The sequence below is a fragment of the Kitasatospora phosalacinea genome (assembly GCF_000716545.1).
Taxonomy (GTDB): Bacteria; Actinomycetota; Actinomycetes; order Streptomycetales; family Streptomycetaceae; genus Kitasatospora; species Kitasatospora phosalacinea.
The window spans coordinates 1-55,632 of the sequence record NZ_JNWZ01000035.1; the positions used below are offsets into that span (position 1 = coordinate 1).

General features: G+C 74.4%; 58 protein-coding genes (1 of these 58 only partly in view). 22 read left to right on the forward strand and 36 right to left on the reverse strand.

The genetic code is table 11. The features are described from left to right. Positions 1-921 (forward strand): IS3 family transposase (locus OO48_RS18765; RefSeq protein WP_245194709.1); only part of this gene is annotated, 921 nt, incomplete at its 5' end. Between the two features lie 221 nt (positions 922-1,142). On the opposite strand, the gene OO48_RS18770 is transcribed toward OO48_RS18765, so the two are convergent. Continuing rightward, entirely contained in the window at positions 1,143-1,535 is a 393-nt protein-coding gene (locus OO48_RS18770) for a type II toxin-antitoxin system VapC family toxin (RefSeq protein ID WP_033217720.1), read from the reverse strand. After that, complete coding sequence (locus OO48_RS18775; protein WP_167346456.1) at positions 1,532-1,813, reverse strand: hypothetical protein; 282 nt, start codon at positions 1,811-1,813, stop codon at positions 1,532-1,534. Before OO48_RS18775 ends, OO48_RS18770 begins: the two co-directional genes overlap by 4 nt. A gap of 65 nt (positions 1,814-1,878) precedes the next feature. Here OO48_RS18775 and OO48_RS18780 point away from each other — a divergent pair, with 65 nt between their 5' ends. The 5 genes from OO48_RS18780 (at position 1,879) to OO48_RS18800 (ending at position 6,521) form a co-directional block, all read left to right on the forward strand. After that, positions 1,879-2,766 (forward strand): LLM class flavin-dependent oxidoreductase, encoded by an 888-nt coding sequence (locus OO48_RS18780; protein WP_033217724.1) that lies wholly within the window; start codon positions 1,879-1,881, stop codon positions 2,764-2,766. 138 nt (positions 2,767-2,904) lie between these two features. Further along, positions 2,905-3,972: a ParB/Srx family N-terminal domain-containing protein gene (locus OO48_RS18785; RefSeq protein WP_033217726.1), complete on the forward strand. Its 1,068-nt coding sequence runs from the start codon at positions 2,905-2,907 to the stop codon at positions 3,970-3,972. 119 nt (positions 3,973-4,091) lie between these two features. Beyond that, a complete protein-coding gene (locus OO48_RS18790; RefSeq protein ID WP_033217727.1) occupies positions 4,092-4,601 on the forward strand; it encodes a hypothetical protein in 510 nt (169 codons plus the stop codon). Positions 4,602-4,699: 98 nt separating this feature from the next. After that, positions 4,700-5,638 carry a hypothetical protein gene (locus tag OO48_RS18795; protein ID WP_033217728.1) on the forward strand — a complete coding sequence of 313 codons (939 nt, stop codon included), beginning with the start codon at positions 4,700-4,702 and terminating at the stop codon, positions 5,636-5,638. A 70-nt stretch (positions 5,639-5,708) separates the two neighbouring features. After that, positions 5,709-6,521, forward strand: a complete 813-nt coding sequence (locus tag OO48_RS18800) for an HAD family hydrolase (RefSeq protein WP_033217730.1) — start codon at positions 5,709-5,711, stop codon at positions 6,519-6,521. Here OO48_RS18800 and OO48_RS18805 read toward each other — a convergent pair. The 13 genes from OO48_RS18805 to hisC form a co-directional block, all read right to left on the reverse strand. Further along, complete coding sequence (locus OO48_RS18805; RefSeq protein WP_033217732.1) at positions 6,502-7,380, reverse strand: DUF72 domain-containing protein; 879 nt, start codon at positions 7,378-7,380, stop codon at positions 6,502-6,504. The genes OO48_RS18800 and OO48_RS18805 overlap by 20 nt on opposite strands. Before the next feature lie 64 nt (positions 7,381-7,444). Then, positions 7,445-9,235, reverse strand: coding sequence for a sensor histidine kinase (locus tag OO48_RS18810; RefSeq protein ID WP_081952215.1), 1,791 nt, complete (start codon positions 9,233-9,235; stop codon positions 7,445-7,447). A gap of 82 nt (positions 9,236-9,317) precedes the next feature. After that, positions 9,318-12,779 (reverse strand): thiol reductant ABC exporter subunit CydD, encoded by a 3,462-nt coding sequence (gene cydD, locus OO48_RS18815; RefSeq protein ID WP_033217812.1) that lies wholly within the window; start codon positions 12,777-12,779, stop codon positions 9,318-9,320. 38 nt (positions 12,780-12,817) lie between these two features. Beyond that, complete coding sequence (gene cydB / locus OO48_RS18820; protein WP_033217736.1) at positions 12,818-13,822, reverse strand: cytochrome d ubiquinol oxidase subunit II; 1,005 nt, start codon at positions 13,820-13,822, stop codon at positions 12,818-12,820. Positions 13,823-13,833: 11 nt separating this feature from the next. After that, positions 13,834-15,375, reverse strand: coding sequence for a cytochrome ubiquinol oxidase subunit I (locus OO48_RS18825; protein ID WP_033217737.1), 1,542 nt, complete (start codon positions 15,373-15,375; stop codon positions 13,834-13,836). Between the two features lie 268 nt (positions 15,376-15,643). Next, on the reverse strand, positions 15,644-17,107 hold the full coding sequence (locus OO48_RS18830) for a sensor histidine kinase (RefSeq protein ID WP_033217739.1): 1,464 nt from the start codon (positions 17,105-17,107) through the stop codon (positions 15,644-15,646). 1 nt (position 17,108) lies between these two features. Further along, the gene (locus OO48_RS18835) at positions 17,109-17,870 is read right to left on the reverse strand and encodes a response regulator transcription factor (protein ID WP_280842425.1); all 762 of its coding nucleotides are present in this window, start codon (positions 17,868-17,870) and stop codon (positions 17,109-17,111) included. Positions 17,871-18,018: 148 nt separating this feature from the next. After that, positions 18,019-18,639 (reverse strand): DUF5666 domain-containing protein, encoded by a 621-nt coding sequence (locus tag OO48_RS37480; protein WP_051732292.1) that lies wholly within the window; start codon positions 18,637-18,639, stop codon positions 18,019-18,021. 12 nt (positions 18,640-18,651) lie between these two features. Next, positions 18,652-19,854 carry an ABC transporter permease gene (locus OO48_RS18845; protein ID WP_106970357.1) on the reverse strand — a complete coding sequence of 401 codons (1,203 nt, stop codon included), beginning with the start codon at positions 19,852-19,854 and terminating at the stop codon, positions 18,652-18,654. After that, complete coding sequence (locus OO48_RS18850; protein ID WP_051732293.1) at positions 19,851-20,630, reverse strand: ABC transporter ATP-binding protein; 780 nt, start codon at positions 20,628-20,630, stop codon at positions 19,851-19,853. Before OO48_RS18850 ends, OO48_RS18845 begins: the two co-directional genes overlap by 4 nt. Then, positions 20,630-22,003: an efflux RND transporter periplasmic adaptor subunit gene (locus OO48_RS18855; RefSeq protein WP_035816208.1), complete on the reverse strand. Its 1,374-nt coding sequence runs from the start codon at positions 22,001-22,003 to the stop codon at positions 20,630-20,632. Before OO48_RS18855 ends, OO48_RS18850 begins: the two co-directional genes overlap by 1 nt. Positions 22,004-22,199: 196 nt before the next feature. Continuing rightward, positions 22,200-23,492, reverse strand: a complete 1,293-nt coding sequence (locus OO48_RS18860; RefSeq protein ID WP_033217743.1) for a TrpB-like pyridoxal phosphate-dependent enzyme — start codon at positions 23,490-23,492, stop codon at positions 22,200-22,202. Positions 23,493-23,592: 100 nt separating this feature from the next. Then, positions 23,593-24,669, reverse strand: a complete 1,077-nt coding sequence (gene hisC / locus OO48_RS18865) for a histidinol-phosphate transaminase (protein WP_033217745.1) — start codon at positions 24,667-24,669, stop codon at positions 23,593-23,595. Between the two features lie 288 nt (positions 24,670-24,957). Here hisC and OO48_RS18870 point away from each other — a divergent pair, with 288 nt between their 5' ends. The 3 genes from OO48_RS18870 to OO48_RS18880 all read left to right on the forward strand — a co-directional run bounded on the left by OO48_RS18870 (position 24,958) and on the right by OO48_RS18880 (position 28,470). Then, a complete protein-coding gene (locus OO48_RS18870; protein ID WP_033217747.1) occupies positions 24,958-26,115 on the forward strand; it encodes a LacI family DNA-binding transcriptional regulator in 1,158 nt (385 codons plus the stop codon). 176 nt (positions 26,116-26,291) lie between these two features. Then, a complete protein-coding gene (locus tag OO48_RS18875) occupies positions 26,292-27,440 on the forward strand; it encodes a metallophosphoesterase (protein ID WP_081952218.1) in 1,149 nt (382 codons plus the stop codon). Between the two features lie 163 nt (positions 27,441-27,603). Beyond that, positions 27,604-28,470, forward strand: coding sequence for a hypothetical protein (locus tag OO48_RS18880; RefSeq protein WP_051732294.1), 867 nt, complete (start codon positions 27,604-27,606; stop codon positions 28,468-28,470). Positions 28,471-28,815: 345 nt separating this feature from the next. On the opposite strand, the gene OO48_RS18885 is transcribed toward OO48_RS18880, so the two are convergent. Then, positions 28,816-30,210 carry an MFS transporter gene (locus tag OO48_RS18885; RefSeq protein ID WP_051732295.1) on the reverse strand — a complete coding sequence of 465 codons (1,395 nt, stop codon included), beginning with the start codon at positions 30,208-30,210 and terminating at the stop codon, positions 28,816-28,818. A 121-nt stretch (positions 30,211-30,331) separates the two neighbouring features. Between OO48_RS18885 and OO48_RS18890 the strand changes: the two genes are divergently transcribed. Continuing rightward, positions 30,332-31,327, forward strand: coding sequence for an Lrp/AsnC family transcriptional regulator (locus OO48_RS18890; protein ID WP_033217749.1), 996 nt, complete (start codon positions 30,332-30,334; stop codon positions 31,325-31,327). 16 nt (positions 31,328-31,343) lie between these two features. Here the strand turns inward: OO48_RS18890 and OO48_RS18895 are convergent, their stop codons facing one another. Continuing rightward, the gene (locus OO48_RS18895) at positions 31,344-32,558 is read right to left on the reverse strand and encodes a M20 metallopeptidase family protein (RefSeq protein ID WP_033217751.1); all 1,215 of its coding nucleotides are present in this window, start codon (positions 32,556-32,558) and stop codon (positions 31,344-31,346) included. 85 nt (positions 32,559-32,643) lie between these two features. Next, positions 32,644-33,249, reverse strand: a complete 606-nt coding sequence (locus tag OO48_RS18900; RefSeq protein ID WP_051732296.1) for a TetR/AcrR family transcriptional regulator — start codon at positions 33,247-33,249, stop codon at positions 32,644-32,646. A gap of 97 nt (positions 33,250-33,346) precedes the next feature. Between OO48_RS18900 and OO48_RS18905 the strand changes: the two genes are divergently transcribed. Both OO48_RS18905 and OO48_RS18910 read left to right on the forward strand, forming a co-directional pair. After that, on the forward strand, positions 33,347-33,871 hold the full coding sequence (locus OO48_RS18905; RefSeq protein WP_033217753.1) for a carboxymuconolactone decarboxylase family protein: 525 nt from the start codon (positions 33,347-33,349) through the stop codon (positions 33,869-33,871). Then, positions 33,868-34,068 carry a hypothetical protein gene (locus OO48_RS18910; protein WP_033217755.1) on the forward strand — a complete coding sequence of 67 codons (201 nt, stop codon included), beginning with the start codon at positions 33,868-33,870 and terminating at the stop codon, positions 34,066-34,068. The genes OO48_RS18905 and OO48_RS18910 overlap by 4 nt, the downstream gene beginning before the upstream one ends. Positions 34,069-34,210: 142 nt before the next feature. Here the strand turns inward: OO48_RS18910 and OO48_RS18915 are convergent, their stop codons facing one another. Then, positions 34,211-34,633, reverse strand: a complete 423-nt coding sequence (locus OO48_RS18915; RefSeq protein WP_033217757.1) for an LppU/SCO3897 family protein — start codon at positions 34,631-34,633, stop codon at positions 34,211-34,213. A 173-nt stretch (positions 34,634-34,806) separates the two neighbouring features. Continuing rightward, on the reverse strand, positions 34,807-35,553 hold the full coding sequence (locus OO48_RS18920) for a DUF6585 family protein (protein ID WP_033217759.1): 747 nt from the start codon (positions 35,551-35,553) through the stop codon (positions 34,807-34,809). A 225-nt stretch (positions 35,554-35,778) separates the two neighbouring features. Here OO48_RS18920 and OO48_RS18925 point away from each other — a divergent pair, with 225 nt between their 5' ends. Next, the gene (locus tag OO48_RS18925) at positions 35,779-36,678 is read left to right on the forward strand and encodes a SecDF P1 head subdomain-containing protein (protein WP_157845490.1); all 900 of its coding nucleotides are present in this window, start codon (positions 35,779-35,781) and stop codon (positions 36,676-36,678) included. 85 nt (positions 36,679-36,763) lie between these two features. Here OO48_RS18925 and OO48_RS40705 read toward each other — a convergent pair whose 3' ends face one another. The 8 genes from OO48_RS40705 to thiC all read right to left on the reverse strand — a co-directional run bounded on the left by OO48_RS40705 (position 36,764) and on the right by thiC (position 40,801). Further along, on the reverse strand, positions 36,764-36,886 hold the full coding sequence (locus tag OO48_RS40705; protein ID WP_280842426.1) for a PIN domain-containing protein: 123 nt from the start codon (positions 36,884-36,886) through the stop codon (positions 36,764-36,766). Beyond that, on the reverse strand, positions 36,886-37,113 hold the full coding sequence (locus OO48_RS39925) for a PIN domain-containing protein (protein ID WP_245194710.1): 228 nt from the start codon (positions 37,111-37,113) through the stop codon (positions 36,886-36,888). The genes OO48_RS40705 and OO48_RS39925 overlap by 1 nt, the downstream gene beginning before the upstream one ends. A gap of 64 nt (positions 37,114-37,177) precedes the next feature. Further along, complete coding sequence (locus OO48_RS18935) at positions 37,178-37,444, reverse strand: type II toxin-antitoxin system VapB family antitoxin (protein ID WP_342449654.1); 267 nt, start codon at positions 37,442-37,444, stop codon at positions 37,178-37,180. After that, on the reverse strand, positions 37,426-37,920 hold the full coding sequence (locus OO48_RS18940) for a hypothetical protein (RefSeq protein WP_033217761.1): 495 nt from the start codon (positions 37,918-37,920) through the stop codon (positions 37,426-37,428). The genes OO48_RS18935 and OO48_RS18940 overlap by 19 nt, the downstream gene beginning before the upstream one ends. A 133-nt stretch (positions 37,921-38,053) precedes the next feature. After that, positions 38,054-38,194 (reverse strand): hypothetical protein, encoded by a 141-nt coding sequence (locus OO48_RS38410; RefSeq protein WP_167346455.1) that lies wholly within the window; start codon positions 38,192-38,194, stop codon positions 38,054-38,056. A gap of 45 nt (positions 38,195-38,239) precedes the next feature. Beyond that, positions 38,240-38,647, reverse strand: a complete 408-nt coding sequence (locus OO48_RS18945; RefSeq protein ID WP_033217763.1) for a type II toxin-antitoxin system VapC family toxin — start codon at positions 38,645-38,647, stop codon at positions 38,240-38,242. Beyond that, entirely contained in the window at positions 38,644-38,874 is a 231-nt protein-coding gene (locus tag OO48_RS18950; RefSeq protein WP_033217765.1) for a FitA-like ribbon-helix-helix domain-containing protein, read from the reverse strand. The genes OO48_RS18945 and OO48_RS18950 overlap by 4 nt, the downstream gene beginning before the upstream one ends. 109 nt (positions 38,875-38,983) lie before the next feature. Further along, positions 38,984-40,801: a phosphomethylpyrimidine synthase ThiC gene (thiC, locus tag OO48_RS18955; RefSeq protein WP_033217767.1), complete on the reverse strand. Its 1,818-nt coding sequence runs from the start codon at positions 40,799-40,801 to the stop codon at positions 38,984-38,986. 241 nt (positions 40,802-41,042) lie between these two features. Here thiC and OO48_RS18960 point away from each other — a divergent pair, with 241 nt between their 5' ends. From OO48_RS18960 to OO48_RS18990, 7 genes are all read left to right on the forward strand, one after another. Further along, the gene (locus OO48_RS18960) at positions 41,043-41,243 is read left to right on the forward strand and encodes a hypothetical protein (protein WP_033217769.1); all 201 of its coding nucleotides are present in this window, start codon (positions 41,043-41,045) and stop codon (positions 41,241-41,243) included. 185 nt (positions 41,244-41,428) lie between these two features. Then, the gene (locus OO48_RS18965) at positions 41,429-42,919 is read left to right on the forward strand and encodes a flotillin family protein (protein ID WP_033217771.1); all 1,491 of its coding nucleotides are present in this window, start codon (positions 41,429-41,431) and stop codon (positions 42,917-42,919) included. A gap of 138 nt (positions 42,920-43,057) precedes the next feature. Then, entirely contained in the window at positions 43,058-44,065 is a 1,008-nt protein-coding gene (locus tag OO48_RS40710) for a 3-oxoacyl-ACP synthase III family protein (RefSeq protein ID WP_033217772.1), read from the forward strand. Further along, the gene (locus OO48_RS18975; RefSeq protein ID WP_081952220.1) at positions 44,062-44,862 is read left to right on the forward strand and encodes a glycosyltransferase family A protein; all 801 of its coding nucleotides are present in this window, start codon (positions 44,062-44,064) and stop codon (positions 44,860-44,862) included. The genes OO48_RS40710 and OO48_RS18975 overlap by 4 nt, the downstream gene beginning before the upstream one ends. A gap of 202 nt (positions 44,863-45,064) precedes the next feature. Next, on the forward strand, positions 45,065-46,540 hold the full coding sequence (locus tag OO48_RS18980) for a class I adenylate-forming enzyme family protein (protein ID WP_033217774.1): 1,476 nt from the start codon (positions 45,065-45,067) through the stop codon (positions 46,538-46,540). Positions 46,541-46,598: 58 nt separating this feature from the next. Then, on the forward strand, positions 46,599-47,636 hold the full coding sequence (locus tag OO48_RS18985) for a cytochrome P450 family protein (protein WP_033217776.1): 1,038 nt from the start codon (positions 46,599-46,601) through the stop codon (positions 47,634-47,636). Positions 47,637-47,699: 63 nt separating this feature from the next. Then, a complete protein-coding gene (locus tag OO48_RS18990; protein ID WP_033217778.1) occupies positions 47,700-48,605 on the forward strand; it encodes an NAD-dependent epimerase/dehydratase family protein in 906 nt (301 codons plus the stop codon). On the opposite strand, the gene OO48_RS18995 is transcribed toward OO48_RS18990, so the two are convergent. The 3 genes from OO48_RS18995 to OO48_RS19005 form a co-directional block, all read right to left on the reverse strand. Then, positions 48,602-48,802, reverse strand: a complete 201-nt coding sequence (locus OO48_RS18995; RefSeq protein WP_033217780.1) for a DUF5326 family protein — start codon at positions 48,800-48,802, stop codon at positions 48,602-48,604. The two genes, OO48_RS18990 and OO48_RS18995, sit on opposite strands and share 4 nt — an antisense overlap. A 176-nt stretch (positions 48,803-48,978) precedes the next feature. After that, entirely contained in the window at positions 48,979-49,635 is a 657-nt protein-coding gene (tenA, locus tag OO48_RS19000; RefSeq protein WP_033217782.1) for a thiaminase II, read from the reverse strand. Positions 49,636-49,674: 39 nt separating this feature from the next. Next, a complete protein-coding gene (locus OO48_RS19005; protein ID WP_033217784.1) occupies positions 49,675-49,992 on the reverse strand; it encodes a cupin domain-containing protein in 318 nt (105 codons plus the stop codon). 94 nt (positions 49,993-50,086) lie between these two features. Between OO48_RS19005 and OO48_RS19010 the strand changes: the two genes are divergently transcribed. Further along, complete coding sequence (locus OO48_RS19010) at positions 50,087-50,467, forward strand: phage holin family protein (RefSeq protein ID WP_033217786.1); 381 nt, start codon at positions 50,087-50,089, stop codon at positions 50,465-50,467. Between the two features lie 91 nt (positions 50,468-50,558). On the opposite strand, the gene OO48_RS19015 is transcribed toward OO48_RS19010, so the two are convergent. The 3 genes from OO48_RS19015 to OO48_RS38935 form a co-directional block, all read right to left on the reverse strand. Further along, on the reverse strand, positions 50,559-50,987 hold the full coding sequence (locus OO48_RS19015; protein WP_033217833.1) for an SsgA family sporulation/cell division regulator: 429 nt from the start codon (positions 50,985-50,987) through the stop codon (positions 50,559-50,561). 257 nt (positions 50,988-51,244) lie between these two features. Then, entirely contained in the window at positions 51,245-52,126 is an 882-nt protein-coding gene (locus OO48_RS19020) for an IclR family transcriptional regulator (protein WP_209439509.1), read from the reverse strand. Further along, the gene (locus OO48_RS38935) at positions 52,123-52,311 is read right to left on the reverse strand and encodes a hypothetical protein (RefSeq protein ID WP_167346457.1); all 189 of its coding nucleotides are present in this window, start codon (positions 52,309-52,311) and stop codon (positions 52,123-52,125) included. Before OO48_RS38935 ends, OO48_RS19020 begins: the two co-directional genes overlap by 4 nt. 178 nt (positions 52,312-52,489) lie before the next feature. On the opposite strand from OO48_RS38935, the gene OO48_RS19025 reads away from it, so the two are divergent. Beyond that, on the forward strand, positions 52,490-53,017 hold the full coding sequence (locus tag OO48_RS19025) for an NUDIX domain-containing protein (RefSeq protein ID WP_033217788.1): 528 nt from the start codon (positions 52,490-52,492) through the stop codon (positions 53,015-53,017). Between the two features lie 7 nt (positions 53,018-53,024). Here the strand turns inward: OO48_RS19025 and OO48_RS19030 are convergent, their stop codons facing one another. Both OO48_RS19030 and OO48_RS19040 read right to left on the reverse strand, forming a co-directional pair. Further along, complete coding sequence (locus tag OO48_RS19030) at positions 53,025-54,743, reverse strand: globin domain-containing protein (protein ID WP_157845492.1); 1,719 nt, start codon at positions 54,741-54,743, stop codon at positions 53,025-53,027. A 158-nt stretch (positions 54,744-54,901) separates the two neighbouring features. Continuing rightward, on the reverse strand, positions 54,902-55,632 hold the 3' portion of the coding sequence (locus OO48_RS19040; protein ID WP_033217839.1) for a dihydrolipoamide acetyltransferase family protein. The gene runs 583 nt beyond the window's last position; only the last 731 of its 1,314 coding nucleotides appear in the window; the start codon falls outside the window, past its right edge — the gene reads right to left on this strand; its stop codon occupies positions 54,902-54,904.

Here is a 55,632-nt window from a genome sequence, read left to right on the forward strand (position 1 = left end):
CAAGTATTTCGCCGGCGAGACGAACTGGTGAGCCGCTTCCAGTTCGTCCACGACCACCGGGACGCCTACGAGGTGAAGCGGCTGTGCCAGGTCCTGGACGTCAACCGGTCCAGCTACTACAAGTGGCTGGACGGCGCCGACGCCAGAGCCGTCCGCCGACGCGAGGACCAGGTCCTGGCCGAAGAGATCCGCCGCATCCACGCCGACTCCGGTGGCGCCTACGGCTCGCCGAGGGTGACCGCGGAACTACATGAGACCGGAACCCGGGTCAACCACAAGCGGGTCGCCCGGGTCATGCGGACCTATTCCATCGTCGGCATCCGTCTGCGAAGAAGGATCCGCACCACCGTCCCGGACCCGGCCGTGACGGTCGTCCCAGACCTGTTCGAGCGGGACTTCACTGCCCCGGATCCGGGACGCAAGTACATGGGCGACATCACGTATCTGCCTCTGGCGGGCGGGGAGTTCCTCTACCTGGCGACCGTGCTGGACTGCTTCAGCCGTAAGGTCGTGGGCTGGTCCATCGCCGACCACATGCGCACGACCCTGGTCGCTGACGCGCTGCGGATGGCGGCCGCGACCCGCGGCGGCCTGGACGGCGCGGTGTTCCACTCCGACCACGGGGTGCAATGCGCCTCCCGGGCCTTCGCCGGCCTCTGCTCGGACCTGGGTGTCACCCGTTCGATGGGCGCGGTCGGCAGCAGCGCGGACAACGCGGCCTGCGAGAGCTTCCACGCCTCCCTGAAACGCGAGACCCTTCAGGGCGCCCGGGACTATGGCGACCCGGCCACCTGCAGGAGGACCGTCTTCGCCTGGCTGACCCGCTACAACACCCGCCGCCGGCACTCCGCCAACGGCCACCTCAGCCCGAACGAATACGAGCGACGACACCACACAGCTAAACTCACGCTCGCCGCGTGACAACCAACCGCGTGTCCACCTTCAAGGGCGAAGGCCCCCGGGCCCGCATGGCATCGCTGTGCATCCGAGTCTCCGCGAATCGGATGCACAAGAGCATAGACCACGCCATCGGCAAGCCAAGTCCAGCCCCAAAGAACGATGTTCGCGCCATGAGGTGATGGGCCATCAGGACCGAATGCCGACATCGCACTGTGGAAGCCGAACGACTGGGTGCGAAGACGTCAGACGGGCTCGACCGCGATGCGGCGGTGGCACAGGCGGCGTAGATCATCGACATCGCTGGTCACCACGGTCACGTCGCCGTGTTCCGCGTGCGCGGTGGCTGCGAGCATCGCGTCGATGGCGTACTTGTGGCCGTGCAGCCCCTCAGCTGTCAGCAGCTTGCTCGCCGCCCGCGCGATCTCCTCCGTGACGGGCCTCACCTTGGCGAGGGAGACCGCATGGTCGAACGCCGCCTGCGGCACCTTGGGATCGCGCGCCTCCACCAGAGTGGCTGCGCTCGTCACCACCAGAAGATCCAGTGTGCGGGCGACGTCCAACCACACAGTCATGTCGCGGTGCCGCCGGGACAGCTTGGAGAGAGCCTCGCTGTCGAGAACGAGCGTGCCGCTCACGCGGCGTCCGCCGGGGCGGAGTCTGCGCGATGAGCGGCATGGTGCGCACGGATGCGCTCGGCCCTGGCCGTCACCTCCGCCGGGTCCACCGGTCCGTGATCGGCTTCGGCGGCCTCGATGTACTCGTCGATGGCTTCGCGCTGGAGTTGCCGTTGCACGGCCTCCTCGATGTAGGAGGAGATGCCCTGCTTGCCGGCGCGGGCACGAATGGCTTCCAAGGTCTCGGCGCGCAGGGAGACGCTGGTGACTCGTGTCTTGCCGGAGCGCGGTGCAGTCATGGGAAAACTGTAGTACATGGTGTGTGAGGATGTCGGCGGTCAGCCTTGCACGTAGGGTCGCCCGTATGCGACTGAGCACGGTGATCCTCCCCATCCACCGGTGGAGCGAGGGGCAGCAGGTGTGGCGGCGGGCCGAGGAGTTCGGCTTCCACGCCGCCTACACGTACGACCACCTGAGCTGGCGGAGCTTCCGGGACGAGCCCTGGTTCGGGTCGGTCCCGACGCTGACGGCGGCGGCGTGCGCGACGGAGCGGATCAGGCTCGGGACGCTGGTGACCTCGCCGAACTTCCGGCATCCGGTGACGCTGGCGAAGGAGTTGATCACGCTGGACGACGTGTCGGGCGGGCGGCTGACGCTGGGGATCGGGGCCGGCGGGGTCGGGTTCGACGCGACGGCGATGGGGCAGGAGGCGTGGTCGGCGAAGGAGCGGGCGGCCCGGTTCGGGGAGTTCACGGGGCTGCTGGACGAGTTGCTGCGCAACGGCGCCACGACGCGGGAGGGGGAGTACTACTCGGCGGTGGAGGTGCGCAACGTTCCCGGTTGCGTGCAGTCGCCGCGGGTGCCGTTCTACGTGGCGGCGACGGGGCCGCGCGGGCTGCGGCTGGCGGCGGAGTACGGGCAGGGCTGGGTGACGTACGGGGATCCGCGCGGGCCGGCGGACGTGCCGGTGGAGCAGGCTCCCGAGGTGATCGCCCGGCAGATCGGGAAGCTGACGGCGGCCTGCGAGGCGGCCGGGCGGGACGTCGGCGAGCTGGAGAAGGTGCTGCTGCAGGGGTCGACGGCGGAGAAGCCGCTGCGGTCGGTGGACGCGTTCGTCGACTGGGCGGGCCGGTACCGGGAGTTGGGGATCACCGAGCTGGTGGTGCACTGGCCGGTTCCCGACTCGATCTTCGAGAGCGACCTCGCCGTGTTCGAGAAGATCGCCACCGAGGGGTTGGCCCAGCTGGGGTGAGGGACGGGGCGGGGCGGGGCGGGGCGGGGCGGCGGATCGTCCGTCCGCGTTCTCCGGGAGTCCACGGCACCGACTCCGGGTGTTGGCCGGTGACTGGCACGCTCACCGACCAGATCCAGCCGTCCCGCAGGGAGTGCCATGCGTTTCCGAGTCCCGTCCGCCGTCCCGCTGCTGGCGGTCGGCGTGGCCCTGGCCGGCGTCGTCACCACCGCCCCGGCCGCGTTCGCCGCGCCCGGGGCGCCGGGTGAGCGTCCGTCGTTCTGCGGCCACGACAACCGCAAGTCGCCGTTCTCGCAGTACCTGTGCGCCGAGCCGGGCCGGCTGCTGGACGTGCGGATCGGCGACGTGCACCCGACCCAGCCGTCGCTGGGCTACGACGAGGTGTACTACAAACTGGGCCGCTACACGCTGGGCAAGGACGCGGTGAACAAGAAGTTCAGCGACTGGTGCGAGGCGGACGGCCGGGTCGAGGCGGCCACGGTGCGGCCGGACGCGCGGCTGGACGACCCGTCCTCGTTCACCTGCGCGCTGCCGGTGGGCGGCGAGACCGCGGAGAGCACCGCCGCGATGAAGACCGTGGTGATCGGCCCCGGCGGGGAGCCGTTCCTGACCGACGGCCACCACACCCTGACCTCGTTCTACGAGACCCCGGACGGCGGCGCCGACCTGCACGTGCGGCTGCGGGTGCTGGCCAACCTGAGCACCCTGACCCGGAAGGACTTCTGGGCGCAGATGCAGGCCCACAAGTGGGTGTACCTGAGCGACCCCGAGGGCAACCCCGTCAAGATCAACAAGCTGCCGACCTCGGTCGGACTGGCGAACTTCCAGGACGACAGGTACCGCAGCCTGCTCTACTTCGGCCGCGACATCGGCTACACCCAGAACTCGGTGCCGTTCCAGGAGTTCTACTGGGGCAGCTGGATCCGCGACAGCTCCGGCGTCGACCTGTCCGGCTGGGACCGGAACGACCTGACCGGATACCTGGCCGCGGTCAAGTCCACCACCCAGGTGATGACCGCGCTGCCGAAGACCGCCCCGGTCGACAGCGGCTTCACCGCCGGTGACCTGGGCGCGCTGGACCGGTGGAACGCCGGGAAGGCCGCCGACAAGGGCGAGTTCGACAAGCTGAGCAAGCCGTACGCGGACGCCAAGCCGGGCAAGCTGGCGTACGCGCTGGAGTACAAGAAGGTCAACGGCCTTGGCTGACCAGTGAGTTGACGCCCGGTCGGGGACCGGTGCCGGTGGCGGCGCCGGGCCCCGACCGTCCTCCCGCGCCCGACCCGTCGCGACAGGTGTTCGATACGGGGAGGGGGTATGGTGGGCGGGTGACGGAGCGGACGGCGCGGGCCACGGACCCGGCACCGGCCGGGCGGACGGCCGCCCGCTGGGCGGTGCTGTGCGCCCTGCTGCTCGGGCTGTTCCTGATGCACGGCAGCCCGGCGAGCGCCACCGGCTGCCACCCCGCGCGGCCGACGCCGGCCGACACGTCCACGAGCGCGCCCGCGAGCACGCCCGCAGGCACGCCCGCGAGCACGCCGATGACCGCTCCGATGACCGCTCCGACGGCCGGGCGCGGCCACCACGGGGACGACCCCCACGGGGACGGCCGCCCGACCGCCACCGCGCCGGTGCGGCACGGGAGTCCGGCGTCCGCCTGCGTCTCCACCCAGGCCCGCGACCGGCTGCCGCTGCCCGCCCCGGGCGCGGCCCTGCCGGGCGTCCTTCCGCAGCCGCCGCTCGCGGGGCCGCCGTGCACCGGCGCGGAGCGGGGCGGCCGGGCACCGCCGGGCGGCGGGCGGGAACTGCTGATCCGGGTCTGCGTCGCCCGCCGGTGAGGGCGCCACCCGGCCCGGTCCGCACGTCCGCGGCCGGCCGGGCGCCGCGTCCTGTCCGCGACCGCGCATCCGCGCGCGCACCCCGGAGCGAACCCCCGATGACCCGCACCACCACCACCCGCCGCCGCACCCTGCTCGCCGCCGCGGCCGCCGCGCTCTCCCTCGCACTGGCCGCCTGCGGCAGCGACGGCATGGACGGCATGGACCACGCCGCCTCCCCCACCGTCTCCGCCGCCCCCGGCCACGACACGGCCGGGACGAGCCACGACCCGGACGGCATGGACGGCATGGACGGCATGGAAGGCATGAACGGCACGGCCGGCACGGGCGGCAGCGCCGACGGCCTGGCCGCCGAGCGGGGCGGCTACCGGCTGGACGGCACGCTGTCCGGCACCGAGTACCGGTTCACCGTGACCGGCCCGGACGGCGGGGCGCTGACCTCGTACCGGCCCGAGCAGACCGAGGAGATGCACTTCTACGCGATCCGCTCCGACCTGTCCGGCTTCCAGCACCTGCACCCGGTGATGTCCCCGGACGGCACCTGGACGGCCCCGCTGGCGGCCCTGCGGCCCGGCGACTGGCGGATGTACGCCTCCTTCGTCCCGGGCGCGGGCGCCGGCGCGGGCACCGGCCTGGTACTCAGCCGCACCGCGACGGTGCCCGGCCAGGACGCCCCGGTGCCGCTGCCGGCCGCCGCCGCGAGCACCACCGCGGACGGCTACACGGTGACCGTGTCGGGCGCCCCGAAGGCCGGCGCGCCCGGCGGGCTGACCGTCACGGTCGGCAAGGACGGGCAGCCGGTCACCGACCTGGAGCCGTACCTGGGGACGTACGCGCACCTGACCGCCTTCCACGCCGGCGACCAGGCGTTCGCGCACCTGCACCCGGAGGCGGAGGCCGCCGAGAACGCGGGCGGCGGCCCGACCCTGGCCTTCCACGCCGAACTGCCGCAGGCCGGCGACTGGCGGCTGTTCCTGCAGTTCCGGACCGGCGGCGCGCTGCACACCGCGGCGCTCACCCTGAACGTCGCGGCCTGACCGACCGGGCGACCGGACCGTTCCGCACCGGACCGGTCCGGTCGCCCGGCGGGTGCGCGAAGATGGACGGATGACCGCCTCCCCGCGCCCCCGCCTGATCGCCACCGACCTCGACGGCACGCTGCTGTGCTCCGGCGGCACGGTGACCGCCCGGACGGCCGCCGCACTGGCCGCCGCCGAGGCCGCCGGGGTGCAGGTGGTGTTCGTCACCGGGCGGCCGCCGCGCTGGATGCGGCACCTCGGCCCGCACATCGGCGGTCACGGCGTGGCGATCTGCTCCAACGGCGGCGCGGTGGTCGACGTCCGGCGCGGCGAGCTGCTGGAGACCCACCCGATCGACCCGGCCGGGACGCTCACCGTGGTGGACCGGCTGCAGACCGAACTGCCCGGCACCGCCTTCGCGTTCGAGTTCCCCGGCGGCTTCGCCCGGGAGCCGGAGTACAACGTGGTGATGTGGGAGTCCGACCTGGAGCACCCGGTGGGCACCGCCGCCGAGCTGCTCGCCGCCGGGCGGATCGACGGCCTGTTCAAGCTGCTCGGCAAGCACCCCGACCTCTCCCCCGACGAGTTCCTGGGCCGGGCCCGGGCCGCCGTCGGCCCGCTCGCCGAGGTGACCCGCTCCAGCCCGATCCCGCTGGTGGAGATCAGCGCCCCCGGCGTCACCAAGGCCAGCAGCCTGGCCCGCTGGTGCGCCCAGCAGGGCATCGGCGCCGACGAGGTGGTGGCCTTCGGCGACATGCCCAACGACCTGGAGATGCTCGCCTGGGCCGGCCAGTCCTACGCCGTCGCCAACGCCCACCCGCTGGTGCTCGCCGCCGTCGCGCGGCACACCGTCAGCAACGAGCAGGACGGCGTCGCGGCGGTCATCGAGTCCCTGCTCTGACCACGTCCGGGTCGGTCCCCAGCAGGCCGGTCATCGTCTCGGCGGCCCGGACGGCGGCGTCGGCGCAGCAGTTGTTGAAGAGCACGTGCACCTCGCGGGCCCGCTCGGCCATCGCGCGGACGCGCTCCACCCAGGGGGCGAGCTCCTCGGGCGTGTAGTCGTGGCGGAAGCGGTCCTCCTTCGAGCCGGTGCCCCAGGCCGGGTTGCGGCCGTGCAGGCGGACCACCGCGAGGTCCGGGGAGGTGACCGGGGCGACCGGCGGCATGGAGGTGGGCAGGCCCTGGGCGGTGTCCACGGCCACCGCGGCCGCGTCCAGTTCGGCCAGCAGGGCGCGGGTGTCGGCGGCGAGGTCGGGCCGCCACCAGTCGGGGTGGCGGAACTCCACCGCCAGCGGCCACCCGGCGGCGCGCTCCCGGCAGGCGCGCAGCAGCGCCCGGGCCGGGCCGCCCGGGGCCAGCCGCGGCGGGAACTGGAAGAGCAGGGCGCCGAGCCGGTCGGCCGCGCGCAGGGGTTCGAGGGCGCCGCTGAACCGGGCCCACACCTCGTCCAGCAGCCCCGGGTCGTCCCTCCGCGCCGCCCGCAGGTCGGCGGGCAGCGCGGCGGCCCGGGTGGGGTGGCCGGTGAGCAGCGAGAACGCCTTCACGTCGAAGCGGAAGCCGGCGGGCGTGCGCTCGGCCCACAGGGTGCTGTTGCGGGTGCTGGGCAGCCCGTAGTACGTGGCGTCGACCTCGACCAGCGGGAACCTCGACGCGTAGTGGCGCAGCCTGCCCTCGGCGTCCCGGTGGCCCGCCGGGTACCAGCCACTGGCCACGAGCTCCTTGTCCGTCCAGGAGCACGCACCGACCCTGATCTCTCCCATGCGCCGCGCCTTCCCCGTCCCGGCCCGGCGTAACGGCCGGGCCGCCGTCGTCGGAGCCGGCCGGTCAGAGCCGGGCGGTCCAGCGGACCCGGGTGCCCTTGCCGTGCGGGCCGCCCTCGTGCCAGGCGTCGCCGCCCAGGGCCTCGGCGCGGCGGGTCAGGTTGCGCAGGCCGGAGCGGCGGCCGCCGTCGGGGATGCCGACGCCGTCGTCGGTGACGGTGAGCAGCACGCCGGGCGGGCCGGTGCGGCTGGGCGAGGGGGAGAGCGGGCGTCCGTCCTCGCCGAGGTGGACGGTGGCGTCCAGTTCGACGGCGACCCGGGAGGCGCGGGCGTGCCGGGCCGTGTTGGAGAGCATCTCGCGCAGCGCGGCCAGCAGCTGGCGGGAGGTCCTCTCGCCCACCAGGCTCTCCACCGGGCCGGCGAAGGTGATGGTGGGCTTGAAGCCGAGGGCCGCCGCGGCCTGGCTGCCCTCGCGCAGCACCCGGGTGCGCAGGGTGTCCGGCCGGTCGTCGGTGTCGCCGTGCTGGAGCGCGTAGATGGTGGTGCGGACCTCCTGGATGGTGGCGTCCAGCTCGTCCACGGCCTGCCCGATCCGCTCCTGCACCTCGGGGACGACGGCCCGGCGGGCGGCCGACTCCAGCATCATGCCGGTGGCGAACAGCCGCTGGATGACCAGGTCGTGCAGGTCGCGGGCGATCCGGTCGCGGTCCTGGAAGACCGCCAGGCGCTGCTGGTTGCGCTGGTACTCGGCCAGCCGCAGGGCCAGCGCGGCCTGCGAGGCGAAGGTCTGGGAGAGCTGCCGCTCGGTGTCGGTGAACGGCAGCGTGCCGGCCTCGCGCCACACGCACAGCGCGCCCAGCACCCGGCCCGCGGAGACCATCGGCACCGCCATCGCCGGGCCGAACTCCCGTGCCAGCCGGTCGAACTGGGCGTCGGACGAGGTCTCCGCGGCGGTCGCCAGGTCGTCCAGGTAGACCGCCTCGCCGGCCAGCAGCCGGGACGCGAAGCCGTCCTCCGGGAGCAGCTCGCCGGTCAGGTGGTCGGCCCGCTCGCCGGAGGCGTGCGCCACCCGCATCCGGTCCTCGCCGGCCGGCAGCAGGATCATGCCCAGCGCGCCCTCGGCCAGTTCGCGGACCTGCTCGGCGGCGACCGTCAGCGCGATCTGCGCCTCGTCGGTGGACAGCAGCGAGGTGGTGACCGCGGCCGCGCCGGTGATCCAGCGCTCGCGGCGGCGGCCCTGCGCGTACAGCCGCGAGTTCTCGATCGCCACGCCCGCCGCCGCGCCGAGCGCCAGCACCACCTGTTCGTCCTCGGGCGTGAACGCGCCGCCGCCCTTCTTCTCGGTCAGGTACAGGTTGCCGAACACCTCGCCGCGGACCCGGATCGGCACCCCCAGGAAGGAGACCATCGGCGGGTGGTGGGCCGGGAAGCCGACCGAGCGCGGGTCGGTGGACAGGTCGGTCAGCCGCAGCGGGCGCGGGTCGTCGATCAGCGCGCCCAGGATGCCCCGGCCGGTCGGCAGGTGGCCGATCTCGGCCGCCGTCGTGTTGTCGATGCCGATGTGGATGAAGTCCGACAGGCCGCTGCCGTTCGGGTTCACCACGCCCATCGCCGCGTACTTCGCGTCCACCAGTTCGGCCGCGCCCGCCGCGATCCGCTGCAAGGTGGCGTGCGGGTCCAGGCCCGCGCCGACCGACACCACCGCCTCCAGCAGCCGCTGCATCCGGTCGGTCACCGCGGCGGCCGACTGCAGCCGTTCGGAGACCTCGGTGACCAGGGTGTCCAGCCCGAGCGAGGAGATCTCGGGGATGCGCGGCCGGCCGCCCTCGGCGGTCGGCTCCTCCGGCGTCTGCATGCGACCAGTGTGCACGTCTGTCACGGTTTGCCCGGTTCCCCGGGACGGCGACACCCGAGCGCTCAGACCGGCACCCGTGCGCTCAGACCGGCACCCGCTCGCCCGCCCGGCCCTGTTCGCCCGCCCGTTCCTGTTCGACCATCGCCGCCAGCCGGCCGCCCGGCCGGGCCGCCAGCTCCGACCAGCGGCCGCGCTCGACCACCCGGCCGGCGTCCAGCACCAGCACCTCGTCCACGTCGGCGTCGTCCAGGCCGGCCAGCCGGTGGGTGATCAGCAGCGTGGTGCGGCCCGCGGTGGCCGCCAGCAGGTCGGCCGTCAGCGCGTCGGCGGTGGGGACGTCCAGGTGCTCGGCCGGCTCGTCCAGCACCAGCACCGGGAAGTCCGCGAGCAGCGCCCGGGCCAGTGCCAGGCGCTGGCGCTGGCCGCCCGACAGCCGGGCCCCGTGCTCGCCGACCATGGTGTCCAGGCCCTCCGGCAGGCCGTCCACCCACTCCAGCAGCCGGGCCCCGGCCAGCGCCGCCCGCAGCGCGTCCTCGTCGGCGTCCGGACGGGCCAGGCGCAGGTTCTCCCGCACCGAGCTGTCGAAGACGTGCGCGTCCTGCGCGCACAGCCCGACCACCCGGCGGACGTCCTCGCCCGCCAGCTCCCGGGTGTCCGTCCCGTCCGCCAGCCGCACCGCCCCGGCCGACGGCTCGACGAACCGCAGCAGCGCCTGCGCCAGCGTGGTCTTGCCCGAACCGGACGCCCCGACCACCGCGATCCGCCGCCCGGCCGCCAGCTCCAGGCCGACGCCGCACAGCGCGTCCCGCTCGGCGCCCGGCCAGCGCACGGTCAGGCCGTCCACGGTGATCGGCAGCCGGACGGGCGGCAGCGGCTTCGGCGCGTCCGGCTCGCGGACCGGCAGCGGCGCGGCCAGCACCTGCTCCAGCCGCTCCCGGGCGGCCCGGGCCCGCTCCCGGTGGCGCACCGCGAGCGGCATGCCCGCCACCGCCTCGAACGCGGCCAGCGGCGTCAGCACCACCACCGCCAGGCACACCCCCGGCAGCGCGCCCGAGGCCACCGCGCGCACCCCGACCGCCGAGGCCGCGACCACCGTCAGGCCCGACACCAGCGCCACCAGGCCGGCCGAGAGGCCGCCCGCGGCGGCCGAGCGGGCCGCCAGCCGGGTCAGCGCCCCGTCCGCCTCCGCCGCCGCGCCCAGCCGGCGCGGCAGCGCGCCCGCCACGGTCAGTTCGGCGGTGCCGGTCAGGGTGTCGACCACCGCGGTCGCCAGCTCGCCGCGGGCGGGCGCGTGCCGGCGCTCCGTCCGGCCGGAGATCCACCGCTCCAGCGCCGGGACGGCCGCGCCCGCCAGCAGCAGGCCCAGCGCCAGCACTAGGCCGGCCGACGGCAGGAAGAGCGCCAGCAGGGCCGAGGCGCCCAGCGAGACCACGGCGGCGACGGCGGCCGGCAGCCGCCAGCGCAGGTGGAAGTCCTGCACCGCGTCCACGTCCGCGACCAGCCGGGACAGCAGGTCGCCCCGCCGGAACTGCGGCAGCCCGGCCGGGGCCAGCCGCTCCAGCCTCCGGTAGACGGCCGTCCGCACCCCGCCCAGCGCCCTCAGCACCGCGTCGTGCGCCACCAGCCGCTCCGCGTACCGGAACACGCTCCGCCCGATGCCGAACGCCCGCACCGAGGTCACCGCGACCATCAGGTACAGCACCGGCGGCATCTGCGAGGCCCGCGAGATCAGCCAGCCGGACGTGCCCATCAGCGCGACGGCGCAGCCGAGCGCGAGGGCGCCCAGCACCACGGCGAGCCAGAACCGGGGGACGCGCCGCCGGGCGGCCCCTTCGGGCGGCGGGTCGTCGTCGTACCGGGCCCGGGGGGCGTCCCCTTCCGGTTCGCGCGGTTCCCCGTGCCCCGGCCGGGGCGCGGCGGCGGGCCGCGCGACGGGAGCCGCCGCCCCCGGCAGGTGGACGTGGTGGTCGGCGAGGGCGGTGAGGGCCGGGCGGTGGGTGATCAGGAGGACGGTGCGGTCGAGGACGCGCAGGGTGTCGAGGAGCGCGGCCTCCGTCACCGGGTCGAGGTGGGCGGTGGGTTCGTCGAGGATCAGGACGGGGCGGTCGGCGAGCAGGGCGCGGGCCAGGGCGAGGCGCTGGCGCTGGCCGGCCGAGAGGCCGTGGCCGTTCTCGGCGAGGCGGGTGCCGGGGGTGGTGAAGTCGACGTGCGCGGCGGCCAGGGCGTCGGCGAGCTGGGCGTCGGTGGCGTCGGGGCGGGCCAGGCGGACGTTCTCGGCGACCGTCCCGGCGAACAGGTGCGGGTGCTGCGGGACCCAGGCGACCTGCGCGTGCCAGCTCGCCAGGTCGGTCCCGGCGAGGTCCTGCCCGCCGAGCAGGACCCGCCCGCCGTCGGGGCGGACGAAGCCGAGCAGGGCGCCGGCCAGGGTGGTCTTGCCGGCGCCGCTGGGGCCGGTGAGGACGGTGGTGCGCCCGGCCGGGACGACCATCGAGAACCCCGACAGCGTCTCGCCGCCGCGTCCGGGGTGGCGCACCGTCAGGTCCTCGACCCGGAGGTCGGCGCCGGCCGGGGCGGGCCGGGTGCCGTTCGCCGGCAGCGGGGTCTCCAGCACCTCGAAGATCCGCCCGGCGGCGGCCAGTCCCTCCGCGCTGGAGTGGTAGAGCGCGCCGACCTGGCGGATCGGCAGGTACACCTCGGGGGCGAGGACGAGCACCAGCAGGCCGGTCTCCAGGTCGAGGGTGCCGTTCACCAGCCGGAAGCCGATCGAGACGGCGACCAGGGCGACCGAGAGGGTGGAGAGCAGTTCCAGCGCGAAGGAGGAGACGAAGGCCAGGCGCAGGGTGCGCAGGGTGGCGCGCCGGTGGTCCTCGGTGATCCGGCCGATCGCCCGGGCCTGGGCGCGGGCCCGGCCGAAGACCTTCAGGGTGGGCAGTCCGGCGACCACGTCGAGGAAGTGGTGGGAGAGCCGGGCGAGCCCGGCGAACTGGCGGTCGGTGCGGGCCTGGGTGGCGTGGCCGATCAGGATCATGAAGAGCGGGATCAGCGGCAGCGTCACGCAGACGATCGCGGCGGACTCCCAGTCGGCGCCGAGGATCCGGGCCAGCACGACCAGCGGGACGACCACGGCCAGGGCCAGTTGCGGCAGGTAGCGGGCGAAGTAGTCGTCGAGCGCGTCGACGCCGCGGGTGGCGAGGGTGGCGAGGTCGCCGGTGCGGCGGCCGGTGAGGTAGCCCGGGCCGAGCGCGGTGGCGTGGCCGAGCAGCCGGCGGCGCAGCGCGGACTTGACGGCGGCCACCGAGCGGTGCGCGGTGAGTTCGGTGAGCCAGGCGACCAGGGCCCGGCCGAGCGAGACCGCGGCCAGGCCGAGCAGTTGCCCCCACATCCCGGATCGGCCGTGCTGGAAGCCGTCGACCACCAGCGAGGCGATCAGCGCGGCCTGCACCACCAGCAGCACCGCGCCCGCCCCGCCGAGGAGGACGGAGCCGGCGAGGAAGGCGCGGGTGGTGCGGGCGTGCGCCAGCAGCCGGGGGTCGATCGGTCGCATCCGCTGCCGGCCGTCCATCTGTGCTGCTCCTGTCCGTGTCAGTGGTGCGCGGCGGGAATGTGCTGGACGCCGATCCGGCGGCGGAAGACCCAGTACGTCCAGCCCTGGTAGAGCAGCACGAGCGGGGTGAAGACCACCGCGACGACCGTCATCACCTTGAGCGTGTAGGGCGAGGACGAGGCGTTGGTGACGGTCAGCGACCAGTCGGGGTCGAGCGTGGAGGGCATCACGTCGGGGAACAGCGACAGGAAGAGCATGCCGACGGCGGCCGCGACGGTCAGGCCGCTGAGCGCGAACGCCCAGCCCTCGCGGGCCAGCCGGTTGGCGCCGAGCGCGCCGAGCAGGGCGAGGACGGCGACGACCAGCGCGGCCAGGCTCCAGCCGTTGCCGGAGTGCGCCTGCGTCCAGACCAGGAAGACCAGCGCGAGCACGGCGGTGGCCAGGCCGAGCGCGGTGGCCTGGGCGCGGGCCCGGACCCGGATCTCGCCGCTGGTCTTGAGCGAGGCGAACACCGCGCCGTGGAAGGTGAACAGCACCAGGGTGGTGAGCCCGCCGAGCAGCGCGTACGGGTTGAGCAGGTCCCAGAGGGTGCCGACGTAGTTCTTGTCCTGGTCGATGTCGACGCCGCGCACGACGTTGCCGAAGGCGACGCCCCACAGGAAGGCGGGCAGCAGCGAGGTCCAGAAGATCGCCAGCTCCCAGTTGCGCTGCCAGCGCTCGCCGCTGCGCTGGTGCCGGTACTCGAAGGAGACGCCGCGGACGATCAGGCAGACCAGGATCAGCAGCAGCGGGACGAAGAAGCCGCTGAACAGGGTGGCGTACCAGTCGGGGAAGGCGGCGAAGGTGGCGCCGCCGGCGGTGAGCAGCCACACCTCGTTGCCGTCCCAGACCGGGCCGATGGTGTTGATCAGGACGCGCCGCTCGGCGGTGTCCCGGGCCAGCAGCCGGGTGAGGACGCCGATGCCGAAGTCGAAGCCCTCCAGGAAGAAGTAGCCGGTCCACAGGACGGCGATCAGGATGAACCAGAGGTCGTGCAGGTGCATGTGATCCGTCCTCAGTACGCGAAGGCGAGGGGCTGGTCGGCGTCCTCGTCGTCGGAGGGGCCGCGCAGGGTCGGGTCCTTGGCCGGCGGCTGCTCGTCGGTGTCGGGCCCGGCGGCGGCGTACTTGGCGAGCAGCCCGACCTCGATGACGGCGAGGACCGCGTACAGCGCGGTCAGCGTGGCCAGGCCGACCACCTGGGTGCCGACGGTGACGTTGGGGGAGACCGCGTCGCTGGTGCGCATCAGGCCGAACACCACCCAGGGCTGGCGGCCCATCTCGGTGAAGATCCAGCCGAAGCTGTTGGCGAGCAGCGGGAAGCCCATGGTGAGGATGCCGATCCGCCAGCTCCACCGGGTGAAGAAGACGCTCATCTCGCGCTTCCTGGTGAGCATCAGCTTCGGCGGCTCGTCCTCGGCGGTGCGGTGCTCGGGGGCGAGCCAGAACCGGCGGCGGGTGGTCCACAGGCCGATCAGCGCGGCGGCGAAGGACGTCATGCCGAAGCCGATCATCAGCCGGAATCCCCAGTAGGTGACGAAGATGTCGGGGATGTAGTCGTCCGGCTGCCCGCCGTGCTGGGCGGCCTCGGCCGCCGCGGTGTCGTTGATGCCGGGCACCGAGGAGGAGAAGTCGCTGTGGGCGAGGAAGGACAGTATCCCGGGGACCTCCAGCTCGACCGAGTTGCGGCCCTCGGAGACGTCGCCGACGGCGAACACCGAGAACGGGGCGGGCGCCTGGGTGTCCCACAGGGCCTCGGCGGCGGCCATCTTCATCGGCTGCTGCTCGAACATCACCTTGCCGAGGGTGTCGCCGCTGATCGCGACGCCGAGGCCGGCCACCGCGGCGATGGCCAGGCCGACCCGCAGCGAGGTGCGCATCGCGGCGGTCTTGCGCCGGTCGGGCTGCTTGCCCCGCTTGGCCCGCCACAGGTGGTAGCTGGCGATGCCGACCACGAAGGCGCCGCCGGTGAGGAAGGCGGCGGTGAGGGTGTGGAAGACCTGCACCAGGGCGGTGTTCTGGGTCAACACCCGGACGATGTCGGTGAGCTGGGCCTTGCCGGTGGCCGGGTCGATCCGGTAGCCGACCGGGTGCTGCATCCAGGAGTTGGCGGCCAGGATGAAGTACGCGGAGAGCGCGGTGCCGATCGCCACCAGCCAGATGCAGGCCAGGTGGAGCTTCTTCGGGAGCCGGTCCCAGCCGAAGATCCACAGGCCGATGAAGGTGGACTCGAAGAAGAAGGCGATCAGCGCCTCCATCGCCAGCGGGGCGCCGAACACGTCACCGACGAAGCGGGAGTAGTCGGACCAGTTCATGCCGAACTGGAACTCCTGGACGATGCCGGTGACCACGCCCATGGCGATGTTGATCAGGAAGAGCCGGCCCCAGAACTTGGTGGCGTGGAAGTACTTCTCCTTGCCCGTGCGCACCCAGGCGGTCTGCAGACCGGCCACGATCGAGGCCAGGCTGATCGTGAGGGGCACGAAGAGGAAGTGGTAGACGGTGGTGATGCCGAACTGCCATCGCGAGATGGTCTCGTGCGCGACTGCTAGGTCCACTGCGCCCTCTCTCACAGGGGGTTGTGCCACGTGCCGGACAAAGGGGAGATCCAGTACGCAAGCGTGCCGAACCGTCCCAAGCTTGTCCGCTTGTGAACGTGAACACGTTCACAAGGAAAGTATCCATGATGCTTATCGGTGCGGTGGCGCTGGGGTGGGTGTTCTGGAACACGTCGATGATCCGGCGCCCGGCCGGTCGCTCACAAGCGGCACCCGGGCGGCCCGGGTGTACCGAACGGCGCTTGACAGCGACCCGGGTGACGGCCCCTCAGCGCTGGTGCGGCAGCGAGAGCCGGAAGGCCGCGCCGTCGCCCGGCGCGGTGCGCAGGGTCAGCTCGCCGCCGTGCGCCGACACCAGGGCGCTGGCGATGGCCAGGCCCAGGCCCGATCCCCCGCTCTCGCCGGCCCGGCGGCTGCGCGAGGCGTCCGACCGGTAGAAGCGCTCGAACACCAGGGCGGCCTGCTCCTCGGTCAGGCCCGGGCCCCGGTCGGCGACCTCCAGCAGGCAGCCGCCGTCCGCCCGGCCCACGCCGATCCGCACCGCCGTACCGGGCGGGGTGTGCTTGACCGCGTTGCCCACCAGGTTGGTCACCACCTGGCGCAGCCTGGCCTCGTCGCCCAGCACCGGGGCGGGCTGCGGGGACCCCTCGCCGCCCGGGCCGGTCAGCGCGACCGGGCGGCCCGGGTCCAGCGCGGTCAGGTCGTGCAGGGCGTCGGCGGCCAGCGTGCGCAGGTCCATCGGGGCCAGGTTGAGCGGGCGCTCCTCGTCCAGGCGGGCCAGCAGCAGCAGGTCCTCGACCAGCGCGCCGAGGCGCACCGCCTCCGACTCGATCCGGTCCATCGCCCGGTCCACGTCCTGCAGCGCGCCCATCCGGTGCAGCTCGGCGAAGCCCCGGATGCCCGCCAGCGGGGTGCGCAGCTCGTGCGAGGCGTCCGCGACGAAGCGGCGCATCCGCCGCTCGGAGGCGGCCCGGGCGGCGAACGCCGTCTCGATGTGGGTGAGCATCCCGTTCAGCGCCGCGGACAGCCGGCCCGCCTCGGTGCGCACCGGCAGCTCCGGCATCCGGTACGACAGGTCGCCGTCGGCGATCCGCTGGGCGCCCGCCTCCAACTGGCGCAGCGGGCGCAGCCCGGCCCGCACGGCGAGCGCGCCCAGGCCCGCGATGCCGACCAGCACGGCGGCGCCGATGCTCAGGAAGGTGGTGCGCAGGTGCGAGATGGTGGACTGCAGCTCCGCCAGCGGCACCGCGACCTGCACGTACTTGGGCACGGCCGGGTCGCCCGCCGCGCCGCGCTGCAGCGACAGCACCAGCGAGCGCCACTCGGTGCCGCGCGGCCCGGCGGCGGTGAACGGCTCGTCCAGCCGCTCGACCAGCCCCTTGCGGTCCAGCGCGGGCAGCTGCGGGTCCGGGTCGGTCTCGTTCAGCGGCTGCCGGATCACCGACAGCACCGAACCGTCCTCGGCCAGGTAGCGCACCACGTACTCGCTGGGCAGGCCCTGGCCGGAGCGGCGGCCGACGGTCTGGGTGCTGCTGAACACCGAGCTGGTGCTCTGCTTGGACGGCGCGCGGCGCGACAGCGGCTCGGCGAAGCGGTCGAGTTGCTCGTCGGCGCGGTCCACCAACTGCCCGCGGACGGTGCCCAGCACCAGGGTGTCGCTCACCACCAGGCCGGTGGTGACCAGCAGCAGCGCGAGCACCAGCAGGCGCACCCGCAGCGAGAAGCGGGCCACCTCAGCCGTTCGGCGGGCGGCGCAGCGCGTAGCCGATGCCGCGCACCGTGTGGATCAGCTTGGGGCCGTGCGCCGGGCCGGAGTCGAGCTTGCGGCGCAGGTAGGAGATGTACGACTCGACGATGGACAGGTCGCCGCCGAAGTCGTACGCCCACACGTGGTCGAGGATCTGCGCCTTGGAGACCACCCGGCCGACGTTGGCCATCAGGTAGTGCAGCAGCTTGAACTCGGTGGGCGACAGCGAGACCGGGGAGCCGCCGCGGGTGACCTCGTGCGCGGTCGGGTCCAGGGTGAGGTCGGCCACCACCAGGCGGCCGTCGTCGGCGGGGCCGCCGGCCCGGCGCAGGATCGCCCGGATCCGGGCGATCAGCTCCTCCAGGCTGAACGGCTTGGTGACGTAGTCGTCGGCGCCGACCGCCAGGCCCTGCACCTTGTCGCCGGTGCCGTCCTTGGCGGTCAGGAACAGCACCGGGACGTGCTCGGGGCTCTGCGGCCACTGGGTCTGGTCGCGCAGCCGCTGCACCACGGTGAAGCCGTCCAGGTCGGGCAGCATCACGTCCAGCACGACCAGGTCGGGGCGCTCGGCGGCGACCGCGTCCAGGGCCTCCTGGCCGGTGGCGGCGGAGGCCACCCGGAAGCCGGAGAAGCGCAGGCTGGCCGAGAGCAGCTCGCGGATGTTCGGTTCGTCGTCCACGACCAGGAGGAAGGGCTCGCCGCCGACCTGGGTCGCCGCGGCCGGGTTCGACTGCACTGCGCCTGACACGTTTGCTCCGCCTCCCGGCCGGACGAATGGGCCACCCCGGACACCACGGGGTCTGTCCGACGGCGCCCGCCGGGGCGCACCCGACGGAACACTGTCGGACAGACCCTAGCCCGGGCAGGCTACGCAACGGGAATGAAGATTGGATTAGTCATCCGGTCGTGCCCGAACCGGTACCCGCGCCGGCCCCGCTCCCGCCGCTGCCGCCGTTCCCGCCGCTGCGGCCGCCGAAGCCGCCCGGGGCGCCGCCCTCGGTGAGCTGGGTGGCGCTGTAGGAGCCGTCCCCGGCCTTGCTGCCCACCACGGTGACGGTCTGGCCGGGCTGCAGGTCGCCGACCTTGCCCTCCTTGGTGGTGGTGACCTTGGTCGAGTCACCGGTGGTGATCTTGACGGTGGTGCCGTTCGCCTCGGTCAGGTACACGGTGCTGCCGTCCACCGACTTCACGGTGCCGCGGGTGAAGCCGCCCGCCGCACCGCCGGGGGCCTGGCCGCCCCCGGCGCCGCCGGTCTGGCCGCCGTAACCGCCGTAGCCGCCGCGGGTGCCGCCGGGGAACCGCTGGCCCGAGTTCGGGGCGCCGGCCCGGTTGCCGGTGGCACCGGTGCCGTCGTCCTTCTGGTACCAGACGCCGCCCGCGAAGGAGAGCACCGCGATGACGCAGCCGGCCAGCACCAGCGTCGGCCAGGGGAGCTTGCGGCGCGGCGGCGCGGCCAGCTCGGCGGTGATGTCGCGGGCGTCCGGCGCGGTGGCCAGCAGCTCCTGGTCGTCAGACACGGGGGTCTCCTTCTACTCGTGCCGGAGGGCGTCGATCGGGCGCAGCGAGGCGGCCCGGTTGGCGGGGTAGCTGCCGAAGAACAGTCCGATGGCGACGGCGATGCCGAACGCGCCGAGCACCGACTCGGGGATCACCACCGGCTCGATGCCGACCACCGAGAAGTGCGAGCCGACGACGCCCGCGAGCACGCCCAGGCCGGCGCCGATCACCGACAGCAGGGTGGACTCGGCGAGGAACTGGCCGAGGATGACCGCGCGGGGCGCGCCGAGCGCCTTGCGGATGCCGATCTCCTTGGTCCGCTCGGTGACGGTCACCAGCATGATGTTGGTGATGCCGATGCCGCCGACCAGCAGCGAGATCGCGGCGACCGCGCCGAGCAGGACGGTGAAGGTCTTGGTGGTGGACTCGCGGGCGCTCAGCAGCGAGGTCTGGTTGCTGATCCGGAAGTCGGCCTTGGCGGCGTCCTTGACGGCGTGGGTGCCCATCAGGATCCGGGTGATGTCGGACTGCGCCTCGGTGGTGGCGTCGGCCGAGGACGCCTGCACCAGGATCTGGTTGACCGAGCCGAAGCCGGTGAAGGCGTTCTGCACGGTCGGCAGCGGGGCGATCACCACGTCGTCGGGGTCGTTGAAGCCGGTGGAGCCCTTGGTCCGCAGCACGCCGACCACGGTGAACGGGGTGCCGCCGATGGTGATCTTCTTGCCGACCGGGTCCTCGGCGGCGAACAGCTCCCTGGCGGTGGTCGAGCCGAGCACCGCGACCTTGCGGGAGTTCAGCACGTCGTCGGCGGAGAAGTAGTCGCCCCGGTCGACCTTCAGGTTGGAGGTCTCGAAGTAGGCGGGGTAGGTGCCGACGATCTGCCCGGGCTGGTACGAGACGTTCCCGTACAGCGCGGTGCCGCTGGTGGTGACCACCGGGGCGACCGACTTGATGGACGGGGCGTCGGTGGCCGAGGCGAGCGCCTTGGCGTCCTCCACGGTGAGCTTCTTGGCCGCGGTCGCCGAGCCGCGCGAGGCGGCGGAGGAGACGGTCAGCGAGTTGGTGCCGAGCGAGGTGATCGACTCCTTGACCGCCACCGAGGAGCCGTTGCCGACCGCGAGCAGCAGGATCACCGAGGCCACGCCGATCAGCACGCCGAGCATGGTCAGCGCGGAGCGGACCTTGTTGGCGGCCAGGCCGGCCACCGCGAAGCGGAGCATCTGCCAGGCGATCACGCGACCACCCCCGCGGCGGCGGCCGGGGCCGGCGGCGGGCCGTCGACCGGGGCCTGCCGGACGTCCGAGACGATCGCGCCGTCGACCAGCCGGACGACCCGCTTGGCGTGCAGCGCGACCTCGTCCTCGTGGGTGATCACCACCACGGTGCGGCCGCGCGCGTTGAGTCCGTCGATGATGCCCAGCACCTCCCCGGTGGAACGGCTGTCGAGGTTGCCGGTGGGCTCGTCGGCGAGCAGCATCGCGGGCGCGGTGACCAGCGCCCGGGCCACCGCGACGCGCTGCTGCTGGCCGCCGGAGAGCTGGTTGGGCTTGTGCCCGGCCCGGTCGGCCAGGCCGACCAGGCCGAGCGCGGCCATCGCCCGGCGGCGCCGCTCGGCGGCCCGCACGCCCGCGTAGGCCAGCGGCAGTTCGACCTGGGCCAGCGCGGTGGTGCGGGGCACCAGGTTGAAGGACTGGAACACGAAGCCGATCTTGCGGTTGCGGACCAGCGCGAGCTGGCCCTCGTCCAGGTGGCCGACGTCGGTGCCGTCCAGCAGGTAGCGGCCGGAGGTGGGCACGTCCAGGCAGCCCAGGATGTTCATCAGGGTCGACTTGCCGGAGCCGGAGGAGCCCATCACCGCGACGTAGTCGCCCTCCGCGATGTCCAGGTCCACGCCGAGCGGCTCGCCGCCGCCGGTCAGCGGGCCGCGCAGGGCGTGCACGACGGCGTCGCCGTGGCCGTACGACTTGGTGACCCGGCGGATCTGGATCACCGGGGGCTTGGCGGTGCGCATCAGCGGGTGCCTCCGGCGCCGCCGCGGCTGCCTCCGCCGGTGCCGCCGAAGCCGCCCGTGCCGCCGCCGAAGCCGCCCGCGCCGCCGTTCAGGCCGGGGAACTGGCCGGACGGGAAGCCGTTGCCGGTGCCCGCGGTGGTGGAGGCCAGTTCGACCTTCTCGCCCTCGGTCAGGCCCTCGGTGACCTGCACGGTGCTGTCGCCCTCGATGCCGACGGCGACCTGCACCCGCTCGGTGGAGCCGTCGTCGTGCACCACCGTCGCGGTGCGGGTGGCGCCGGTGCCCTGGAGGGCCGCGGTCGGCACCGACAGGGCGTTCTCGGCGGAGCCGGTGGTCACCGAGATGGTGGCGCTCAGGCCGGTGCGCAGGCCGGCGGTGTCGCCGCTGATCTGCAGCGTCGCGCCGTACTGCACGGCCCCGTTGGTGGAGCTGGAGGGCAGCGAGCTGACCGACAGCACGGTGGCGTCCAGCTTGGTGTCGGACTGCGCGTTCAGGGTGACGGTGGCCGGCTGGCCCTTCTTCAGCTTGAGCGAGTCCAGCTCGGAGAAGTTCGCGGTGACCTCCATCCCGGACGGGTTGGTCAGCACGATGAAGCCGGACGGGGTGGTGCTCGAACCGGTGCTGCCGGTACCGGTCTTGGTGCCGGACGAGGAGGAGCCGCCGGACGCGGACGAGCCGGAGGAGCCGGTGCCGGAGACGGTGTCGCCGACCTTGCCGGAGATCGAGGCGACGGTGCCGTCGGTGGTCGCGGTGAGCGTCGTCCCGGCCAGCGCCTCCTTGGCGTTGGCGAGCGTCGTCTCGGCGTTGTCGACCTGCTGCCGGGCGGAGGCGACCTGCGCCTGGTCGACCTTCACGGTGGTCGTGGTGGTCGGCTGCGGGGTGCTCTGGGCGCTCGCGCCGCCGCTGCCGCCGCTCCGCCCGGAGCCCGACGAGCCGCCGGACGAGCCGCCGGAGGTGGCGGGCACCGTGGTGGTCACCGTCTCGCCGGCCTCGGCCTTGGTCAGGTTGGCCTCGGCCGTGTTCAGCGCGGCCTGCGCCTGGTCGACCTGCTGCTGGGCGGCGGTGGTGTCGACGGTGGCCAGCACCTGGCCCTTCTTCACCGCGTCGCCGACCGCGACCTTCACCGAGGTGAGCCTGCCGCCGGTGGTGAAGTCCTGCCCGGCGTCGGACGGCGAGAACAGCGCGCCCGACCCGGACACCGTGGCCTGGACCGTGCCCTTGCCGACCGTGACGGTCCTGACCTTGGAGCTGGTCGCGGCCTTGCTGCTGCCGCTGTCCAGGGTGGTGTACGCCAGCGCGGCCCCGCCGATCAGGGCCACGCCGAGCGCGGAGTTGACGAGGACGGCCCCACGCCGTCGCGGAAGCACCTTCATGGCGCAGAAGCATCGCCCCGCGCTCTTGCGCCGCTCTGTGCGGATCCTGGACGCCGGCTGTGACCGGCGGTCCGGACGAACCCGCCCGTACCGACCGTGCGGGGGGCGACGGCCCACCGGCCGACCACCAGCCCTTGACCCGACTCCCAGAAACCTCCCAGCGAAGTCCCGTCAGTGCTTCACGCGGGCCCCGCCGTCAGTCGGTGAGCCTGCCCGCGAAGTGGTCCAGGTACGCCTGCATGTCGAAGTGCCCGTGCCCGGACAGCGCGAACACGATCGCCTTCGACTCGCCGGACTCCCGGCAGGCCAGCGCCTCGTCGATCGCCGCCCGCACCGCGTGGGCGGACTCCGGCGCGGGCACGATGCCCTCGGCCCGGGCGAACGCCACGCCCGCCTCGAAGCAGGCGGTCTGCGGCACCGCGACGGCCTCGACCAGGCCCAGCTCCTTGAGGTGGCTGACGATCGGCGACATGCCGTGGTAGCGCAGCCCGCCGGCGTGGATCGCGGGCGGCGCGAAGCCGTGCCCCAGGGTGTGCATCCGCATCAGCGGGGTGGTGCCGGCGCTGTCGCCGAAGTCGTACTCGTAGCGGCCCCGGGTCAGCGAGGGGCAGGACGCGGGCTCCACCGCGAGCGCCCGCACCGCCCGGCGGCCCGCCAGCTGCTCGCCCAGGAACGGGAAGGCCAGCCCGCCGAAGTTGGAGCCGCCGCCGGCCGCGCCGATCACCACGTCCGGGTAGTCGTCGATCCGGGCGAACTGGGCCAGCGCCTCCCGCCCGATCACCGTCTGGTGCAGCAGCACGTGGTTCAGCACCGAGCCGAGCGCGTACTTGGCCCGGCCGCCGGCGGCCGCCACCGCCTCGACCGCCTCGGAGATCGCCAGCCCCAGGCTGCCGGCGGCCGCCGGGTCGGCCTCCAGCGCGGCCCGGCCGGCGGCGGTCAGTTCGGAGGGCGAGGCGTGCACCCGGGCGCCGTAGGTCTCCATCAGGGCCCGCCGGTAGGGCTTCTGGTCGTAGGAGACCCGGACCATGAAGACCTCGCAGTCCAGCTCCAGGAAGGAGCAGGCCAGGCCGAGCGCGCTGCCCCACTGCCCGGCGCCGGTCTCGGTGACCAGGCTGGTCACCCCGGCCGCCTTGTTGTAGTACGCCTGCGCCAGCGCGGTGTTGAGCTTGTGCGAACCGGTCGGGTTGCCGCCCTCGTACTTGTAGTAGATCCGGGCGGGGGTGCGCAGCGCGCGCTCCAGGCGCTCGGCGCGCACCAGGGGCGCGGGGCGGAAGCGGCGGTACAGGTCGAGGACCGGGCCGGGGACGTCCACCTCGCGGGGGCCGCCGAGTTCCTGGGCGACGAGCTCGGCGGGGAACAGCGGGGCGAGGTCGTCGGCGGTGACCGGCTGCTTGGTGCCGGGGTGCAGCATCGGCGGGAGGGGCCGCGGCAGGTCCGGCAGGATGTTGTACCAGGCGGTGGGGGTCGGGTCGGCGTCGTGCTGGCTCATCCGGGCTCTCCCTGCGGTGCGTCGTGCGCTTGCCGCAGGGAGTCCTTCCACCCGGCCGGGGCGGGCAACCGCGCTGCCCGCCCCGGCCGGTGACGCGGGCTCAGATCTCCTTGCGGAACGCCTCGGCCGCGGCCAGGAACAGGTCGTTGCCCTCGGTCTCGCCGATCGACACCCGCACGCCCTCGCCGGCGAAGGGGCGCACCACCACGCCGGCCTCGGCGCAGGCGGCGGCGAAGTCGGCGGTGCGCTCGCCCAGCCGCAGCCAGACGAAGTTGGCCTGGGAGTCGACGACCGTCCAGCCCTGGGCGCGCAGCGCGGCGCCGACCCGGGCGCGCTCGGCGACCAGCGCCTCGACCCGCTCCAGCAGGGCCCGTTCGGCGCGCAGCGAGGCGACCGCGGCGTCCTGGGCGAGCTGGCTGACGCCGAACGGGACGGCGGTCTTGCGCAGCGCGTCGGCGACCGGCTCGTGGGCGATCGCGAAGCCGACCCGCAGGCCGGCCAGGCCGTACGCCTTGGAGAAGGTGCGCAGCACGCAGACGTTGGGGCGGTCGCGGTAGAGCTCGACGCCGTCGGGCACCTCGGGGTCGCGGATGAACTCGCGGTAGGCCTCGTCCAGCACCACCAGGACGTGCGCCGGGACGGCGTCCAGGAAGCGGACCAGCTCCTCGCGGTGGATGGCCGCGCCGGTCGGGTTGTTGGGGTTGCAGACGAAGACCAGCCGGGTGCGGTCGTTGATCGCGGCGAGCATCGCGTCGAGGTCGTGGGCCTCGTCGGCGGTGAGCGGGACGGGCACGGGGGTGGCGCCGGCGACCTGGGTGATGATCGGGTACGCCTCGAAGGAACGCCAGGCGAAGACCACCTCGTCGCCGGGGCCGGCCGCGGAGAGCACCAGGGACTGGGCGACGCCGACCGAGCCGGTGCCGGTGGCGACGTGCTCGGCGGGGACGCCGAAGCGCTCGGCGAGCTCGGTGACCAGGCCGCTGACCGCCATGTCGGGGTAGCGGTTGAAGTCGCCGGCGGCGGCGATCGCGGCTTCCAGCACGCCGGGCAGCGGCGGGTAGGGGTTCTCGTTGGAGGACAGCTTGAAGGCGTCGGCTCCGGCCGGCTTGCCGGGCTTGTAGCTGGGGATGCCGTCCAGGCTGGGCCGCAGGCGGGGGCCGTGTTCGCGCTGAACCACGGGGTTCTCCGTTTCTCGTTCCTCGACGGTGGGCCGCGTTCGGCCCCCGGTCGGGTGCTGCGAACGATACCGACCGCCCTCACCCGTGCGGGTGAGATGCTCGTCCGGGTTACGGGTGCAGTTCAGCCATTCTGCCGGGTTCCTTTGGCACATGTCAGAGGTATCCGGGCCGGAAAACCGCTGCTATCGAAGGGCGTCCGGCCAAGGCGTTCATGGAGAAACGTATCTCCGGCCTTCTGTAGCGAACCGGTCACGGACCGCCGTCACGCACCATACGATCGGTCCGCCATGACAGCAGCAGCCAACCAGAACGGTCGACGGGCCACCGCGTCCCGGCGCCTGGAGCGGGCCGGCATCCGGGACGTCGCGGCGGCCGCCGGCGTGTCCATCACCACCGTCTCGGACGCCCTGAACGGCAAGGGACGGCTCCCGGACGAGACCCGCAGCCGGGTCCGCGAGGTCGCCGAGCGCCTCGGGTACCGGCCGTCCGCGGCCGCCCGCACCCTGCGCACCGGGCGGTCGGGGCTGATCGGCCTGACCGTCACCACGTACGGCGAAGAGCCTTTCACCTTCACCGAGTTCGCCTACTTCGCCGAGATGGCCCGGGCCGCCACCAGCGCCGCGCTGGGCCGCGGCTACGCCCTGGTGGTGCTGCCCGCCTCCTCCCGGCACGACGTGTGGAGCAACATCGCGCTGGACGGCACGGTGGTGATCGACCCGCCCGACCAGGACCCGCTGGTCACCGAGCTGTACCGGTCCGGCGTCCCGGTGGTCTCCGACGGCAAGCCGGGCAACTGCCCGGTCACCGCCTGGGTCGACAACGACCACGAGGCCGCCGTGCTGAACATCCTGGAGCACCTCAGCGAGGCCGGCGCCCGCCGGATCGGCCTGCTCACCGGCACCTCCACCGACACCTACACCCGGCTCTCCACCGAGGCGTACCTCGCCTGGTGCGACCGGGTCGGCCAGGAGCCGGTGTACGAGGCGTACCCGGCGCACGACCCGGCCGCCGGGGCGGTGGCCGCCGACCGGCTGCTGGCCCGCCCGGACCGCCCGGACGCGGTGTACGGCCTGTTCGACCCGAACGGCACCGACCTGCTGGCCGCCGCCCGCCGCTACGGGCTGCGCGTCCCGGACGACCTGCTGCTGGTGTGCTGCAGCGAGTCCGACGTGTACGCCAACACCGAACCCCCCATCACCACGCTGTCGCTGAAACCCCGTCGGATCGGCACCACCGTGGTCAACCTGCTGATCGACGCGATCGAAGGAGTCGACGCCGGCACCGGCACCACCGCCGGCCGGCTGTTCCCGCCGCGCTACCGCACCGCCGGCACCGGCCCGCCGCCCGGCACCCTGATGCCCACCGAACTGATCGTCCGGGCCTCCTCGCAGCCCCGCGCCCCGCGCACCACCGTCAGCCCGCCCCGGCCGCCGGGCGAGGCGTAGGGTCCGCCCGGCGGGCCCCGACCACGGCCCCCGCCCCGGCCACTGGTCCAGACCACCGCGAAACGGGGCAGACCGGACGGCCGGACGGCCCCGCGCGGGCCGGTCGGGCGGTTCGACAGAAATCGGATACCGACCAGGTGAGGACGGCGGGAGAGTGCGCTTCCTATGATGGGCGAATGACACCCGAGGACCTCTTCCGCGAACCCGAGCAACCGCACTCGGGCCCCCGCCCCCGCCAGGACCTCGACGTGCTCCCGCAGGGCTCCTACTTCGAGCCGGCCGAACCCGCCGGCTACCCGTACGAGGAGACGTACAGCACCTACGGCGGCGCCCGCTACCTGGAACAGCACTGGGCCCCGGCAAGCCAGTTCGGCGCCGACGCGCCCCCCGTGCCCGGCCACTACGCGCCCACCGGGCAGGCCCCGCACGAGGACCCGCCGACCATCGAGCTCGGCCCGCCGATCGACACCCCGCCCGTCGAGGTGCACTTCCCCTACCCGCAGCCCGAGCCCGGCGAGGGCCCCGGACCGCTGTTCGTCATCGGCGACGTCCACGGCTACCTCGACGAACTGCTCGCCGCCCTCCACCAGCAGGGCCTGATCGACACCGAGGGCCACTGGTCGGCCGGCCGCTCCCGGGTCTGGTTCCTCGGCGACTTCACCGACCGCGGCCCCGACGGCATCGGCGTCATCGACCTGGTCATGCAGCTCGCCGCCGAGGCCGCCGCGGCCGGGGGCTACTGCCGCGCCCTGATGGGCAACCACGAACTGCTCTTCCTCGGCGCCTCCCGCTACGGCGACGAAGCCGTCCAGTCCACCGCCGGCACCGCCTCCTTCCTCGCCGCCTGGCGCCTCAACGGCGGCCAGCAGCACGACCTGGAGCGCCTGCAGCCGCACCACATCAGCTGGCTCTCCCGGCTGCCCGCGATGGCCCTGGAGGACGGCCACCTGCTGCTGCACTCCGACACCACCGCGTACCTGGAGTACGGCGAGACCATCGCCGACGTCAACGACGCCGTGCACGCCCTGCTCGCCGACGAGGGCATCGACGAGTGGTGGGACGCCTTCCGCAAGTTCACCAAGCGCTTCGCCTTCCGCGGCCAGGCCGGCACCATGGCCGCCCAGGAACTGCTCGCCGTGTACGGCGGCTACCGGGTCGTCCACGGCCACAGCCCGATCCCGTACCTCACCGGCGACCAGCCCGAGGACGGCACCCCGCCGCACGTCCCCGGCCCGTACATCTACGCCGACGAGCTGGCCATCGCGATGGACGGCGGCGTGACCATGGACGGCCGCCTGCTGGTCGCCCGGCTGCCACTGAACTGACACCCGCGGGCCCGCCCGCGAACTGGACACCCGAACGACAACCGCACCGACGTGCAAGGGGACCGAGCACACGGAAGTTCCGGAAAGAGGCTGTCGGCCCGCTCCCGCGCGCCCCTACCATCGAGGCCACTGACCTCCGTCGACCTCGCGGAACGGGGTACCCATGAGCAACCCCCCGCGCCTGCTCGCCGAGGACCGCGCCGACTTCGCGCGGCTGCTCGACGAAGCGCTGCGCGACACCGGTGTCCGACAGGCCCTCGCCGAACCGGGCGGGCACCTCACCGCCGAACAGCTGCACACCAAGGCGCTCGCCGACGCCGACACCGTCGCCGCACCCGCCGCCGCCGAGTACGCCCACTACCTGGCGCTGCGCACCGCGCTCGCCGAGCACCCGGGCACCGCGCCGCCCGCCGGCGCCGGGCTGTTCCCCGTCCTCACCGTCCTCACCCCCGTCCTGGCCGGCGCCGCCGGGCTCGTCCTGCTGCTGCTCGGCTGGCTGCTGCGCGCCGCCGCGCCCGCGCTCGTGCTCGGCCGCTCCACCGTCACCGCCGGCGTCGTCGCGCTCGCCATCGCCGCCGGAGCCCTGCTGGTCGGCGGCGCCGGACTCGTCCTCACCGCCCTGCGCGACGCCTCCGCCGCCCCCGGCCACGCCGACCCGCAACAGCACGCAGACCTCGTCGAAGCCCGCGACGCCTGGCGCGAAGCGCTGCGCGAACGCGCCCTGCTGCCCTGGCTGCACGCCAACCTGGCCGCCGCGCCGGTCGCCCCGCTCCCGCCCGCCCGGACCGCCCCGCCCGACCTGCACAGCCCCGGCTACAGCCGCGCCGCCTACTCCTCCCCGGGCTTCACCAGCCCCGGCGTCGAAGGACTCACCGACGACCGGGGCCGCCCGCGCGAGCACTCCGCGGAGTTCACCGGGCCCGGCTACTCCTCCCCCGACTTCACCAGCCCCGGGTCGGAGGGGATCACCGGCGCCCAGGGCCACCCGCGGCTCGACGGACCGGAGTTCACGGGGCCCGGCGAGGTCTGAGGGCGGGCCGTCCGGGGGCCCGGAGAACGGCGGGGCCGGGCTGCCGACGGTTCACCGCCGGAGCGCGCACCGGCTCGCGGTTCCGTGCGGGCACGCGGCGGCACCGGCCTCCGACGGGCTCCGGCCGCCGGCTCCGCACCTCCTGGCGGGCCCGGAACCGGGGAGCTCGCCGCCGGTACGCCGCCCGCCTCGCCATCGCGCCGGACTTCTCCGTCCCGGACGTGGCCCCGCCCGTCCCCGACCGCGTCCCCGACCGCGTCCCCGACCGCGTCCCGACCGCGTCCCGGGCACGGACGGCGCCGGCCTGCGGTGGGCCGTCACCGCCCTCCCCCACCGGACGGGGCGTCAGGCCACCGGGGTGCGCCGCAGCGCCAGCGCGACCGGCACGCCCAGGCCGCACAGCACCGCGCAGCCCGTCCACACCAGGGTGTACGCGCCCTCCGAGGGGACGTCCGCGCGCAGCACCAGGTGGTCCAGCACCGCCGCCGCGACCACGCCCGCCGCCGCGCCCGCCAGGGACTTCAGGGTGTTGTAGACGCCCGTGCCGATGCCGGTCTGCTCGGCCGGGAGCCGCCGCATCAGCAGCGCCGGCAGCAGGCTCAGCCCTAGCCCGGCGCCGTACCCCGCGAACGCGCCGCCCAGCACGAACTGCCAGGCCGCCGCGTGCCCGAGGGCGATCACGCCGTAGCCCGCGGCGCACAGCGCGAAGCCGCCGCCCAGTACGGCCGAGGCGTCGTGACGGAGCGTCAGCCGGTGCGCCGTCACCGCGCCCAGGGTGGCCGCCGCCGTCTGCGGGAGCACCAGCAGGCCCAGCACCAGCGGCACCGCGCCCAGGCCGTAGCCGGTCTCCGCGGGCTTCGCCGCCTCGAAGGCCAGCGTCGGGCCCTGCGCCCCGTACAGCGCGCAGCCCAGCAGGAAGCTCAGCCCGAACACCGGCGCGGTCGCCCGCCGGACCAGCAGCCGCACGTCCACCATCGGGGCGTCGGTGCGCAGTTCCTGCCGGACGAACAGCGCCAGCAGCGCGGCGCCCGCCGCCAGCAGCGGGAGCGTCACCGCGCCGGGCAGCGCCCCGCTCGCGCCCAGGCCGGACAGCAGCACGGTCAGGCCCAGCGAGAGCAGGCCCGCGCCCGCCCAGTCGATCCGGCCCGCCGCCCGGGTCGCCGACTCCGGGACCAGCCGCCACACCACCGGCAGCGCCAGCACCGGCAGCGCCGCCAGCGCCCACAGCAGCGGACGGGTCGCCGCCGGGTCCGCGCCCAGGCCGCCGACCGCGAGCGCGCCCAGCGTCGAGCCGACCGTCAGCGCCCCCACCAGCGGGCCGACCGCCCGGCCGCCGCGCTCCTCGCCGAGCCGGTCGCGCAGGATCGCGAACTCCAGCGGCAGCCAGCAGGCCAGGAACCCGGACAGCGCCCGCCCGGCCAGCAGCACCGGCAGGTCGGGGGCCAGCGCGGTGACCACGAAGCCCAGCAGGGTGAGCAGCACGGTGGCCCGCAGCAGCCGGCGGTGCCCGTACAGGTCGCCGAGCCGCGAGGTCAGCGGCACCGCGACGCCCGACACCAGGAACTCCGCGCCCAGCGCCAGGCTCAGGTCGGAGGCGCGCAGGTCCAGGTGCTCGCCCAGGCGGGGCAGCAGGATCGGGAAGCCGCCCTGCAGCACCCCGCTGGCGAACTCCACCAGCGCCAGCAGCGGGACGGCGGACAGCGCGGGACGGGCGGGAGGAGGGAGGACGGTGGCGGTCATCGGCGGTTCCGTGGGGGTGCGGAGGGTGGTGGGGGTGGCGGCAAGGATGGCTAACCTGGAGGCCACCGCACCGCCCACGCACGAATCCGTTCCTGCGGCCGACCCCGCGCAAGGATCAGCCATGATCGACGAACTCGACCTGGCGCTCGTCGACGCCCTCCGGGTCGACCCGCGCGCCCCCTGGTCCCGGCTGGCCGCCCCGCTCGGCGTCGATCCCGCCACCCTCTCCCGCCGCTGGGCCCGGCTCACCGCGAACGGCGACGCCTGGGTGACCTGCTACCCCTCCGCCGACCGGATCGGCCGCGGCCTCACCGCGCTCGTCCGGGTCGACTGCCCCGCCGACCGGGTCACCGCCGTCGCCGCGGACCTCGCCCGGCACCCGCAGACCGCCAGCATCGAACTGGTCACCGGCGACGCCGACCTGCTGCTCACCGTCGCCGCGTACGACCACGCCTCGCTCACCTCGTACCTGGTCGACCGGCTCGGCACCGTCCCCGGCGTCCTGCGCACCCGCACCACGCTGGTCGAACGCACCCTGGTCGAGGGCAGCCGGTTCTCCAACGGCGCGCTGGACGCCGAGCAGCGCCGCGCCATCGCCGCGCCCCCGCCGGGCGCGGCCCGGCCGGTCGCCGACCGGCGGGTCGAGGAGGACCTGGCCCTGATCCGGGCGCTCGGCGCGGACGGCCGGATGCCCTACGCCGAACTCTCCGCCCGCACCGGGCTGCCCACCACCACCGTCCGCCGCCGCCTGGCCGAACTGCGCGACTCCGGGCGGGCGGTGCTGCGCTGCGACGCCTCGCCCCGGGTCACCGGCCACCCGGTCGGCGCGATGCTCTGGCTCGACGTCCCGCCCGCGGCGCTGCCCGACGCCACCCGGCGCCTCACCGCCCTCCCGCAGACCCGGATGTGCGCGGTCACCGTCGGTCCGGCGAACCTCGCGCTCTACCTGATCGCCCCGCAACTCCCCGACCTGCGCCGGATCGAACAGGACCTGGCGCACCACCACCCGGCGATCCGCGTCCACGACCGCCACGTCACCCTGCGCACCCTCAAACTCGTCGGCCACCTGCTCACCCCGGACGGCCGCCGGACGGGCTACGTCCCGATCGAGCCCTGACGCCGGCAGGGGCTCCCTACCGCAGCTTGCCGAGCGCCAGCGCCGCCAGCAGCGCCGCCGCGTCGCCCAGCACGCCGTCGTCGAAGCGGGCCTGCGCGGAGTGGTTGTACGGCGCGGTGAACGGGTCGGCGTCCGCCGGGCAGGCGCCGAACATGACGTACGCGGCGGGGACGTGTTCGGCCAGGACGCCGAAGTCCTCGGAGCCGGCCACCGGTCGGGGCATCTCGAAGTAGCGCTCGGCGCCCAGCAGTTCGCGGGCGGTGCGTTCGGCGTACGCGGCCTCGGCGGGGTCGTTGACCGTCACCGGGTAGCCGTGCTCGACGACCGCGTCGACCCGGCAGCCGTGCGCCTCGCCGATGCCGCGGACCACCCGGACGGCCTCGGCGAGGACCAGCTCCCGGGCCGCCGGGGAGAAGGAACGGATGGTCGCGCCGAAGGCGGCCTCGTCGGGGATGACGTTCTCCGCGGTGCCCGCGCGGAAGGTGCCGACGGTGAGCACGACAGGGTCGAAGGCGTCGAAGCGGCGGGTGACCATGGTCTGCAGGGCGAGCACCGCCTCGCAGGCGACCGGGACGGGGTCGACGGCCAGGTGCGGGCTGGAGCCGTGGCCGCCGCGGCCGCGGACCACCACCCGCAGCGTGTCGGAGGCGGCCATGATCGGCCCGGGGCGGCCGGCGACGTGGCCGGCCGGGAGCAGGGCGGCGCCGACGTGCAGGGCGTACGCGGCGACGACCCGCTCGCCGGCCGCGTCCAGGACGCCGTCCTCGACCATCAGGGCCGCGCCGCCGTCGCCCTCCTCGCCGGGCTGGAACATGAACACCACGCTGCCGGCCAGTTCCTCGCGGCGGGCGGCGAGCAGCCGGGCCGCGCCGACCAGCGCGGCGGTGTGCAGGTCGTGCCCGCAGGCGTGCATCGCGCCGGGGACCTCGGAGGCGTACGGCAGGCCGGTCTCCTCCCGCACGGGCAGGGCGTCGAGGTCGGCGCGCAGCAGGACGGCGGGGCCGGGGCGGGCGCCGCGCAGGACGGCGGTGACGGAGGAGAGCCGCTCGCCGAGGGTGGTCTCCAGCGGGAGGCCGTCGAGGGCGGCGAGGATCCGGGCCCGGGTGCGGGGGAGGTCGAGTCCGACCTCGGGGTCGCGGTGCAGGGCGCGCCGCAGTTCGACGAGTCCGGGGTGGAGCGCGGCGGCGTCGCGGCGGAGTCCGTCGAGCGGGGGGTGAACGTCGGCCGGCATGGGTGCGCCTCCTGGGTGGACGGGGAACGGACGGTTCCCCGGCATCCTGGCCCCGGTGCGGGCCGGCCGGGCCCGGGCGCACGGATCACCCGCGATCGGCGGGTGCCGCGCACGGATCTTCCAGCGGCGGGCCGGCCTGCGCGGCGGACGCCAGCAGGGCGGCGGCGATCTCCCCGGCCTCGGCGGCGGGGGCGGCGGTGCCCTCGCGCAGGGCGGTGACGATCGCGCCGTCCATCAGCAGCACGAGCCGCCGGGCCAGTTCGGCGGCCGGCCCGGGGGCGTGGCCCTCGGCGGCGAGCAGGGTGGCGACGTACTCGGTGACCTGCCGCTTGTGGGCGGCGGCGACCCGGTGGGCGGGGCTGTCGGGGTCGGCGGTCTCGACCATGGTGTTGATGAAGGCGCAGCCGCGGAAGTCGGCGCGGGCGAAGCGTTCGGCGAGCGCGTCGAACAGGGCGGCCGGGCGGCCGCCGAGGGCGGTGACGCGTTCGGCCAGCCAGTCGCGCCAGGCCCGGTCGCGGCGGGTGAGGACGGCGACGACGAGTTCGTCCTTGCCGGTGAAGTGCCGGTAGAAGGAGGCGCGGCCGACGCCGGACTCGGCGAGGATCCGCTCGACTCCGACCGCGCGGACGCCTTCGGCGTAGAACAGCGCCTCGGCGGTGTCGAGCAGGCGGGCACGTGCGTGGGTGGCCATGTCCCCAAGGCTAGCGGGTGGTTGACGTTTTTCGGTACCGATCGGTACCGTCTCGTCGAGTCAGAACGGAACCGATCGGTACCATCTGGAGGGGACGATGCCACGCCTGCCACTGCTCACCGAGGACCCGGACGGCCTGCTGGAACGCACCAGGGCGCGCCTCGGGCGGCTCCCCAACCTGTACGCCACGCTCGCCAACTCCCCTGCCGCACTGGGCGGTTACCTCGCCCTGCACGAGCACCTCGGCAACGGCGCGCTCACCCCGGCACTGCGCGAACAGCTCGCCCTGCTGACCGCCCAGCACAACGAGTGCACCTACTGCGTCAGCGCCCACACCCTGCGCGGCCGCCGCCTGCTCGGCCTCAGCGACGAACGGCTCGCCCGCGCCCGCGAGGCCGCCGACGACACCGACCCGCACGCCGACGCGGTGCTGCGCCTGGCCGACCGCGTCCTGCACACCCGCGGCCGGGTCGACGACGAGGACCTGGCCGCCGCCCGCGCGGCCGGCGTCACCGACGCCGAACTCGCCGAGATCACCGCCCACGTCGCGCTCAACACGCTGTCCAACTACTTCAACCACCTGGCGCGGCCCGCGCTCGACTTCCCGGAGGTCCCCGCATGACCGGCCCCACCCGCCGCGGCACCGTCGAACTCCGCCCCGGCTACACCGTCCTGGACGCCACCGGCACCCCCGTCGACCGCGCCGAGGACGTCGAGTTCACCCTCGACGGCGGCTTCGCCCACCTGCGGCTGCCCGGCACCACCACCGTCCAGACGGTCTCCGCCCCGGCCCTCCACCGCCTCACCCACCCGGCCTGAGCCACCACCGGGCAACGGCCGACAGCGGCCGACAGCGGCCGGGCCCCGGCCCGCGGCCCCCGCTCGGCGGGGGTGCGGACCGGGGCCCGGGGCCGGCGCTTCAGCGCGACGGCGTCACTGCCCAGGCGTCACCGCCCAGGCGTCACCGCTTCAGGTCCAGGCAGAGGACGAACTTCTCGCTGCCCTTCTGCTGCGCGATGGCCGAGACGCCGTCACCGCACGCGTCGAGGTCGAAGCTGTTCTCGATGACCCGGCTGACCGTGGCGTTGGCACTGGCGTCGTCGCAGCCCACCACCTTGAACTCCGGCTTGCTGTCGGTGCCGGAGACCACGGCGCAGTCGCCGGCCTTGGCGCGGACCGGGTCGTCACCGAAGAACTCGCCGATTCCGAACTTGACCGCCGCGATGACGACGACCACCGCGACGAAACCGATGATCTTCTTGGCCCTGCCCTTCTTCGGGGCCTCGGCGGCGGTCTGCGCGGCGGCGGCGTACTCGAAGGGAGCGGTGGCGGGCGCCCCGGGCGCGACCTGCTGCTCGTGCTGGGGGGTCTGCGGAGTGGACATGGGTTCCTCTTGATCTGGGTCGCCTCGCGACGTGTGCGCGCACACTATCCACGTCCGAACCGGACGTTCCCGGCATTCACCGAGATATCGAGCGGGCGTGACCCAAAAGAAACGCAAAGAATCCCCAAACGGTTTCCCGTCGGGCCCGCTGATTCGCCGTCAGATATCCGTGATTACGCGCCCCGGCTGCGGAGTTCCTCGACCACGCACAGGAAGAGGAAGAAGTTCGGGATCTTGTGGACCGGGGTGTTCGACCAGGGCATCCACTTCCCGGCCTTCCGCAGGGCCACCATGCCGCGCCTGACCTCGACCTGCTCGATCTCGCCCCACGGCACGCCGGCCCGGTTCGCGGTCGCCACCCCGGCGGCGTTCACCACCATGTCGCCGAAGTGGACCGTCCCGCCGCCGTTCAGCAGGGCCAGCGCGCCGGCCAGCTGGGCCCGGGTGATCTCGTGCTGGATCGCCGCGCCCCAGACCTCCGGGTCGGCGTAGAAGCCGGTCAGCCGGCCCTTCGTCCCGTCCGGCCGGAAGAGCCGGTAGTCGTAGTTGGTCCCGACGTAGACGCCGTTCACGTACCGCCGGGTGATCCGCTGCAGCACCGACACCGCGTCCCAGCGGAACGCGACCGGGCCGGACGGCTCGTCCAGCACCAGCCCGTGCTCGAAGCAGTGGATCCGCCGGGCGGCCTGCTTCCGGTTCAGGTTGGGCGTCTGCCACAGCAGCCACAGGAAGTACAGGCCGGGCAGCACGAAGGCCAGCAGGCCGAACAGGCCGAACACGGCCAGGCCCAGCAGCCGCCAGAACCCGGAGCGCTTGGGGAGGAAGACGGCCCGGTGGCCGCCCAGGCCCTCGGCGGCGGCCAGCGCGGCCACCCCGTCGGAGAACGGCCGCTCGACCGGCGGGGTCTGTACGTCGTGCACGGGTACCTCTTCGTCGCGCTTCACCACGGAAAATGCCGCAGGTCGGCGGCCACCGGATGCTACTGGCAACCGGCCGCCCCGGAAAGGCCCCTTTCCCCGGCCGATTCGGTACCGCCCGGTAAATCACGGACCGCCTGCCGGAACGCCCTTTCCGGGCCGCGGCCGCCGGCCCCGAATTACCCCGAAACCCACCGAACCCGGCGGCCGACTGCCAGAATGACCGCCATGGAGCATTCCCGCCGCACCGTCGGCGCCACCGCCCTCCTGCTCGCCTGCGCCCTCGGCGCCACCGCCTGCGACTCCGGCACCGACCCGAGCCCGGCCCCGCCGACCGGGGCGGCCACCACGGCCGGGAACGGGACGACCACCGTCTTCACCACCGACCGGCCGCTGAACGGCGAGGCGCTCACCCGGGCCGCCGAACAGCTGCGCCACCGCGCCGAGTTGCTCGGCCTGCCGCACCCGGAGGTGAAGACGGACGGCGGCACCCTGGCGCTCACCACCGCCGGCCCGGTCGGCGACCGGCTCGCCGCGCTCACCCACCGGCCCGTGCTGGAGATGCGCCCGGTGCTGGCCACCGCGCCGGTCGGCGCCGCCCCCGCCGCCCCCGCCGAGGGGGACGTCCCGGCGCAGTGGAAGGACCGCTTCGAGGCGCTGGACTGCGCCGCCGCGACTTCACCCGGCACCGCTTCGCCCACTGCCACCACCGCGCCCGCCGACCCCGGGGCCGAGACGCTGGCCTGCGGCGGTGCCGAAACCAGCGGCTCCCGCTCGAAGTTCGTCCTCGGCCCGGTCGCGGTCCAGGGCGCCGACATCGCCGACAGCAGCGCCGCACGCGACCAGAACGGCGCCGGCTGGCAGGTCCGGCTGCACTTCACCCCGGCCGGCACGGGCGCCTTCGGCAGCCTCACCGGCCGGATCTCCACCCTCCAGAGCCCCGCCAACCAGCTCGCCGTCCTGGTGGACGGCACCGTCCTGTCCCACCCCTACGTCGCCCAGGCCATCACCGGCGGAGAGGCCGTCATCTCCGGCTCCTTCGACGAGGACGACGCGAAGCAACTCGCCGCCCAGCTCGCCACCCAGTCCCTCCCCGCCGACCTGCACCCCGCCGCCACCGACTCCTGACCCCGCATCACCGGCCGCCCGTCCCCGCTCCGCACCGCGGCGCACCTGGCCGACGACCTCCCCGGCACCGCACGACGAGCGGACGCTAGCGCGGGACGTCGCGGACGTTGCGTTGGAGGACGTCGGTCAGCACCTCGGCGGCGGTGACGTAGCCGTTGTCGTCGTGCAGCACGATCAGCCCGTGGTGCGCCGCGGTGGCGCAGATCATCAGATCGACGGTGGACAGCGCCGGACGGCGCCACCGCTCCGGGCGAGCCGGGACTGGGCCGCCTCGACCCAGCTCCACATGTTCTTCGGCAGGGGGACGTCAGGGTAGAGGTCGGCGAACGTCTCGCCCATCTGCTCGTAGTGCACGAGGTTGCGGGCGGAACGCCGGAACTCGGTGCGTTGAGGACCGCACGACCCGATCACGCGCAGGTCGATCTCCTCCCCCACCCGACATTGAGGTGCTGCTCGCGCAACAACCGCCGCACGGCGGTGGAGTCAGCGAGGTACAGGATCACTCGGCTCCCCGCTTCTCCGCGTCGTGGAGCCGCTGCCACCCTTCGTCGTCCCACTCCCGGGAAGCCGGCACGTGCCGGGCTCGACGGGCTGCGCGCTCGTGCCTCTCGGCGTACTCGCGGAGGGCGGCGTTCACCACCTCCTTCTTGGTCGCGCCCCCGAAGAAGCGCAGGGCCTCGGCCGGCGGGAGGTGGGCCCGGCTGCCCCGGGCGGCGAACTCGGCGGACTCGGCGGCTTCTCCCCCGCCTACAGGCAGATCCAGCAGTAGAGCTTCTCGCCGGCGCCGCGGGCGCGCCTGGCCAGTCGGATCAGCTCTTCGGCCAGCGGCTGCACGTCTTCGACGCCGGCCGGGCGGAGCTCCTCCGTCTGCACCCACCTGGCGACGGCCGCCGGCACGTCCGCGTCGCTCACCTCTGCCAGCGTGTCCCGGACCGAGGCGGCGAGTTCGACCACCCACGGGCCCGTGGCCCAGGGATCGTCCTCGGCCTGCGGGTCGCTCGGTCCGGGCTCCGGGGTGGTCGGCCAGACGGGCCGCTCGGTCACGAGCCCCGCTTCCCAGGGGACCTGACGGATGGCGGCGACCAGTTCCCCCAGCATGAGGTCCGGATCCAGGCGCTTGGCCTCGACCCCGTCGAAGTGGGGGTGCCCACCGCCGACGAGCGGGCGGTCGTCCGGATCCTGCAGCGCCCGTACGACCGAAGCCGCATCGGCGGCACGGAAGTAGTCGGTCAGCACGCCCATGGGTTTCCTTCCCGCGCGGTCATCCGTCAGCCGCCAGTTGACCAGGCCCGACCGACACACCGACCCCGGCCGGAGCACCGCGCCGGGAAGCCCCCTCCTGCCTCCCGGTGCGGTGCCCCCGTGCGGCGTGCCGTCAGTCGGCGAGCGGGAGGTAGACCTTGTTGCCCCGGGCGGCGAACTCGGCGGACTTCTCGGCCATGCCGACCAGCGCGGCGCGTTCGGCCTGTTCAGCCTCGCCGCCGTGTTCGTCGCGGATCCAGCGACTGATCTTCATCGAGCAGAACTTGGCCGAAGGCAGCACTGCAAGGAGTTGAGCCAGTCATGGGTTGATCGATGAAAAGACCTCGACCTCGCACTTTGCCGCACCACTGCGTTTGATCCTCGCATCGCTGGTGATCAGCGGTACGCCCAGGGACTCCGCCAGGGCGACGTACTGGGAGTCGTACGCGCTGAGGTTGGCATGCAGCTTCTTCACCCGGTCCCAGAAGGGGAGCGTCTCCCGTTTGACGATAGGAAGCATCAGGTACGCGGCGATCGCCCTCTCCACTTCCTTCTGGGTCAGCTTGCCGCCACGCTGCATGCCGAGGAGGGCAGACTGGATCTCGTAGTCGAGGAGGGTCGGGGCGTAGACGTCTCCAGCCTCGACCACGCGCCTACGGACGAGTTCGCCGTCGGAGGTACGGGCGGTGAGAACCAGGACGAGAGCGGAGCAGTCGATGACGATCAACGTCCGGCTCGCCCCTCATCGATGGCAGCGAGGACATCGGTCGTGCTGATGTCGGCCGTGGTCTCCCGATTCAGCCGCTCCATCATCTGCGCCATCGTGGGCTTGGACGCCTCCCTGGCGATCAGCTCCTGCATGAACGCCTGGAGCGACTGACCGGCCTGGGCCGCGCGAACCTTCAGGGTCTGGACCTGGTCATCCGGGACATCCCGGATCGTGAGGACTGTCATGACTGCATTATAGCTTCAGTGCCTGCAAAATGCAGATAGCCGAGGGCGGAAAGCGACGCCGCGCCGTCCGGGAGGCGGGAGCTCCCGGACGGCGCCACAAGCTCGTGCGTCAGTCCACCACCGGGAGGTACACCTTGTTACCGCGGGCGGCGAACTCGGCGGACTTCTCGGCCATGCCGACCAGCGCGGCGCGTTCGGCCTGTTCGGCCCCGCCGCCGTGCTCCTCGCGGATCCGGCGGCTGATCTTCATCGAGCAGAACTTCGGGCCGCACATGGAGCAGAAGTGCGCGGTCTTGGCGGGTTCGGCGGGAAGCGTCTCGTCGTGGAAGGCGCGGGCGGTCTCCGGGTCGAGGGCCAGGTTGAACTGGTCCTCCCAGCGGAACTCGAAGCGGGCGTCGGAGAGGGCGTCGTCCCAGGCCCGGGCGCCGGGGTGGCCCTTGGCGAGGTCGGCGGCGTGGGCGGCGATCTTGTAGGTGATGACGCCGGTCTTGACGTCGTCGCGGTCGGGCAGGCCGAGGTGTTCCTTGGGGGTGACGTAGCAGAGCATCGCGGTGCCCCACCAGGCGATCATCGCGGCGCCGATGCCGGAGGTGATGTGGTCGTAGCCGGGCGCGACGTCGGTGGTCAGCGGGCCGAGGGTGTAGAACGGGGCCTCGTCGCAGATCTCCTTCTGGAGGTCCATGTTCTCGCGGATCTTGTGCATCGGGACGTGCCCGGGGCCCTCGATCATCACCTGGACGTCCTTGGCGCGGGCGATCCGGCCGAGCTCGCCCAGGGTGGTGAGTTCGGCGAACTGGGCCTCGTCGTTGGCGTCGGCGATCGAGCCGGGGCGCAGGCCGTCGCCGAGCGAGAAGGTGACGTCGTAGGCGCGCAGCAGGTCGCAGAGTTCCTCGAAGTGCGTGTAGAGGAAGTTCTCCCGGTGGTGCGCCAGGCACCAGGCGGCCATGATGGAGCCGCCGCGCGAGACGATGCCGGTCTTGCGGCGGGCGGTCAGCGGGACGTACCGCAGCAGGACGCCGGCGTGCACGGTCATGTAGTCGACGCCCTGCTCGCACTGCTCGACCACGGTGTCGCGGTAGACCTCCCAGCTGAGCTCCTCGGCCCGGCCGTCGACCTTCTCCAGCGCCTGGTAGAGCGGGACGGTGCCGATCGGGACGGGGGAGTTGCGCAGGATCCACTCGCGGGTGGTGTGGATGTTGCGGCCGGTGGAGAGGTCCATGACGGTGTCGGCGCCCCAGCGGGTGGCCCAGGTCATCTTCTCCACCTCCTCCTCGATGGAGGAGGTGACGGCGGAGTTGCCGATGTTGGCGTTGATCTTCACCAGGAAGTCGGTGCCGATGATCGCCGGTTCGACCTCGGGGTGGTTCACGTTGACCGGGATGACGGCCCGCCCGCTCGCCACCCGCTCGCGCACGAACTCCGGTTCCAGGCCCTCCCGCAGGGCCACGAACTCCATCTCGGGGGTGATCGATCCGCGCTTCGCGTAAGCGAGTTGGGTGACGGCGACGCCGTCGCGGGCGCGCAGCGGGCGGCGCGGGCGGCCGGGGAAGACGGCGTCCAGGTTGCGCAGGTCACCGCCGCGCGGGGCGGTGTGCCTGACGCCGTCGTCCTCGGGCCGGGCCTCGCGGCCCTCGTACTCCTCGACGTCCCCGCGCAGCCGGATCCAGGGGTCGCGCAGCGCGGGCAGCCCGCGCCGGACGTCGGCGGTGTGGGACGGGTCGGTGTACGGGCCCGAGGTGTCGTACAGCGGGACGGTGTGCCCGTCGGTGAGGTGGACCTCGCGGTAGGGGACCCGCAGGTCGGGGCGGCTGCCCTGGCGGTACGCCTTGCGCCAGGCCGGGGTCGGGTACCCGGTGGCGGACGGCTGGTCGGACGGCCGGTCGGACGACGGCTGGTGGGCAGAGGTGTGCTCGGTGGATGCGGTCATGAGACCTTCAACTCCCTACGCCGGCATTACCCGGTCAGGTTCCTGCGGTCGGCGCAGCAGGTGGTACGCGGGCCCGCGTACCGTCAGCGCCCTCTCAGCCCGGTGCTCCGAGCTCCCGTTCCGCGCAGGGGCGTTCGCCGCCTGCGTTCGCCGTTCACGGTAGGGCACCCGGCGCGGCTGGTCCAGCACGCCCCGGGCCGAACGCTGTTCAGGGCGCCCGTGCGCGGGGGAGAATCACCGGGTGATCGGACTGGTGGGACGGGTGACCGGGCGGATCGGCGCGGGCCTGGTCGGCGAGGTGATGGTGCAGGTCCCCGAGCGGCCGGGCAGCGAGGCGTTCCTGGCGTACCGGGCGGTGCCGGGCGAGCCGCTGGAGTCCGGCACCATGGTGGTCGTGGTCGATTACCAGCCACCTCGGACGGTGTACGTCGAACCGTTCTGAGCGCACGTCAGCCGGTCCCGTCCAAACCTCCGCAGCGGTTTCGGGACAGTGAGGGTGACCACGCGCACGATCCCTTCCCCCGCGATCACCACGGGCGGAGAATGCGGCTGCCACCGGGTTCCGCGCCCACAACTGCACCACTCGGCGCAGCCACGGACCGGTGTGCCACGAAGGGGGAGATCGCGGTGCTGATCGGCATCGTCGGAGCAGTCGTCGCAGGCCTGGTCGTCCTGGTCCTGCTGTTCAAACTGATGTGGCGGGTCGCCGAGCCGAACGAGGCGCTCGTCATCTCGGGTTCCAAGCACGGCGAGGGCCTGGGCTTCCGCGTGGTCACCGGACGGGGCACCTTCGTGGTGCCCGGCGTCCAGGTGGTCCGGCGGCTGTCGCTGGACCTCAACGAGGCCGCACTGGACGTCGAGTGCGTGACGTCGCAGGGCATCCCGGTGCACGTCAAGGGCGTGGTCATCTTCAAGGTCGGTGACGACCCGGTGTCCATCGCCAACGCCGCCCGCCGCTTCCTGGACCAGCAGAAGATGATGGGCCAGCGGGTGCACAACGTGTTCGCCGGCCACCTGCGCTCCATCGTCGGCGGGCTGACCGTCGAGGACATGATCCGCGACCGCGAGCGGCTCACCGGTGAGACCCGCTCCGCCTCGGGCATCGAGATGGAGAAGCTCGGCCTGATCATCGACTCGCTGCAGATCCAGGAGATCCTGGACCCGACCGGGTACATCACCAACCTGGCCGCGCCGCACGCCGCCGCCGTCCAGCGCGACGCCCGGATCGCGGCCGCCGAGGCCGACCGCCGGGCCACCGAGGCCGAGCAGGAGGCGTTCGCCCGCAAGGCCGAGGCGACCCGCAACTCGGGGATCCAGCAGGCCGGCTACCAGGCCGAGATGGACACCGCCGCGGCCCGCGCCATGCAGGCCGGTCCGCTCGCCCAGGCCGCCGCCCGGCAGGAGGTCGTGGTCCAGGAGACCAAGGTGGCCGAGCTGGAGGCGCACCGCAAGGAGCAGCAGCTCCAGGCCGACGTCCGCAAGCCGGCCGACGCCCGCGCGTACGAGACCCGCACCAAGGCCGAGGCGGACCGCGACGCCCGGATCTCCGCCGCCGAGGCGCTGTCCCGGGAGACCGACCTGAAGACCGCCGCCGAGGCCAACCGGGTCAAGGTCGCCGCGGCCGCCGAGGCCGAGGCCACCCGGGCCCGCGGCCTGGCCGCCGCCGAGGCCACCCGCGCCACCGGTGAGGCCCAGGCCGCCGCCGAGGCCGCCAAGGGCCTGGCCGAGGCCGAGGCCGCCCGGGCCAAGGGCCTCGCCGAGGCGGAGGCCACCCGGGCCCAGGGCCTGGCCGAGGCCGAGGGCATCAAGGCCCGTGCCGCGGCCCTCGCCGAGAACCAGGAGGCCGTCGTCGCCCAGCAGTTGGCCGAGAACTGGCCCGCCATCGTCCGGGCCGGCGCGGACGCCTTCGGCAACGTCGAGCACATGGTGCTGCTGAACGGCGCCGAGGGCATGTCCGAGATGTTCGCCAAGGCGCTCACCATGGGCGGCACCGGCCTCGGCCTGGCCCGCCAGCTGCTCAACTCGATGAACCCCGCGGCCCCCGCCGAGACCCCGGCCGAACCGGCCGGGTCCCCGGTCACGCAGGTCATTCCGGTGCAGGTCGACACCGGCAACTGACGCTCCGGGGGCTGACGCCCCGCCGCTGAGGCCCGTGCGGCACCACCGCCGTACGGGCCCCGCCGTCTCCGCATCCCCGGACCCGGCTGAGTACCCGTACTCACGCCCCGGCCGCCGCCCGGCCGCGAGCATCGGAACATGGACCCGCTGCCCCGCGTCGGAATCACCGCCGTCGGCTCCCACCTTCCCCGGCAGGCCGTCACCTCACGGCAGTTGCAGGACGAAGTGGCCGCCGGCGCCCGCCTCCCGCTGCCCGACGGCATGTTCGAGAAGGCCACCGGCATCCGCACCCGCCGCTTCGCCGGGCCCGACGAACACCCCTCCACGCTCGCCCTGGCCGCCGCCCGGCAGGCCCTCGACCGCCGCGGCCTGGCACCCGACGACCTCGACCTGCTGCTGTTCGCCTCCGCCTCCCGGGACGTCTGCGAACCCGCCACCGCCCACCTCGTCCAGGCCGGGCTCGGCTCCCGCGCGCACGCGTTGGACGTCGCCAACGCCTGCAACAGCTTCCTCAACGGCATCGACACCGCCCGCGCGATGATCCTGGCCGGCCGCGCCCGCCGCGCCCTGGTCGTCACCGGCGAGACCCCCAGCCGGGCCATGCGCCGCGACCCCTCCGGCCTCGCCGAGTTCCGCGCCGGCTTCGCCGGCTACACCTTCGGCGACGGTGCCGCCGCCGTCCTGCTGGAACGCGTCGACCGCGGCGGCATCCTCGACGTCGAGACCCAGACCGCCTCCGAGCACTGGGAGGTCGGCGGCATACCCGGCGGCGGATCGCGCCACCCGCGCGGCGACGAGTGGAGCTACTTCCGGGGCGGCGGGAAGGAGTTGCGCGGCGTCTTCGAACAGATCGGCGCCGACATCCTCACCCGCGTCGCCGCCCGCACCGGTCTCGGCTGGGACGCCTACGCCCGCGTCCTGGTCCACCAGGTCACCCTGCCGTACCTGGAGCGCTTCGTGGAGCTCACCGGCGTCCCCGCCGACAAGCTGGTCGTCACCGTCCCCGAACTCGGCAACCTGGCCTCCGCCACCATCGGCGTCCAACTCGACCGGATCATGGACGAGTTGGACGGCGGGGACCGCGTCCTGATGGTCGGCCTGGGCGGCGGCGTCAGCCTGATGACGATGGTCTGGGAGAAGTCATGACCGAGCCCCGGGCGACCGAGCCCCCGACGACCGGGCTCCCGACGACCGGGCTCCCGACGACCGAACTCTGGGTGGTCGTCCCCGCCTACCAGGAGGCCGCCCGGATCGACGGCACCCTGCGGGCCCTCGCCGCCCAGCACGACCGCGACTTCACCCTGCTGGTCGTCGACAACGGCTCCACCGACACCACCGGCGACCAGGTCCTCGCCTTCGCCCGCACCGCGCCCTTCCCCGTCCGCCTGATCACCGAACCCGAGAAGGGCGTCGGCTGCGCCGTCGACACCGGCTTCCGCCACGCCATCGGCCACGGCGCGACCCTGCTCGCCCGCACCGACGCCGACTGCCTGCCCGAACCCGGCTGGACCGCCGCCGCCCGCGCCGCGATGCTGGCCTCCGGCGGGCTGGTCTGCGGACGCGTCACCGCCCGCCGCGACGAGCACGGCCCCGTCGGCCGCACCGTCTTCCGCACCCTGGTCGCCCTCGGCGCCCTCTTCGGCCGCCTCCGCCCCGCCCACCACCGCCGCCACGGCTACCTCACCCCCTACCGGATGCACGCCGGCAACAACATGGCCGTCACCGCCGCCCTCTACCTCGCCACCGACGGCATGCCCCGCCGCCCCTCCCCCACCGACCGCGCCTTCATCAACCTCGTCCGCCGCCGCACCACCGCGATCGTCCACCGCCCCGACATGGTCGTCCAGAACTCCACCCGCCGCATCCGCGCCTACGGCCTGCGCGGCACCGCCCGCTGGTACCTCGAACGCGGCCCCGGCCACCACGACGTCGACGTCCGGTAGGCCCGCCAGGACGCCCACCCCAGGGGCTCGGGGAGCGGCCGAGCCCGGGCCTGCCGAAGGTGCGCTGCCGTGGCGCGCACCGGCTTCGAGTTCCGTTTCGAGCACGCGGCAGCCCCGGCCTCCGACGGGCTCCGGCCCCAGCAGCACGGACTCGCCGTTCCCCGAGCCCCTGGTTTCCCACCCGTCAGCCGAAAGGACCCCCGTGCTCGACCGACTCGCCCGCACCCTGCGCGAAGGCGCCTCGCGGCCGGCCCTCCTCGGCGCCACCCGGCACGGCGCCCCCCGCGTCCTCGCCCGCTGCGGCGACCTCGCCGCGCTCGCCGAGCGCTACGCCGCCGCCCTGCACCACTCCCACGGCCTGCGGCCGGGCGACACCCTGGGGGTGGCGGTGCGTCCGGGCCCGCGGGCCCTCGCGGTGCTGCTGGCGGCGCACCGGCTGGGCCTGCGCAGCGCCGTGTTCGATCCGGGGGCCGGGCCGGAGGTGCTGCGGGCGCGGCTGGCGCTGGCCCCGCCCGCGCTGATCCTGGCCGACGCCGCCGCGCAGGCCGTCTCCGGGTGGGCCCGCCCGCTGGCCCGCCGCGCCGGCCTGGAGCTGCCGCCGTTGAAGGCCCTCGCGCCGGTGGCCACCGTCGGCCCCCGCCACCCCTGGTGCGCCCGGCCGCTGAGCGGGCGTCAGACGGGGCCCCCGGCCCCGTACGAGGGCGACGGCGACGCGGTGATCGTGTTCACCTCCGGCACCACCTCCGCGCCGCGCGCGGTGGTGCACTCGCGGGCCTCGCTGGCCGCCGGGATGCGGGCCGTCGACGCGCTGGTGCGCCCCCGGCCGGGCCGGACGGTGCTGGGCGGGACGACGTTCGTGCTGGTCCCGGCGCTGGCCGCGGGTGCGGTCGTCGCGCTGCCGGCCCGCCGAGACGCCGTCCTGCAGCACCAGATCGACCGGCTCGCCCCGGACGAGACGTACCTGACGCCACCTCGGCTGCGACCGCTGACCAGGCTCACCGGCCGGGTCTGGACGGGCTCCGCGCCCGCCGACGCGGCGCTGCTGCGCCGGGCGAAGGAGGCGGGGGCGAGCGAGGCGTGGGGGGTGTACGCGCTGACCGAGCTGTTCCCGGCCGCGGCCGTCGAGGAGCGCGACAAGAGCGCCCACGACGGCCCGGGCGACCTGCTCGGCCACCCGCTGCCCGGCGTCCGCACCCGGCTCGGCCCGGACGGCGAACTGCTGCTCACCGCCCCGGCCGCGCGCGACCGCTACCTCGGCGAGGACCCGGACCCGTGGGTGCGCACCGGCGACCGGGCCCGGCTCGACGCGGACGGGCGGATCGTGCTGGCCGGCCGGCTCAAGGACATGGTGCTGCGCCGCGCCGAGAACATCTACCCGGGCCTGTACGAGCCCTCCCTGCATCTGCCGGACGTCGAACTCGCCGTCCTGGTGGGCGTCCCGGCCCCGGACGGCGACGAGCGGCTGGTCGCCCTGGTGCAGCCCCGCCCCGGCGCCGACCACCACCGCCTGCGCGCCGCCCTGCACGCCCCGCTCGCCCGGATGGGCACCGCCCGCCCCGACGCCCTGTTGCTCGGACCCGTTCCGCTCACCGGCCGCTCCCGCAAACCCGACCGCCCGGCGGCCGCCCGCTACTGCGCCCACCGACTCGCCGAATCCCGCCCCCGGAGCCCGCGTTGACCCAGCCGACCTGCCGAGCCCGCCGAACCCACCGGCCCCGCCGGTCCCGGAGCCTCCGGTGACGCCCGCGCGGCGCGCCGACCGCGCCGTCTACCTGCGCGGCCACCCGCTGCTGTTCGCGCTGCTCGCCGCGACCAGGCACCGGCCGGTGGTCCGGCTCGGCCGCACCATGCTGATCCACCACCCGGACGCCTACCGCGAGGTGCTCACCCGCGTCCCGCTCGACCGGACGGCCGCGCGCACCACCGGCGGCACCGCCGCCCGGCTCACCGGCGGCAGCCTGCTCTTCGACCAGCAGGGCGCCGAACACCGGGGCGCCCGAAGGGAGTTGGCTCCCCTGCTGGGCCCGGCCGGGGTGGCCGCGCTGCGCCCGCTCTGGCAGCGGATCCTCGACCGGCACCTGGGCGGCCTCGACGCGCCCGTCGACCTCGTCCCCGCCGTCCGCGAACTGGCCGGCGCCACCGCCGCCGCGCTCACCGGCAGCGACGCCGACCCCGTCCGCCTGGCCCGCGCCGCCGAACGGGCCGCGGCCGCCACCGCCCGCGCGCACCTCCCCTCCCTGCTGCCCCGCCCGGGCAGCGCCCGCCGCGCCCGCGAAGCCGCCGAGGGGCTGTGCCGACTGCTGCCCGACCCGCGCGACGCGATGCTCGCCGTCGCCGCGGTCAACACCACCCTCGCCGCGCTGCCCCGCGCCGTCGCCTGGTGCGCCCGCGACCGGCTCTGGGACCGCGCCCACCAGGACGCCCCGGCCCTCGCCGCCGAGCTGCTCCGCCGCACCGCCGCCTCCCCGGTCCTGCCGCGCGCGGCGGCCGCCGACGCGACCGTGCTCGGCCACCGGATCCGCCGCGGCGACCGCCTGCTGCTGGTCGCCCGCCACGCCGCGCAGTCGCACCGCGACACCCCCACCCACCCGTACGCCGCCCGGGCCCCGTTCGGCCTCGGCCCCCACAGCTGCCCCGGCGCCGCCCTCGCCCGGGCCCAACTCGCCCTCCTCCTGACCGCCCTGGCCCCGCACCGCCCCCGCGTCCTGCGCACTGCCCCGCACCCCGCGGCCGCCCTCCCCGCCTACCGCACCTGCCTCGTCCAGGCCCCTTAGGCCCGGTCCGGGCGGGCACGTGTCCGCGGCCCCTCGACCGCCCCGTCCACCGAAAGGACCCCCGTGCCCCCGCCGACCACCCTCGCGCTGACCGGCGCCACCGGTTTCTGCGGTTCGCACCTCGCCGCCCTCGCCGTCTCCCGGGGCCACCGGGTCCTCGCCCTCGGCCGCCGCCCGCCCCGGCACGGGACGCACGTGCCGTGGGACGCCGCCGCCGGAGCCGTCCCGCCCGAACTGCGCGCCGCGGACGTGGTGGTGCACTGCGCGGCGGCCGTCGGCGACCACCCGCCGGGCTCGCCCGCCGAGCGCGCGCAGTACGAGGTCAACGTGCGGGCCACCGAACGCCTGCTGGCGGCCGCCGCCGGCACGCCCTTCGTGTTCGTCAGCAGCGCGAGCGTCTACGACCCGCGCCGGGACAGGTCCTCGGTCCCGGAGGAGCACCCCACCGCCGGCGGCCACCTGAACGCGTACGGCCGGACGAAGGCGCTCGCGGACGCGCTCGCGCTGGCCGCGGGCGCCGTCGTGCTGCGCCCGCGCGCCGTGTACGGCCCCGGGGACCCGCACCTGGTGCCGCGGCTGCTGGCCGCCGTGCGGGGCGGGGTGCTGCCGCTGCCGGGCGGGGACGTCGAGTTGAGCCTGACCGCGGTGGAGAACCTGGCCGAGGCCTGCCTGCTGGCGGCGGGCTGGCCGCCGGGCGCGTACAACGTCGCCGACCGCGCCCCGTACGCCCGGGACACCGCGCTGCGCGCGGTCCTCGCGGCGCACCGCCGCCGGGCCCGGCTGCTGCACGTGCCGCCCCGGCTGGCGGCCCTCGCGGCGGGGCGGCGCCCGCACGTCACCGCGTACGCGCTGGACCAGCTCGCGCACCGGGTGGTGCTGGACACGCGGAAGTCCCGGTCCCGGGGCTTCACCCCGGTCCGGGACCTCGACGACTACCTGGCCGGAATCGGCGCCGGCGACCGGGCCTAGTTCTTGGCGGCCTTCTTGATCAGGATCACCACGGCCGCGGCGATGCCGACCAGCACCAGCACGTTGATCGCGAGGCCGACGATGCCGGCGACGACGCCGACGATGGTCCAGAAGACCTTCCAGGCGATCACCAGCAGCAGGATCGGCACGACGATGTTGCGCACCCACGAGGGCAGCGTCTTCCAGAACTCAGCCATGTCCGTACCTTCTCCCCTCGGGGTCGGTGCCGGTGTTTCCGGCTGCGTTCCCGCTCCCTCGATCTCGACACTTCGATCGTAGGCGGGCGCGGGAGCCGAAATCGAGGGGTACCGGCCCGGAGAGAACCCGGAGATCCTTCCCTGAGACTCCGCCCGGGAGACCCTCGGGGAGACCCTCAGACCGGCCAGGTCTCGCCGCGCCAGGCGGCGTCCCAGAACATCCACTCGTAGCGCGAGGTGGTGGTGAAGTGCTCGACCACGCGCCGCCGTTCGGCTGCGGACAGCTCCTCGCCGACCCGGTCGGCGAGGTCCAGGACGCGGCGCACCACGCTCTGGAAGCCCTCGTCGCCGTACGCGGCGATCCACTTGGCGTAGAGCGGCTCGGGGGAGGAGCGGCGGGCCAGTTCCTCCCCGACCCGGGCGTAGATCCAGTAGCAGGGCAGCACGGCGCCGAGCGCCTCGGCGAAGGAGCCGCCGTAGGCGGTGGCCAGCAGGTAGGAGGTGTAGGCGCGGGTGGTGGGCAGCACGGTCGCGTCGCCCTCGGCGGCGCCGCCGAGGGCGGCCATGAACTCGCCGTGCATCTCCTGCTCGGCGGCGATCGCGCCGACCGCGTCGTTGGAGAAGGCCAGCACCTCGTCCTCGCCGGGGGCCTTGGCGGCGCAGACGGCCAGGGCCCGGGCGTAGTCGCGCAGGTAGTGGGAGTCCTGGACGACGAAGTGCCGGAACGCGGCGCGCGGGAGGGTGCCGTCCGCGAGGCCGAGCAGGAAGGGGTGGTCGAGGATCCGGCGGTAGGTCGGCTCGGCGGCCGCCCACAGTTCGTCGGTGAGCTTCACGGGGTGTCTCCTCCTGCCGGAACGGGGCGCGGCACGCGGTCAGTCCTCCGGCGGGGAGAAGACCACGAGCACCCGCAGTTCCTCGGTGATGTGGTGGAAGCGGTGCTCCGTCCCGGCGGGGACGAACACCACGCTGCCGCGCCCGACCGTGGCGGTCTCCCGGCCGACGGTCAGCTCGGCCCGGCCGCTGACCACCAGGTAGATCTCGTCCTGGGCGTGCGGGGTCTGCGGGTCGGTGTCACCGGGGGAGAGCGCGTACAGGCCGGCGGACATCGTCGGCTGCTTCAGGAAGCGCAGGTACGCGCCGTCGCCCGCGGCGCGCTCGGCGTCGAGTTCGTCCAGCCGGAACAGCTTCATCGGGGCTCGGCTCCTCTCCCGGGTCCGGCCCCATTCAACAACACCGTCCCGGAGTGCTTCCGCCCACCCGTCCGGGCCTGCCACCATCCGCAGCATGAAGAATTTCGTGATCAAAACGCTCATCAACGCGGCGGCGATCTGGGTCGCCGCCTGGATCGTCACCGGGATCACGCTCACGGGGGACAACGACGACTGGGGCCACAAGGCGCTCACCGTGATCGGGGTGGCCCTGGTCTTCGGGGTGATCAACTTCCTGATCAAGCCGCTGGTGAAGCTGTTCTCGCTACCGCTGTTCATCCTCACCCTGGGCCTGATCACCTTCGTGATCAACGCCCTGATGCTCTGGCTGACCTCCTGGGCCTCGGACAAGCTGGACCTGGACTTCCACGTGGAGGGCTTCTGGTCGGCGCTGCTCGGCGCGCTGATCATCAGCCTGGTGTCCTGGGGCCTCAACCTGGCGTTCGGCGACGACTGACCGGCCGGCGGACGGCCGCGGCACCCCGCTCCGGGGCGCGCCGTCCGGCGGACGGTCAGCCGCGCGGGCCGACCCCGGAACGCACCCGGGGTCAGCCCGCGTTCTCGTGCCCGGTGGCGGAGAGGATCGAGGCGAGCTCCTCGTCCAGCTCCCCGCCGGCCAGCTCCTGGCCCATCGGCACCAGCCGGTCGGTCCGGGCGAGGAAGGCGAGCAGCGGCGGTGCGGCCGCGCGCATCAGCGCGTCCCCCTCGGGGGAGCGCAGCACGACGCAGACCTCGGCGAGGTCGTCGCCGACGGGGTGGATGTGCACGTCGCCCTCGCCGGTGGGGCGGCTGATCCCGTCGACCAGGAGCTCGCGGGCGAAGACCCAGGTGACCGGTTCGTCACCGGGCAGGTGGAAGGTGAAGCGGACGGCGAACGGGTCGTCGCCGTCGTAGTCCAGGTCGACCGCGATGCGGAAGGACAGCTCGCTCGACACCACGAGGTGCATCGCCATCTGGGCTTGGACCGTGCTGTGCATGCGCCAGTACCTCTCGTTCTGCGCGCCCGGTGCGCCGAGGGTCGAGCGGTGGGCGGGCATGTCGGTTCGATCTTGTTCGCTGTGCTGGAACGGCACCCCGGTGGGGCTGGCCCGTCAGGTCGTGCGGGTACCTGCGGACGGTGGCTGCGTCTGTGGGTCTTTGTCCCCTGATTCCCCGTTCGGACCTCATCGTCCACGTTTGCCAGTGATGCGGACAAGGTTCGCTTTTTCAAATGGTGAACGAACACCACACGGAATCACCGCACGGATCCGGGCCCGGGCACCTCCCCCCACCCCGCGAAGGCCGGGACCGCCGGAGCGGACGGATCGGCCGGGAACACCGGGAACATCGCCCCCACCAGCGCGCGCAGCCGGGCCGCGACGGGGCCGAGCCGCTCGCCCTGCTCCAGCGGGAGCGAGACCGCCACGGTGGCGACCACCGAGCCGACGGTGATCGGCACCGCCGCGCAGACCGTGCCGAGCGCGTACTCCTGCCGCTCCAGCACCGGCGCGGTCGGCCGGACGCGCTCCAGCCGGCGCAGCACCGTCCGGACGCCCTCCGAGGTGGACGGGGTGAGCGCGCACGGGCGGTACCGGGAGAGGTGGTCGAGCCGTTCCTCGGTGCCGAGTTGGGAGAGCAGGCAGAGGCCGATGGCGTGCGCGTGCGCGGTGGCCCGGAAGTCGGCCCACTCCTCCACCGCCGGCTGCCCCGCGCCGGAGGCGACGTGGACCACCCGGACCTCGCCGTCCTCGTAGACCGCGTAGTAGACGGCGGCGCCGAGCTCGTCGCGCAGCTCCTCCATCCGGCCGCGCAGGTCGGTGCGGTCGGACTGCCGCTCGGTGGCGTGGCCGATCCGCTCGGCCGCCTCGCCGTAGTGGAACCGGCCGTCCTCGCGCCGCAGGTAGCCCTCGTGGGTGAGGGTGCGCAGCAGGTGGTAGGTGGTGCCCAGGGGCAGCCCGGCGGAGCGGGCGAGCTGCTTGGCGGTGGCGCCGTGGGCGTGCGAGCCGACCGCTTCCAGCAGGCGCAGGGCGCGCTGCACCGAGGTGATCAGGGTGGGCGCCCGCGGCGCGCGTATGGCGCCGTCCGCCGCCGGGGCCGTCCCCGGCCCTGCCGGTTCCCCGATCCGGTGCATGATCATCCCCATCCCCCGGACGTTGGATGGCGTTCGGAGGAGGCTGCTCCGAATCCGTCCGGCAGGCGGACATTTGAGCACAGGGCGGGCATCCCCGCAATGACAATGATGTACACATCGGTCAATTCACCTTCAATGCGAAGGATCATCACCAATCGGACCGACAGGTTACCAGGCGTCAGCTCGCGCACCGGAGCGAATCGAAGATCCATAACCGATGTGTCCATCGCCACCGCCCGACACCCCCGGGCATGCCGGTCCACCCGGACGGCGGAACAGGTCCCTCCGATTCGTCCCCGCGTGCGAGTTTCGCGCCCGCCGCCGCGCGGCAGACTCCCGCACAACGCTCGCGCCCCGGAGGTGGCAGCCATGTCGGGTCCGGTCCGTCCCGTCGTCAAACGCACCGCCCGCGCGATCCTGCTGGAGTTCGACGCGGACGACCCGCACGCGCCCGCCTCCCTGGTGCTGATCCGCCGGGTCCGCCCCGGCTCCCCCCGCCCGTACTGGATCACCCCCGGCGGCGGCGTCGAGCCCACCGACGAGACGGTGGTCGCCGCCCTGCACCGGGAGGTGGACGAGGAGTTGGGCGGCAAGGTCACCGACGTGGTGCCCGCCTTCGTCGACACCGTGGCGCACTCGCACCACGACGACGGCACCCCGGCGCACCCGCACGGCGTCAAGGTGCAGCACTTCTTCGCCTGCCGACTCGCCGGGATGGACGAGTCCCGCCGGCACGGGCCCGAGGTCGAGCGGCCCAACGGCGAGTACGAGATCGTCCGCGTCCCGTTCACCCGCGAGGGCGTCACCTCGGTCAACGTCGTCCCTCCCAGCCTCCGCGCCTACCTCGCCGCCAACATCGAGGGCGTCCGCGCCCTGCTCGCCCCGGACTTGGGCTGAGCGGCCGTCAGGACCGCCCCCCGTCCTCCCGCGCCGCCAGGTCGTGCCGGACGCTCCCCTCCGGCACCCCGCAGCGCCGCAGCACCGCCGCCCCGGACCGCACCATCGCCTCCGGGCCGCTCAGGTACGCCGCGAAACCGTGCCAGGGCGCGTAGCGGGCCACCGCGTCCGGCAGGTCCCCCGGCAGCGCCCCGGCCGGCGCGCCCGCCGACTCCGACACCACCGGACGCACCGTCAGCCAGGAGTGCCGCGCCGCCAGTTCGCGCAGCTCCTCCAGCCGGTACAGCTCACCGGCCCGCCGCGCCCCGTAGAACACCTCCACCCGGCGCCCGGCCGCGCCCCGCTCGGCGACCTCCTCGACCAGCGCGGCGATCGGCCCGATCCCGGTGCCGCCGCCCAGGAGCAGCAGGTCCTCCCGGGCCGCGTGGTCCACCGTCATCGCGCCCTCCGCGCCGCCCAGGCGCAGCACGTCGCCCGGCCGCGCCCGGTGCACCAGCGCGTTGCTCACCCAGCCCGCCTGCACCGCCTTCACGTGCAGCGTCAGCAGCCCGTCCGGCCGGGGCGCCGAGGCGAACGAGTACGGCCGCCAGACCCGGGGCCACCACGGCGTCTCCACCGCCGCCCACTGCCCGGCCCGGAACGGGTACGCCTGGTCGGGGCGGAGCGTCAGCACCGCGACGTCCCGGGTGGCCTGCCGGTGCTCCACCACCTCGGCCTGCCACCACGGCGGGGCCGAACGGGCCTCCTCCTCCGCGCCCTCGGCCATCAGCCGGGACACCAGCCCCAGCAGCCGCCGCCAGGCCGCCTCGGTCCGCTCGTCCCAGCCGCTGCCGCCGTACCTGGCCAGCGCCGCCACCAGGCAGTCCGCCACCGAGGCGTAGTGCCGGGTCATCGCCCCGTACTTGCGGTGCCGGCGCCCCAGCGGGCCCAGGTACCCGCGCAGCGCCTCCAGGTCGCCCGCCCGGGCCGCGCACAGCCGCAGCGCCCGGAACAGCCGGGTGCGCTGCTCGTCCATCGCGGCCGGGAACATCGCCCGCAGCTCCGGGTGGCGCAGGAACAGCAGCGCGTGGAAGTGCGCCATCGCCCGGTCCGCGTCCGGCGCCACCGCCGCCAGGCAGGCCCGGGCCAGCACCAGGTCCTCGGCGCTCGGCGGCTCGTCGGCGGGCCCGGGCGCGCCCGCCGGCTCCAACGCGGGCGGCGGCTCGGGCACCGTCCGCACCCCCCAGGCCATGGTCCAGCGGTCGTCCGGCCCGACCCAGTTCAGCGCCGGGGCCTGCCGGAACAGCGGCTCGAACGGCACCGGCGCGGGCACGGCGGGCACGGCGGGCACCCCAGGCACGGCGGGCACCCCAGGCACGGCGGGCGCGGGCGCGGGCACCGTCGGCGCCCAGGTCGGCTTCGCCGGGACGGCCGGCACCGGGGTCAGCCCCGGCGGCACCGACGGCGCCCGCGGGGCCGGGGCGGGGGACGGGGCCGGCTCCGACCCGGCGGAGGGACGCTCCACCGGGTCGGACGGCTCCCGCTGCTCCACGGCGGTCGGGGGCTCGTCCGCCGGCTCGGCCGGGGCGGCCGGGGTGGAGGGGGTGGACGGGGCGGGCGCGATGGCGGAGGCGGAGGAAGTGGCGGGAGCGGCTCCGGCACCGGGCAGCGCGGTGACGGCAGCGGCGCCCCGGCCGACCCGGACCCGCAGCGGCCTGCTCTCCCGTTCGAGCTGACGAGTACCCAAGAGAATCGTTTCGCTTCCGGTCGACCTGTCTGCTGACGCCCCAGCACAGTGCCACCGACCGGACGGCCGGTCCGAGGAATCCGGCGAACCCCGGACACCCGGGCCGTCCACCCGCTACCCTCACCCGTCCACGGGCGTCCGGCCCGTTCGCCCGCCTCCTACAGCGCCCGCAGCAGCATCCCCGGCCGCTCCACGCAGTCCGCGACGAACCGCAGGAACCCGCCCGCCGTGCCCCCGTCGCACACCCGGTGGTCGAAGGTGAAGGACAGCTGGGTGACCTGGCGGACCGCCAGCTCCCCCTCGTGCACCCAGGGCTTGGGGACGATCCGCCCCACCCCGAGCATCGCCGCCTCCGGGTGGTTCAGGATCGGCGTCGACCCGTCCACCCCGAACACCCCGTAGTTGTTCAGCGTGAACGTCCCGCCGGTCAGCTCCGCCGGGGCGAGGCTGCCCGCCCGGGCGCCCTCGGTCAGCCGGGCCATCTCCTCGGCCAGCCGCTCGGTGCCCAGCCGTCCGGCGTCCCGGACCACCGGCACCAGCAGCCCGCGCGGGCCCTGCGCGGCGAAGCCCAGGTGCACGGACGGGTGCCGGCGCACCGCCTCGCCCTCGACGCTCGCGTTCAGCTCGGGGAAGCGCTCCAGCCCGGCCAGGCAGATCCGGGCCAGCAGCGCGAGCACGCTCAGCTTCGGGCCCGGCGCCCGGTTCGACTGGGCGCGCAGCGCCATCAGCTCGGTGGCGTCGGCGTCCACCCAGCAGGTCGCGGCGGGGATCTCCCGGTGGCTGCGGGTCAGCTTCTCGGCGACCGCCCGGCGCAGCCCGCGCAGCGGCACGAGCTCGCCCTCCGGTCCGGTTCCACGTGGAACAACGGCCGGTCCGGGGGCGGCGGTTG

Bases quoted from the DNA above. Each gene is read 5' to 3' on its own strand.
- OO48_RS19005 (WP_033217784.1), bottom strand. From the start codon at position 49,992: ATGAAGCTGTTCCGGCTGGACGAACTCGACGCCGAGCGCGCCGCGGGC.
- OO48_RS18895 (WP_033217751.1), bottom strand. From the start codon at position 32,558: ATGCCGGCCGACGTTCACCCCCCGCTCGACGGACTCCGCCGCGACGCC.
- cydB (WP_033217736.1), bottom strand. From the start codon at position 13,822: ATGCACCTGCACGACCTCTGGTTCATCCTGATCGCCGTCCTGTGGACC.
- OO48_RS18885 (WP_051732295.1), bottom strand. From the start codon at position 30,210: ATGACCGCCACCGTCCTCCCTCCTCCCGCCCGTCCCGCGCTGTCCGCC.
- OO48_RS18975 (WP_081952220.1), top strand. From the start codon at position 44,062: ATGACCGAGCCCCGGGCGACCGAGCCCCCGACGACCGGGCTCCCGACG.
- OO48_RS19015 (WP_033217833.1), bottom strand. From the start codon at position 50,987: ATGCACAGCACGGTCCAAGCCCAGATGGCGATGCACCTCGTGGTGTCG.
- OO48_RS18780 (WP_033217724.1), top strand. From the start codon at position 1,879: ATGCGACTGAGCACGGTGATCCTCCCCATCCACCGGTGGAGCGAGGGG.
- OO48_RS18775 (WP_167346456.1), bottom strand. From the start codon at position 1,813: ATGACTGCACCGCGCTCCGGCAAGACACGAGTCACCAGCGTCTCCCTG.
- OO48_RS18950 (WP_033217765.1), bottom strand. From the start codon at position 38,874: ATGACAGTCCTCACGATCCGGGATGTCCCGGATGACCAGGTCCAGACC.
- OO48_RS19025 (WP_033217788.1), top strand. From the start codon at position 52,490: ATGTCGGGTCCGGTCCGTCCCGTCGTCAAACGCACCGCCCGCGCGATC.
- OO48_RS18800 (WP_033217730.1), top strand. From the start codon at position 5,709: ATGACCGCCTCCCCGCGCCCCCGCCTGATCGCCACCGACCTCGACGGC.
- thiC (WP_033217767.1), bottom strand. From the start codon at position 40,801: ATGACCGCATCCACCGAGCACACCTCTGCCCACCAGCCGTCGTCCGAC.
- OO48_RS18805 (WP_033217732.1), bottom strand. From the start codon at position 7,380: ATGGGAGAGATCAGGGTCGGTGCGTGCTCCTGGACGGACAAGGAGCTC.
- OO48_RS40705 (WP_280842426.1), bottom strand. From the start codon at position 36,886: ATGATCTGCGCCACCGCGGCGCACCACGGGCTGATCGTGCTGCACGAC.
- OO48_RS18910 (WP_033217755.1), top strand. From the start codon at position 33,868: ATGACCGGCCCCACCCGCCGCGGCACCGTCGAACTCCGCCCCGGCTAC.
- OO48_RS18785 (WP_033217726.1), top strand. From the start codon at position 2,905: ATGCGTTTCCGAGTCCCGTCCGCCGTCCCGCTGCTGGCGGTCGGCGTG.
- OO48_RS18905 (WP_033217753.1), top strand. From the start codon at position 33,347: ATGCCACGCCTGCCACTGCTCACCGAGGACCCGGACGGCCTGCTGGAA.
- OO48_RS18810 (WP_081952215.1), bottom strand. From the start codon at position 9,235: ATGCAGACGCCGGAGGAGCCGACCGCCGAGGGCGGCCGGCCGCGCATC.
- OO48_RS18880 (WP_051732294.1), top strand. From the start codon at position 27,604: ATGAGCAACCCCCCGCGCCTGCTCGCCGAGGACCGCGCCGACTTCGCG.
- OO48_RS18915 (WP_033217757.1), bottom strand. From the start codon at position 34,633: ATGTCCACTCCGCAGACCCCCCAGCACGAGCAGCAGGTCGCGCCCGGG.
- OO48_RS38410 (WP_167346455.1), bottom strand. From the start codon at position 38,194: ATGAAGATCAGTCGCTGGATCCGCGACGAACACGGCGGCGAGGCTGAA.
- OO48_RS18940 (WP_033217761.1), bottom strand. From the start codon at position 37,920: ATGGGCGTGCTGACCGACTACTTCCGTGCCGCCGATGCGGCTTCGGTC.
- OO48_RS19020 (WP_209439509.1), bottom strand. From the start codon at position 52,126: ATGATCATGCACCGGATCGGGGAACCGGCAGGGCCGGGGACGGCCCCG.
- cydD (WP_033217812.1), bottom strand. From the start codon at position 12,779: ATGCGACCGATCGACCCCCGGCTGCTGGCGCACGCCCGCACCACCCGC.
- OO48_RS18925 (WP_157845490.1), top strand. From the start codon at position 35,779: ATGGAGCATTCCCGCCGCACCGTCGGCGCCACCGCCCTCCTGCTCGCC.
- OO48_RS18900 (WP_051732296.1), bottom strand. From the start codon at position 33,249: ATGGCCACCCACGCACGTGCCCGCCTGCTCGACACCGCCGAGGCGCTG.
- OO48_RS18870 (WP_033217747.1), top strand. From the start codon at position 24,958: ATGACAGCAGCAGCCAACCAGAACGGTCGACGGGCCACCGCGTCCCGG.
- OO48_RS18795 (WP_033217728.1), top strand. From the start codon at position 4,700: ATGACCCGCACCACCACCACCCGCCGCCGCACCCTGCTCGCCGCCGCG.
- OO48_RS18995 (WP_033217780.1), bottom strand. From the start codon at position 48,802: ATGGCTGAGTTCTGGAAGACGCTGCCCTCGTGGGTGCGCAACATCGTC.
- OO48_RS40710 (WP_033217772.1), top strand. From the start codon at position 43,058: ATGGACCCGCTGCCCCGCGTCGGAATCACCGCCGTCGGCTCCCACCTT.
- OO48_RS18890 (WP_033217749.1), top strand. From the start codon at position 30,332: ATGATCGACGAACTCGACCTGGCGCTCGTCGACGCCCTCCGGGTCGAC.
- OO48_RS18850 (WP_051732293.1), bottom strand. From the start codon at position 20,630: ATGCGCACCGCCAAGCCCCCGGTGATCCAGATCCGCCGGGTCACCAAG.
- OO48_RS18875 (WP_081952218.1), top strand. From the start codon at position 26,292: ATGACACCCGAGGACCTCTTCCGCGAACCCGAGCAACCGCACTCGGGC.
- OO48_RS19010 (WP_033217786.1), top strand. From the start codon at position 50,087: ATGAAGAATTTCGTGATCAAAACGCTCATCAACGCGGCGGCGATCTGG.
- OO48_RS18860 (WP_033217743.1), bottom strand. From the start codon at position 23,492: ATGAGCCAGCACGACGCCGACCCGACCCCCACCGCCTGGTACAACATC.
- OO48_RS18855 (WP_035816208.1), bottom strand. From the start codon at position 22,003: ATGAAGGTGCTTCCGCGACGGCGTGGGGCCGTCCTCGTCAACTCCGCG.